Consider the following 54987-nt stretch of genomic DNA (forward strand, 5'->3'; position numbering starts at 1 on the left):
CCCCCCTGTCATTGCGAGGGAGCGTCAGCGACCGAGAAATCTTACCACAGGAGCGTAGACAAGGCAGATTTCTCGCTACGCTCGAAATGACAGTCATTTACTCGCAACAACGGTGCTCTCTCGCAAAGACAGCCCCCCCTGTCATTGCGAGGGAGCGTCAGCGACCGAGAAATCTTACCACAGGAGCGTAGAAAAGACAGCCCCCCCTGTCATTGCGAGGGAGCGTCAGCGACCGAGAAATCTTACCACAGGAGCGTAGACAAGGAAGATTTCTCGCTGCGCTTCGTGGAGCCACGCCGGTGACCGATCAAGGGCTAACCGGTACCAGCCGATCGGAGTTCCCGCACGCGCAGCAAGGCATACTCGATCACGTTCCAGCGCTTCCGGGGTGATGATGGGGGTCGTTGCCCATTGGACAATGAGCGAAGCAGGGTACCCCCAATAGCTTTTCGCCGCGATTGCAATCTGTCGTAACAATGGCGTATCACCGGGTTGTGCCAATCGGAGTTCAATAGGTTGCATTGGATGTTCTCAACTCGTAGCGTATGTGTAGCGAACCTGATGCATGATAAAGGCGTTCGACCATCTGCACAATAGCAACCGCTGTTGGATACAGACCGTCAGTGGCGCCGACGATTGGTCAGTGCGATTGCGCCGGCGTCTTCACCAAACCATTGCGTAAACGATGATTGACTTGTCAAAAACCACGAAAACCGTGATAATGGAGCGTAATGCAATGTCTCATCGATCAGGTCATGCCGAATATGTCAACGTTACCATCTCAATCTAGCCCACGGATGGGGGAATTCATCGCGATGATGGCACTGATGACTTCGCTGGTGGCGATGTCGATTGATCTGATGTTACCGGCACTGAGTAGTATCGGGCACGAACTCGGTGCACCTCACGCCAATGCCAATCAGTTGGTGGTAACGATGGTGTTTGTCGGCTTAGCGATCGGCCAACTGCTCTACGGTCCACTCTCTGACAGCATTGGCCGCAAAGCCGCCATCTATCTCGGCTTTACCGTCTTCATTATCGGCTCTGCGCTCACCATAATCGCTATCAACTTTCCGATGATGCTGGCCGGTCGCCTGTTACAAGGTCTAGGCGTGGCCGGGCCACGAGTCGTCTCAATGGCCCTGATCCGGGACTGTTTCAGCGGGCGCGCAATGGCGCGGGTAATGTCGTTCATTATGGTCGTGTTCATCATTGTACCGATCGTCGCGCCGGCAGTAGGTCAGGCTATCCTGCTTGTAGCGGCTTGGCGGATGCTCTTCGTCACGCTTCTCGTGTTAGGTATTGTTTCGTTGCTCTGGTTTGGTCTACGCCAACCGGAAACACTACCGGCAGCCCAACGGACACCGCTATCGCCGCAGCGAATTGGCCGAGCATTTCGCGCAGTGGTGAGTCACCCAATAGCGCTTGGGTATACGTTAATGGCCGGAGTTATTTCGGCGATTCTCCAAAGTTATCTAAGCTCTGCCCAGCAGATTTTTCAAGAACAGTACGCTTTAGGGACCCTCTTCCCGTTGTTTTTTGCCGGGAACGCGCTGGCCATCGGTTTAGCGTCATTCGTCAACGGGCGATTAGTGATGCGTTACGGGATGCGTTCGCTCATCGGCAATGCCTTGCTCGTCTTGATCGGGCTGACGCTCACGCTGGCAGGCATTGCCGTGGTGACGCACGGTCAACCCTCGCTCTGGGTATTGATGGCAGCACTGATGCCGAGTTTCTTTTGCCTTGGGATTTTGTTTGGCAATATGAATGCGATGGCGATGGAACCACTCGGTCATGTTGCCGGTACTGGCGCTGCGGTGGTCGGCTCACTCTCGACGTTTGTGGCCATTCCGATTGCCACCATCATCGGTCAGGCCTATAACGGTACGATTATCCCGCTGGCACTAGGTTTTGCGGTACTGGCGTTGAGCGCATTTGGTCTGATGCGGTGGGCTGATGGTCGGCAACATCGGGTGGTCGATCCCGAATCGGTGGCGTGATCGGACGACATTTCTAGGTGACACCTGACGTTACACCACTATTCGCTATTTCGTAGCGCATTCCTCCAGTGTCCCCAAAGATCCAATAACACCGCCATTGTTGACCATTTGCCGCGATTGTTCGATTTCCCAACAAATTTCGCTCTACAACTATTGACATTCCTGTACATAGATGCTATGATTAGTTGTGCAAAGTATTGACAAAACAGAGACAGGAGTTTTCCATGATTAAAGTAGGTCGCCGCTGTCACATAGAGGGTGTTACCCCAGAGCAAGTATTTACCACCTTAGCCAACCCCGAACTCATCAGCAAGATTTTGCCGCGCGTGCAAAAGACTGAGCTGCTTAATCGCGATGACATTGCCCGTCATGCTCGCCTTGTCACCTACATGTCGATGGGTGGTTTATTCGGTACCATTCGCTGCGAAGGTGACCTGACATGGCAAGACAACCGGGAAATTGTTTTTACCGTGCGCACACCATTGCCGGTTGAAACGCGCTGGGTTCTCAGCCAAGCGGTCAACGGCACCGACTTACAAGTGGTCATGGGTATTGATCTTACGCCGATGCTGGGCATGATGGCATCGTTTGTACCCGAGAAGACGGTCGCCGACATGCTGGGCGCCGATCTCGAGACTGCCCTCCGCGGTGTTGCTCGTCACACTCGGCAATCCATGTCGGCCCGAGCCGCTGCCTAACTCATCATCGCTCCTGTCTCTGGTATAATCGCAGAGCATCCCAGTGGGTGCTCTGCGATCTTTTTGCCGTCTAGGCGCTGAGGCGGGGAAGAGTATGATCGACCTTGTACAGATCGGCCTCGGGTTCGTGCTCAGTATCGTTATCGGTGGTGTGGCATTTGCCCGTCGTTCCCTGAGCGAAAGTGGTTGGGTAGGGGCTGTGTTAGTGGGTACGCTAACATTTGGTTTTGGGGGCTGGCCGTGGGGATTGACATTAATCGTGTTTTTTGTGACGAGTAGTGTCCTATCGCATTACAAAGAATCGATTAAAGAGCAGCGGGCTGCCGAGAAGTTTTCCAAAGGAGGCCGACGTGATTTCTTCCAGACCATCGCTAACGGTGGGTTGGGTGCAATCTGCGCTGTAGCATTTGCACTGAGCGGTCAGCCGTGGTGGTTATTGGCCGCTTTTGTTGGGTTGATGGCTACCGTTACTGCCGATACTTGGGCTACCGAGTTAGGTGTGCTGAGTCCTCATCAGCCACGTTTGATTACCACCGGCCAACCGGTGCCACCGGGCACATCGGGTGGCGTGACGCTCATGGGTACCTCAGCCGCAGCAGCCGGCGGGTTGTTGATCGGGACAACGATGTTTCTGTTCAATCTTCTGGCCACGCCGGATAGCGCTCCGCCATGGTGGATGATCATCGCCGGAGTCATCGGTGGTTTGGGCGGCGCCTTGTTCGATAGTCTGCTCGGTGCAACGGTACAGGCGATTTACATGTATCCTGACGGGCGTGAAACCGAGCGCCGCATTGCCCGTGATGGCACACCCAATCGCTTTTTGCGCGGCTGGCGCTGGATGGATAATGACCTGGTGAACTTGATCAGCTCGGTAGGGGGAGCGATCATCGCGATCACAATCGCGATGATCGCCGGGGGCGCGCAGTAGGGGCATTGCGGCGCAATGCCCCTACCGTGCCCGCCACAAAAGTACTAAACCCGCAATAACCATCAACATCGGGAAGAGTAACGAGAGATTGATCCCCATTTGCTCGAGCAGAATAATCCCTCCTACCCCCATCAGAATCATTCCTAACAAGCTCCAATTGCGCCGGCGCGGTGTCGGTGGTACTAATTGCACCGTTTCGCCAGTGGCCGGTCCTTCGATTGGTTTACCGGTGAGCGGATCGAACCGATAGCCAGGATCAGGCGCATAGCCTACCCGTGCTTGCCCACTCACTTGACCCTGACCGACAAACATCTCCTGCGGCTGCGGCGTTACCCCTGACGTGAAGGATGGATATTGTGGCGGGGTGTCTTTCGGCATAATGATCCATAACACCAGATAGACCGGCAAACTAATGCCGTTGATGAAAAAGACCAATACAAAGATGAGGCGAACGATAACCGGATCGACGCTAAAGTAGCGGGCTAATCCACCACACACGCCGCCGATCATTTTATCGGTGCTGCTGCGCGTTAGTCGAGTCTGCATAGAAAGCTCCTTCCGGCCGAGGTGTGGCCGATCCACCTACGCTTGCTCTGGTGTTTTGACGAAGGTTTTACCAAATTGTTGCAATTGGCTCCAGCGCCTAAACGGGTTTGCAGCAGACTGCTGCCGATCGGTGAACGTTACATCCCGGTGATGTGGTATGCTGACGAGTAACAGCTTAAGGCTTGCGTCAACACCGCCTAGACCCTCGCTAGCTTGTCGCCGCAAGCTGTGCCAATGCTGCGCGATACACCGGAAACGTATCGTGCCACAACACCATCCGCACTAATGCCGGTGACTGATGCACACGAAGTTCACCGACCAATGTACGTATCACTAATGGAGCCGCCCGTTCGACCGGAAAGCCATAAATACCGGTGGCGATGCTCGGAAAAGCGATGCTACGTACTCCATACTGACGAGCTAGCGCCAGACTCGCTCGATAAGCGCTGATCAACAACCGGTCGGCTTCAGTCGGCGAGTAACTATCAAAGATCGGGCCTACAGCGTGGATGACGTACCGAGCCGGCAAGGCAAAACCGGGCGTAATCCGTGCTTCGCCGGTTGGACAAGGGGCCACAGCGTCGCACGCCCGCTGCAACTCCGCAGCACCGGCGGCGCGAAAGATCGCTCCACATACACCACCACCCTGGCGCAATTGCTCATTGGCCGCATTGACAATCGCATCCACTGATTGGGTCACAATATCACCCTCGCAAAGCTCGATCCGAGCCTGACCAATCTGAAGTGCCGGAAGATCGGTCATACACTACCTCCTTGGGTTGAAATACCTAGATCGCGCAGATTTACCATAATATGTACCATCCGGTGCGGATTCTTGGGAAACCCTAGAACGACTGGTACTAAGGTAGTGCAGTATAGTGAATATGGTTCTCGTCTTATCAACGAAGACTCTTACGATTTTGCAACCTTTACCGGTTGGTTACGTAGATTCAGAGAGGCACGCCGATTTTGCACGCCTGGGGAATGATATGTCATCACTGCTATTATCATTCTTAACCCAACGATGCGTTCCACTGGTCAGAAACCTGCTGATGGCAATCTACGCACGTCGCCTTGCTGCCTACCGGAGCCACCGCATGCCGATCACCCACCGCACCTCGCCGCATTGCCCTCTTGGGTGAAAACTGTGCTGCCACCTATGCCGACCAAGTGATGGAATTAGCTCACAAGCAAGGCATGTTGGTCATACGCCGTGTCTATGCCAACTGGTCACTCTCTGCCCACCAAAAATGGATTGAAGCAGTCGCATGCTACGATTTGCGTCCGATCTACCATGCAGGGATAGCTCCGGGTAAAAGTACCATCGATATGGTACTGACTATTGATGCAATGGATCTGCATTACCGGCAAGTGTGCGATGATTTTTGTTTAGTAACCGGTGACGGTGATTATGCACCGCTGGTCAAACGACTCCGCGCCGGCGGCGCTAACGTGATTGTGATCGGGATGGAGCAGACGGCAATAGTCTTGAAAGAGGCATGCAGTACGTTCATCCCCTTGGCGAAACCCAACACCGGCACATCATCTGTTCCTCCAACCGTTGTCACGGAAAGAGAGCAAACCACCCAAAGTTCTAACACGCCTGCACCGACCCTCATCAGCACAACCGAAACAACTGCGGTGAGGAGCAGTTTACCACCAACAACCTCAGCAGGTGCCAACGGCGGTTCACCCATTCCCCAACCAACAGCCAAGCTTACCAACCGACCTCAACTCGATAGTCAAATAGTTATACCGCTGCGCGATGCCGTGAAACTCCTCAAAGACATACTGGCCGAGTCGGCGCAAGCTGATCCCGGTAAATGGGTTAGTGGGAGCGTCATCGGTTCACGCCTCCGTTCTATCGATCCTAGTTTTGACCATCGACGCTACGGGTATCAGACCCTATCGAAATTAATGGAAGCCTGTGTTACAGAAGCAAAAGGGATGTTTGAGATGTTCAGGCTCGACAACGGAGCTATCGCCATCCGCCTCAAACCGAGCACCCCCAAGCCGGCCAACGACGTATGATAAGCAACCGAATGAGTTGTTTGCACCGGTTTTGTGCCATGTACCGTTTTACAACATGCATCAAATATGATACGATCAGATTAACAGATAACGCACAGTGACAAAGGAGGATATGACTATCGAGACCGCAGTGATTGCCCGCCGTATTGTCGAGTTGGTCGAAGACAAGCAGGCTCATGACATCATCCTGCTCGACATTCGTCCGCAGACGACCATTGCCGACTATTTTATTATTTGCACCGCCGATAATGATCGACAAATGCGTGCGATTATCGACCATATCGACGAAAAGATTTCAACCGAGCATGGGTTAAACCCACGCATCGAAGGTAGCGCCGACACCGGCTGGATTGTACTCGACTATCGCGACATCGTGGTACACATCTTCAGTCAGAGCCAGCGTGAATACTATCGGCTTGAACGTCTTTGGAGTAAAGCAATGCCGGTAGTTGTCGTCCAGTGAGGAGTATTATGGGCAAGGAGACTACGCGGCGCAAAGCGGCGTCGCGACGCAAGCGGTTTGTATTGTTCGCCAGTGGAGCGGCTTTGGGTAGCGCACTTGGCTTCATCGTTGGCTCGGTACTGACGTTCTGGCTCGGTGAAGGTGCAGTGCGCGCAATTCAGCGTGGCCTCCGCCGACTCGGTGGCGACGATGGGCGACCGCACTTTGACCTGCTGATGCAGTAGGCCATACCGAATCGGGTGACGAGGGAGTTGCCTGCAACGAATGTTCTCCGTTTGTCTGAAGATATGGCGACTCTGGTGCTGTTGTGCGCCGGAGTCGCTTTCGTCACAAGGAGCCGAGTGTTATGGATCTCGTTAATAAGATTGCTATTGTTACCGGCGGCACCGGCGGATTAGGCGTAGCCGTTGTCGAACGTTTGCTTGCTGCCGGCGCTACTGTTGTAACGCCTTACGCTCAAGAAACCGCCTTTCACGCCTTACATGAACGCTTTCCCGCCGTGATCGGAATGCGGGTTGATCTGACCGACGAAGCGGCAACGAAAGCAGCCTACGATACCGTTGCCGCTATGCATGGCGGGATTGACATCGTGATCAACGCTGCCGGCGGCTTTGCTGGGGGGCAACCGGTTCATCAGACGCCATGGTCGCTCTGGCAAACGCAACTCGACATCAACCTCAAGACAGCAGTCATCTCATGCGCAGCGGCCATTCCCCACATGATCGAACGCAGTGGGGGCGCGATAGTCAACGTCAGCAGTCGTACCGCTACCCAAACCGGCGCCAACCTCGCCGCCTACGCCGCAGCCAAACGAGTCGTCTTGCAACTCACTGAAGCACTCGCCGCCGAGCTACTCCCGCACAACATCACTGTAAACGCCGTGCTCCCCAGTGTCATCGATACGCCGGCCAATCGTGCTGCCATGCCCAACGCCAACCACGAGCGCTGGGTCAAACCGGAAGAGATTGCGGCGGTGATACATTTTCTGGTCGGCCCCACCGCTCGTATCATTAGTGGCGCCGCGATTCCGGTGTATGGGAAGGCGTAGAAAGGAAGTGTTCGGCTCATCCCTACCTCAAACCCTAATCCAGATGATGTCTAGAATGCATGGCAGCGTTCATTCACCTTGACTACCCACCTCTTCCTACTTACAGTCGGATTAGCTATTTAAGACGTGTTTTCAGAGGAGCATGGTATGACTCCTGATCCCCAACAGATCCTCCGTGAACTCAACGATCTACGCCATCGTTACGCGATGCTGGTGCGTGCATTACGGCTCATGATCTATGACTACGATGTCGCAACCGGTGCAATTGTATGGAGCGGCGAAACCGTAGCGGTTTGCGGGCGAGAAGTGAATGAACTCGACGGTGGGATCGCGCAGTGGGAGGCTTTGATCCACCCCGATGACCGCGAACAGGCGTTAAAGCTACTCAACGAGGCAGAGGCCAATCTAAGCGAGTATGACGTTGAGTATCGCTTCCAACATAAAAACGGCTCGTATGTCTGGATCTTCGACCGTGGCTATTTCCTCGCCGGCCCCGATGGCAAAGCGGCACGGATGGTGGGGATGATGCAAAATATCAGCGAAATCAAGGCAATTGAATTTGAGCGCCTGCAAATGCAGGAAGAAATTATTGCTGCACAAGAGCGGGCCTTGCGCGAGCTGAGTACACCGTTGGTGCCGATCAGTGATCGGGCAGTTGCGTTACCACTCGTCGGGTCAATCGATCAGCGCCGGGCAAACTTGATTATCGAGACGTTGTTGGAAGGGGTAGCAAATCGCGGCGCCGAGATGGTGATTATCGATATTACCGGTGTGAATACGGTTGATACGTTTATCGCCGACGCCCTAATCCGGGCAGCGCGGGCGGTCCGGCTGCTCGGTGCGCATGTAATCTTGACCGGGATTAGTCCAGAAGTCGCGCAAACGTTGGTGAGTCTCGGCGCCGATCTGAGCGTATTTGAGACGAGAGCAACGCTGCAAGACGGGATCGCGCTGGTGATGAACAATCATCTCTCTCCCAGTGCTCGACGCAGCGATAATCCGATCAACCCGCTGATACGCAGACGCAAAGAGTGAGTGATAGGTGTCGTTTTACCTATCACTCTCTGCCTTCGCCCGGCAACCTGCGATTAGAAGAATAGCTTCGCCAGCCGCAAAATTCCTTGACTCCACGGCACCCGGTGCGAGACACCGGTCTGCTGACCGAATTTCTTGGCGTTTGCCACATACCACTGATAGTTGCGGACCAGCGCCTGTTTGTTGGAATACTTGGGCGTAAAGCCTAACACTCGCTCGGCCTTTTCCACCGACACAAACGAATCTTCGGTTACAGTACCATACGCCCACTTGTAGACCGGCGACAACTTCAGCTTTTCGAGGATCGCCAGTGCCCACACCATGGGCTTGGCCGGGAAGGTGATAATGCGCTTGCCATAGCCGGCTGCATCGAGCACCGCCTGAAAATCCTCTTTGATCGTGGTAAACTCTTTCGCGCCGATGTTGAAGGTATCATTGACCCGATCCCGATCCAACGTCAGACAAAGTACAATTGCCTCACAGAGGTCTTCGACATCGAGCAACTGGTAGCGATTCTTGCCGTTTCCGGGCAACGGGAAGTTGTGCCCTTCCATTGCCCAATCGTACAGCATCGCAAAGATACCGAGTCGCTCAGGGCCGACAAACGACTTTGGTCGCAAGATCGGTACGCACATCCCGGCCTTGCGGAATTCGAGACATAGCTCCTCAGCTCTGACTTTAGCCTCGCCATACGGACCCACACCACTAAGCGGGTCGGTTTCTACCAGTGGGTGATGGTCGGGAATACCGTACACTGCCGTTGACGAAATATGGACTACCCGCTCGACCCCGTGATCACGAGCCGATTCGAGGACGTTGCGCGTCCCGTCAATATCGGTTGAGAAGATGTCGGCCGGTGAATAGAGCGGAAGTGCCGCCGCTGTATGGACAACAAACTTCACCCCTTGCATTGCCCGGTCAACGGCAGCTCGATCACGAATATCGCCGGTATGCTCTTCAATTTGATTCCGCTCGGGATAGTCAAAAGGGGCAATATCAAGTGAACGCACGATATAGCCGCGCGCCAACAAATAACGCGCTAAATTAATGCCGAGAAATCCGGCACCACCGGTAATTAACACACGGTCAGCCATAGTCTTTTCCTCTATTCGTGTTGTAATAATGCGCGCACGAGGGCGCCACGTGCGATTATACCCGACAGTCGCCCTTCTGAGTCTACCACCGGCAACCGTTCGGTGTTTATCATGAGTAACTGACGAGCAGCAACTCCTAGCGAGGCATTGATCGCCAAGACCGGTGGTGGTGGTTCAAGAAAGGCGTCGATGGTGCGACGTGCCCCGGGCAACGCCGTCGGCTGTACTCGTTGAGTGCTTTGCAATGCAGTCAGTACGCTTGTTCGCTCGTCGTCTTGCAAGTTGGATAGCACCTTACTTAACCGCAAGATACCCACAACATGCCCATCGCCATCAACGACAAATAAACTTTGACCCGGTGTGGTGATCAGCAAGGCGAGTGCGGTTGCCAATGATTGGCCAAGCGTAGCTCGTGCTGTTGCCGCTTGCATCACCATCCCTACCTGCACCCCCAAACCGGCAGCATCCCCCGATTCGGATTGGTGTGCCACTGCCTGCAACACCTCGTGTTGCCCAAACATCCCGGCCAACCGCCCGAGTGGATCGAGCACCGGTAGTTGATTGTAGCCCCACTCGATCATTCGAGTCAGGGCTTGCGTAATCGGCATCGTCGCATGCACACCACGTATCTCACGATTAGCAATTGCACCGGCAGTTACTGCTTGGAGCGGTGTCAGAATTGCCGCTCGTTCTGCCGGCTCAAGCATGCTCAGCAGGTACGGTGGTACCCGTAAACCGGCACGCCACACTAATTCATGCAGCGAGATGGTTCCGATAACAGTATCATGCTCAACGACTGCCAATACTTCCACCCGACCGGTGACAAACGGTTCGAGGACATCGAGCAGTGGCGCAGCGGCATCAATCACCGGTGAGTCCGCTTGCATCAGATCGGCGACTAATTGGGTGGTACGGAACGGCCCCGTCGGACGCAGTACACCCTGCACGATGGTCACCGGCTCTAGCGTTACTAGCGCATCACCGATCAGGCGACTCAGCAACGGCAGTAATCGTTGGATACGCGTTGCATTGTCAACCCACTCAATCACAACCGGCTGCCGCATAGCGTCTGCTAACATCTGCCGACGTGGTCCGAAGCCGGTTAGAGCCAACAGAACTGTCGTACCAGTTGCACCACTCTGGCGTAATTCGTCTATTACCGCTTTATAGAGCGGTTGACCGTTTACGCTATCTTCGCCGTTCAAATAGATGCGTACCCGTTGCACCGTTGGTTCGGCCATACCATCACTCCCCGTCATTTCCGACAATGACACACGCACGAGGTAGATCACTTATGGATAGCGACCCCAACGTACTGCGCTATCGTATGCCGGTTATCGCTAGATAGTCCCAAGGTAAGGCTTGACAAAATGAGATGGTGATGAGAATCATATGTCTATATAGTTGTATCGCAATAGTTGTTTTCGCTGGAGGTTGTATGGGACGCGCATTGACCCTCGTCGGAGTGTCCGGTTCGTGTACCGGACAACAGATCGTCGTCAATCGGCGCAGTATGGTGATCGGAAGTACTCGTCAGTGTGATATTGTGATCTATGACCGGCAGGTACTTGATCGTCACGCCGAGATTGCCCAAACGCTTGATCGCTGGTTCATCACGCCGCTTGACGCGAGTGCGCTGGTCGCCCTCAATGGCCAAAGGATTAACAGCCGTCAACGTTTACAGCACGGTGATCTGCTCTCAATCGGTAGTGTCGCATTTAAGGTAGCCGATTATTAATCGATCCCCACCGTTACATCGCCTGCTACCGTCGCCACCAACTATTGGTGGCGACGGTATTTTGTTGTCTAAAATCCGACATCGATAATCGTGCGCCCGGTGCGATCTTGAAAAAAACCTACCCCATCTTGGATAAGACCAACATAGAAACCCATCCGTGTTTCCCGCTGCAAAATCCGCACGCGCCCAATAATTTCTGCTTCTTCACCGGGGTAAAGAAAATCTTCAACGAACGGTTGAGCCCACTCTTCAGGCGGGCGCGGCGAAATTGACCAGCGGTACGGGTAGCGCTTTGGCCCGCCACCACTGTTGGCATCCCAATCCATCCCAACGCGCCAAAAGCCACCGGCTTGCGCAGCGTAAGCACCATTTTCCACCGAAGAAAAGACCTCATCAGTGGTGTATTCATACCCGCTCGGTGGGCCATACGTGCGAATCGGCACGGTGCCGGTGTTACGCACCCGGATCGTAACCGTAATCACCTCGCCCAACATCACCCGCTGCGGGGCAATCATCGAATAGACAATCCGCGCTTCAGGTTGACCGACGTCGGCGAGGGTAATCTGGCCCTGCCGCTGCACCACATTCCCAAACGCATCTTCAGCCTGCACGGTATACGTATAGACGCCGGCCTCAAGGAGCGACCCATTCGGACGCTTACCGTTCCAAACGTGGCGCTGCTCGTAAGGCCCCTCTTCCTCACGGGTCACCACCGGAATCACTTCGCCGTTGGGCGCAGTCACATCGATATTCACCGTTGCGCTGACCGGCAGACGGTAGGTAAATTCAGCTACATCGTTAATAGCATCGGCATTCGGCGAGATGACCGGCGGCCAGACCATCAGGTTCTCGATCACCGGCGGTTCGATGGCGGTCCCCACAATTGTCAACGGTAAGCGGCGTTCAGCACTCGCATTAGCATCGATAGCCTGCACTGCGACAACAAGCGTGTACTGGCCAGGTGGGAGTAAACGCCGCAATACTTGCGGATCATCGGTTGGTACGCTCCCATCGAAACGCAACACATACGGATCACCGGACGCCGCCCGCGGCTGTGCTCGCCGGAGATGATAACGCCGGCCGGCAGCATCAAGGAGATAGATATCAACCAACGCTGGCCGACCAACCTCATATCTAATGGAAAGCGGCGGGCCAACTCCTAGCTCATACTGCTCGGCGCTCACCGACACCTCACCGAGCAACGGTGCAGTCGTGCAACCACTCAGGCTAAGCAACACTAGCCAGAGTATCCCTGTTCCAATCAGCACGACCGGCAGGCGGATAATACGCCATGCACTACGACTCATCGTACCTCCTCCACCCAGGTATCGTGTATCGTCCCCGTGATATCCAAGAGCAGCACCCACGGCTAAGTTCACCCTGCAACCGCACAACAACCCTTGGCACCGTTGCGGTATCCTCCCGAGGGCACCCTGCCGTATGCCCCTCTTCCATAGCGGTCTTTGCGTCTTTGCGTTGAAACCACTGCATCGCCACCACTAGCATTCTACCGCACTCTGACTTATGCGAAAGCGTTAGAGGCACAAAAATACTCCACCCAGCCGTTGCGACTGGGTGAAGTATTCAAACACTGGGTTTTGATGATTGTTCGGGGAACCGGGGTTGGAAGAATTAGTTACTTAATAGTATTGGACAGCTTATTAAACAGATTGGAAATGTTATTACCGAGCAGGGTCAACGCACCGATAACAACGACGGCGATCAGAACGAGGATGAGCGCGTACTCGACCAGACCCTGACCCTCTTCCTTGGCGAAAAAGCTGCGAAGCATTGTGTTCCTCCTAAAGACTAGTGCGGTTGAACTATATCGTGGAGTAACTCTCCACGGTTCTTAGTATAACCGTTAGGGGATGAAAAACCAATAGCCAGAGAGTACTATTATCTACCGGTACCTCTTTAGTCAAAAAATGCCTCTTAGCGAGACCTTTATCCTATGGAGAGATGATAATTTTGTCAAACTTTACCTCACAAAAAGTTTATCATTCAGAAATCTAACTGACTGACAACGATAATCCATGGCTAAGGACAACATTTCTACGATAGATTGTAGTTTGTTATCTCCATATCCTCGCACGTTATGCTTACGCTACCGGCTTTGTCCAGTACTGCGCAAGCCACACGGCAGCTCCGCTCTGCACGCATTGTGTCTATTGCGGTGAGACCGGTCTGGTAGGTAGGTCTTAACCGTTCAGAGAGAGCGCAAAGTTTTCGCTAATCAGTAAACACAGGCATTTAGTTTATTTTTCGGTCTTCAAAAAATTATTCACCAATTAGAAGATTGCTGAACAATGCTTAGTAGGGGGGTTGATCGGATTTTGGCAAAAAGATATGAGATATTTGATATTTATCCATTATCCTTTCCCATTCCCTACTGGCAATTGCATTCAAATAGTCATGCACCACATCGAGTGAGAACAAGTGAACTCTACCATCAATAAATGTATACTGTTGTGGCCACAACCGCCAAATAATATAGTCACCAAAATCTTGATGATGAAACATACATCCACTAATCCCGTGCTGTTCAAGATAGGCAAATGCTTTAAGTGGAATCTGATTATCGATAAGCGATGGACGCAGAACTGCGACGCCGAGATGAGGACGCACCCAAGGGCTGAACAGCACAGTTATAGCAACAAGTACGAAGAGCACACCGGCAGTAAAAGATGCCTCTACAGGCCGTAGGGAATTGGTCGCATGGCGTCGATAATCTATCAGCGGTACAGGGACGTGGGCAAGATGCCGCGCGGCAATCGGGGTCATGATAATGGTGAACCAGATCCCATTACGCACCGCAGTGAAGCCAAGAAGTATGAATACTCCGAAGAAAACGATCTCAGTCCAAGCCGGTTTGGAGTGGCTGTAGATAAAAATCAGAGTTGTAACCAAGAAAGGGGAGAAAAAAGACAAAACGTGTTGAATGTTAGTAATTTTTGGCGACTGCCATTCAGTAACAAACACTTGTGATGATGGATCAGAGCCTACTTGCTGTACATATCGGTATATGTCACCATCATACGGATTGATAAGCGTAGCAACAACAACGAGAAATAAAACTATAACTAGACGAGATATTGCTGATCGATCAAGCACATCGTGATCGTTCGTCCATCTGCGCACCACATAACGAAAACTTTCCCCAACCAAGAAGACGGCAACAACTCCCAGACCGATAATGTACGATCCATAGAATATTCACCCAAATGATCATAAGGATTGGCAGAACCCAGATATATTTTCTACCTTTTTGGAATCGATAATTCCATAAAACCAACATAAAAATGGCTAAAAACAAAAAAGCAAGTGTTTGAGTCCGAAGATTAGAATACATTATAAATAACATTGCAGAGATTAGCACAAACACAGCGAACAACCAAGGAGTCACCTTATCAACAAAGGCAGTTTTCAGAACTACGATAAACGTTAGGATAATAATAAGTGTGTTAAGTACAATCAACAATCCTAACCCACCAATGTTTAAAACAACAAAAAAGACAACTTCTGCCAACCAATTAGGATAAGTAAACTCCTTACTATATTCAGTAAACGAAAAACAGATCGGTTGTCAGTATTTGACCACTGTTAAAAATAATTTCGCCGACTTTGATATACCACCAAAGATCAAGTCGGCGTAGTGGATCGAGGAGTGTATTTCATAGTACCAAAAATATCGGTAATAAGATGTATATATTTGCCACCTTTAATCGTTCTTTAAGGACATTTTTTATTTTCATTTCACATCAACCCACCACGAATCCTCACTCCTCATGGCAACGGAATCGTCGCTGCGACCCGCGTTCCCCGACCGATCGTACTCTCAATACCAAATTCACCTTGCAGCAAGACTTCGATTTGCTGGCGCATATTGGCCAGACCCATATTCTTGCGTGTACCGGAGCTAGCAATTACGTCTTGCACAGCAAAGCCACTGCCGTTATCCTCGATCAGAATGTGCAAGATATTATCGCTGTTATCGAGCATGATCCGGGCTTGGGTCGCCCCAGAATGGCGCACTACGTTATTAATCGCTTCTTGAATGAAGCGGAAGATGGTTACTTCATAGTGGCCGGGCAGGCGTTGATCCAGATTTTGTGCCAACAAGTGCAGATCGATCTTGTGTTTCTCGGAGACTTGCGCAACGTAGCGACGCAACGTCGGCACCAGTCCAAGATCGTCGAGGGTCATTGGCCGCAGATCGAAGATAAATTTGCGCGTCTCTTGCAATGTGTTATTGACTGCATTTTTCAGCGCCACTAATTCAGCGCGCGCCTGATCGAGATCGCGGTCGAGTAGACGTTGGCAAATTTCGGCCCGCAACACAAGGTTACTCATTGCCTGGGCCGGGCCATCGTGCATTTGCAGGGAAATCCGGAGCCGTTCACTCTCTTGGGATTGGATGATGTTGGCGATCATCGTCTGTGGATCAAACGGTAGATCGGCGATTTTGGCGCTACGCTCTAACTGTGCCGCCGCTGCTTCGAGCAATTCAACAAATTCGCCGATCAAGCTTTGGCGTTCACGTAACGTCTCGCGTCGCGTTTGTAGTTGCTCGACCTGGGCCCGCATGGTTTGTAAGCGCATTTGTACTTCGATCAATGTAGTATAAAACGTCTTGATATCGGTCTTCTCATACCGTTCTAGATTGACATCGAGATCGCGCACGCGATTGGCAATCGACGTTTCGCGCATCGAGAGTTTGTCAACTTCAGCCATGCCTTGTCGCAGCAACGATTCAACCTCGTTAAGCTCACGGCGAATACGATCGATCTCTTCCCGGTACGTTTGGATTGCTGTAGTTATCTGCTGTTGAACTTCTTCGCCTGCCACGACTGAACTCTCCTGCGCTGCTGACGCTTCCGCTGCGAATCTGCTCTTCCGATTATAGTCGTTCGTGGATAATGCTGCAATGCATATCTTTGATACTCGTATCTGGTATGATACCATACAGGATGACGCGCCAAACAAGAGGGTTTTGCGATGGAACTTCGTCATTTACGTTATTTTGAGGCTGTGGCTCGCCATTCACACGTGACGCGCGCAGCGGCCGAACTACACATCGCCCAGCCGGCGTTGAGCAAGCAGATTAGCCAACTTGAACAGGAGTTAGGTATTACCCTGTTCGACCGAGTGGGGCGCAGCCTTCGTTTGACCGAAGCCGGTGAGGCATTGTTGCCGTATGCACGAGCGGTGTTGGCTCAGGTCGAAGAGGCACGCGCCGCGATGGCCGAACGAGTTGGCTTAAAGGCCGGACGAGTCGCGATTGGCGCACCGCCCACCGTCGGTGCGCATTTGTTACCACCGCTGTTGACTGCGTTCCATCAGCGGTATCCGGGAATTACCCTGCGCTTGCATGAGGCTGGGATTCAGTCGTTGCTCGATCTGCTTGAGTCGGGTTTGACCGATCTGGCAGTCGTGGCGTTACCGGTGAGCGATGAAGCGTTGACGGTGACACCGTTGCTCAATGAACCGCTGGTGTTGATTGTTAGCCCGCATCACCCGCTGGCCGGGCGCAACGAGGTGGCGATGACCGAGTTACGTAACGAGCGTTGGATTCTCTCGCCGGCAAGCTATGAGTTGCGCGAAGCGACGCTGAAGGCATGCCATGCGGCCGGTTTTACCCCGCATACAGTGATGGAGGGTGGTGAGACGGAAACACTGGTACGATTTGTTGCCGCCGGGTTGGGGATTGCTCTTGTGCCGGCGCTGGCAGTGGCCGGTTTTCACGGCGTGGTCAGTTTGCCTATCCGCGATCAGACCCTGACTCGCTCGTTGGGTCTGGTCTGGCGGAGCGATCGCACCGCTTCACCTGCTGCGCGCGCACTCCGTGAGTTTCTGGTGAGCGAACTACAGCAACGTCCGCTAGGAACGCTTATCCGTCCGTGAGCGGTTCGAGACGGGCAAAGCTGACCAGTAACCGCCGCTCACGATCGGCAAAGCGAACGGTCACTTCTTCATCACCTTCGATCAGGCGACTACTGACGACAATACCTTCACCAAAGGTTGCGTGATATACACGCTGACCGGGAACGAAGGCAGCTTGACGCGGTAGCAGCGGTGCCATGCGCTGATCCTGCTGATGAGGAGCCACCATGCGTTGGGTGAACATCGTAGTCTGGGGGACGGTCACAGCACGATAGCCACGGCGGCGCAACAGTTTGAGTGACGTTGAGGGAATATCGGCCAAAAAGCGGGAGCGGGTACAAACCGTTACACGGCCAAACATCGCACGTTGAGCCGCATAGCAGAGATACAACCGGCGTTGCGCCCGCGTCATTCCCACGTAGAGCAAGCGCCGTTCTTCTTCCAATTGGTTGCGATCATTGGTAGACCGACTGTGCGGAAGTAAGCCCTCTTCTACCCCAAGCACAAAGACATACGGAAACTCAAGACCCTTGGCCTGATGGAGGGTGATGCACGTCACCACATCATTGTTGCGGTCGAGCGTGTCGGTATCGGCGACCAACGCAATATCTTCGAGAAATGCTGCTAATTGATGTTCAATCGGTAGATTGGCGTAATTGATTGCTGCGTTGCGCAACTCTTGCACGTTGCGCCAGCGATCTTCGGCTTCCTCTGCTTCGTACTCTTGATACAATGTCGCTTGAGCTTCGATGCGCATCAATAGGTAATCGATCAGTTCGCCAAGCGGCATACTTTGGCGAAGGCTATGAAACTCGCCGATCAGTCGGTAAAAGTCAAGCAGTGCATTTCGTGCACGTGCAGCAAACGGGTGTTCGGTTGTCTCATCAACCAGCTCAGCGAGCGCCTGATACAGTGGGACACCAAGCCGGGTTGCCCACACGATTAATTCGTTGACCGTGCGTTCGCCAATCCCGCGTCCCGGCCAATTGATCACTCGTTGCAGACTCACACTATCGTAGGGATTCGCGACTAGGCGTAAGTAGGCGAGCACATCTTTCACCTCTTTACGCTCGTAGAAGCGCACCCCACCGATGACTTGATAAGGGAGGTGTGACTGGATTAACGCCTCTTCGACTTCGACCAGGCGCGATTGTGCGTTCATTCGGTACATAATTGCACAATCACCGGGCCGCGCTGTTCCTTCAGCAATGAGGCGCATTATTTCACCGACGGCGAACGCGGCTTCGTCTTCATCATTCGCTGCTTCATACAGCACGACCTGATCACCCGTTCCGTTTGTCGTCCAGAGCCGTTTCGCATACTTACGTTGTGGACTAGCGTTGATCAGCGCTTGGGCAGCGTCGAGGATTGCCTGCGTACTGCGATAATTTTGTTCGAGCATGATCACCGTTGCATCAGGGTAATCGTGCTCGAATTGCAAAATGTTGCGAATATCGGCCCCGCGCCACGCATAGATGCTCTGCGCCTCATCACCAACCACGAACAGATTACGGTCGCGTTCGGCCAATGCGCGTACCAGCAAATACTGGGCACGGTTGGTATCTTGATATTCATCAACCAGCAAAAAGCGGTAGCGTTTGTGATATTCGGCCAATACCGCCGGATAGTTGCTAAACAAACGCACCGTCTCGCCAAGGAGATCGTCAAAGTCGAGTGCGTTACTTTCGGAGAGGAGAGCTTGATAACGGGCGTAGCAACGTGCTACTATCTCGTCGAAATAGGTACGTGCGTGGCGGGCAAACTCCTCTGGATCAACTAGCTCGTTCTTGGCATGTGAAATAGCACTAAGAATGGCACGGGGTGGATGTTGTTTCTCACTGAGGTTTAGCTCTCGTAATACCCGTTTTAGCAGGCGTTCTTGATCATCGGTGTCATAGATGACAAAATCGCGTTCACGACCCAGATGAACAATATCACGGCGTAACCAGCGAGCGCAGATGGAATGGAAGGTCCCAACGGTCAGGTCGTGGGCGACGGCTTCGCCGAGCAGCGCTATCAGGCGCTCGCGCATTTCGCGGGCCGCTTTGTTGGTGAAGGTGACGGCCAAAATCTGGAGCGGATCAACGCCAACTTCGTCAATCAGGTAGGCGATGCGGTGGGTGAGCACGCGCGTTTTGCCACTACCTGGCCCGGCCAACACCAATACCGGCCCCGTAACAGTAGTTACGGCGCGTTGTTGTTGTGGGTTCAGGTTGGCCAGCAGGTCGGTGGTCGCCATACGTCGGTACAGTATACCATACCAGGGATTGGGATGACGCGCCGCCGTGCGGCGTAGCGGGGGCCGTACGGGTGATGGCGCGTCGCACGGCAGTGAGGCGTTACCGTTATGACGGGGATGATTGGCGGCGTTTCAATTCGTAACGGATTATGCCGGCTACGCTCATCCGTGACCAGCTCCGGGCGACGACGCCGGCGGGGCCGTTATCGGGGTAGGGTAACCAACGTGCCGCTAATGCCTCGACATCGGGATCGCCATCGGTAAGAGCGCGCTGGACGAGGTCGGCCAATTCTGCTATTCGTTCCGCCGCATAGCTTAATTGATGATCAACATCATCGTGGGGACCGTAGTGGGTGAGGTAGATGCGCGGCAGGTTGAGGGTCCGCAGCATCGTGATGGTCTGTAAGTGCGCTTCGAGGTTGTAGGTCGGTACCGGTGTGACCGGAAAGACAAGCCCCCAGCGTTCCATGATCAAACCTGCTGCGTCGCCGATGAAGAGGCCTCCGCTTTTGCGATCGCGATATGAGAGGTGATCGGGTGAATGGCCCGGTGTAGCGATAGCTTCCAACACAACATCCCGACCGAGATCGAGATGGAGGTGCTCAGCCGGACGGATCCGCTCGGCGGGAATGGGGAGCAATTCACCGTGTAATGGCCATGCCTCTTCACCCACGGCCCGGCGTACACTGGCCATCAGTTTAGTTGGATTGACCAAATGCTCGGCTACGCTGCTGTGAATGTACACAGTAGCATTCGGTAGCGCTGCAGCGAGATGCCCGGAACCACCACAGTGATCCATGTGGATGTGGGTGCAGAGAATATGGCGCACCGCTTCGCGGGGAATGTCCAAGGCGTCAAGTCCGGCCAGCGTCTGAGGTACGGTTAGTGCCGTGCCCGTTTCGACCAGCGCAATTTCTTCACCGCGCACAACATATGTCACGCCGACACCGGGAATGCCCAACAACTCGTGATCAATCGCCCAAATGTGATTGTCAACTGTGAAGACTTCCATTCTGCCCCCGTTGTTTAAACCGAATCAACCAATGACCATCAGCTCAGCGAGCGGCAGTTATCGCACATGTGCGACCCTGAGTGCACAGCCGGTAGTAGTCCTATTTACCGGTATTACGGCGACGACGGCGGCGTTTGGCATCGGTAGGAGCTGAAGGCGATTCTGAGGCTGGTTGTTTGGCTGGCGATGGTGCCGTTGGTGACTTCGCCTTCGCTGCGGGTGGCTGCTTCTGCTTCGCCGGTACCTGCTTTGCCGATGCCTCTTTCCTGTCGTTCCGATTCCGTTGACGTACACGTGGCTGTGCTGCCGGTTTCTGCTCTGGGTCACGGTTTGATTCTAGCGGCGGCGGTAACACCGGTATCATCAACCCTACCGAAGGTTCTTCATCTTCTAGCAGACTAAGATCATCGTTCCAGGCAAAAGCATCGATCTCATCACGCAGCATACGGCGTTCGCCACGTTCGGTTTTCTCCGAACGCGCCGGGGTAATCCCTTCTGCCGCCCGTTCCCTAGCCAACGCAATCACCTGTTCAGTCGCGAGGGTGATCTGCGGTAGATCGTAGGTTTCGATCATCCCGCTACTAGCCAACTGCACCAGTATTTGCTGTTTCAGCACGTTCTGCCCAACTACTTCGCCCGGCCCGTCCGGCGTTACCACCCACGTCCCACGTTTGGGCAACTGGCTGCGCATCTCGAGGTACTGTTCGTGTTCATACGCAAGACAGCAGAGCAAGCGACCACAGACCCCACTAATTTTGCTCGGATTGAGCGGCAGGTCTTGGTCTTTTGCCATCTTGATCGAGACGCGGGCATAATCGGGCAAGAATGAGGTACAACAGAGAATCCGGCCACAGGGACCGATGCCGCCGAGCATCTTTGCCTCATCACGCGGCCCAATCTGGCGTAGCTCGATCCGTGTTTTAAACGTGCGGGCTAAGTCACGCACTAACTGGCGAAAATCGACTCGCTGATCGGCGGTAAAGTAAAACGTTAGCCGCGAGCCATCGAATGAATACTCGGCCTTGACCAACTTCATCGGCAGCCCGTGCTCTTTCACCTTCTCGGCGCAACGAGCGAGCGCCTCATCGTGGTACTGCTGCAACTCAGCCATCCGCGCCAAATCGGCATCTTCAGCACGTCGTACCACCGGCTTCAACTCACCGACGATCGCATCCTCACTCACGTCACGTCGTTCGAGGGCTACTTTCGCCAGTTCTAGCCCGCGAACTGTCTCGACAATAACCGGCTCACCTATCTTCAGGTCAAGATCACCAGGATCAAAGTAGTAGATTTTCCCACTATCTTTAAAGCGAATGCCAACAACTGTAGGCATAACGTCTCTTTCTGGAATACAGCGCGAAGGAAGGGCAGATGATTACGGTCCGGTGTACACAATCGTTGCTGCCCCATTAGATTTAGTACGTGGGCCAAGCACCTTATATGCGCGCACTCGCTGTTGCTTGCCCTTCAACTGGAGCTCCCCCATCTCTTGCAATTCAAACTGATCACCGACCAGTCGGGCCGTATCTTCACCGATAAACACCGTCCCCGGTTCGGCAGCCGTCTCCAGCCGTGACGCAGTATTGACGGTATCGCCGATAGCCGTGTATTCCAACCGGTGACGTGTGCCGAAAAAGCCGGTATACGCCGGTCCGGTATTGACGCCTATCCGAATGGTGAACGCCTTATCAGGTTCGAGGCGACTGACCAATCGCTGTTGGGCTTGCAACATCTCCACAGCCGCAGCCACAGCACGTAAGGCATGTTGCTCATCAAGTGGGTCATCGGGCAAGCGCGGTGCACCAAAGATAGCCATAATCCCATCGCCGATATACTTATCGACGGTGCCATTGTAACGGAAAATCACCTCGGTCATTTCGTGCAAATACTCATTGAGCAAATCTTGCACCTCGCGCGGCGACAACAGTTCGGAGAGGGAGGTGAAGCCTTTCACATCGGCAAAAAGAACGGTAACGATCTGCTCTTGTGCTTCCCATAGCTTTCCGTGTTGGGCGACGTAGCGTGCCAGAGCATGGGCTACGTTCGGCGAAAGGAAGCGTTCGAGGTTTTGTCGTACCTGGCCCTGCACGCGCAACTCCTCGGTAAGGCGTGCCCGCTCGATTGCGACTGCTGCGAGATTGGCGATTGCCACCACGAGATCGCGGTCGCGCGCCGTAAACTGCTCACGACCGGGCGAATCGAGCAAGATCACACCAATCGCACCGACTTGGGTCAATAAAGGCGCACAGAGTGCCGAACGGATGTTAGCGGCGATAATACTCTTAGAACCGGCAAATTCGAGGCGCGCATCGTGGGTCAGAACGGCTTCACCACGCTCGATGGCTTTGCGCACAATACTGCCGGCAATCACTACATCACCGGTACTCGGCGGAAAAATCACGCGCGGTACTAACTCATCACCTTTACGCAGCAGCAAAAACCCACGTTGTGCCGGCACCAATCGGATAATCTCCTCCATCACCACATCGAGCAGCTCGCGGTAATCGAGTGCTTGATTGATCCGCATGCTGATCTGATAAAACGCTTGCAGATCAGATGGCTGTAATTGGAGGGCGTGGGCTGCAACTGACTGCGACTCCGAGGTAACAGGGAAGTAGCGATTATCGTCGAGTACGACACTCTGGGCGGCACGGTCTTCAAAGATCAGCTCAAAAGGGCCGATCCCGATGACATCACCATCGTTGAGCAGCTCTTCTTTCACCCGCAAGCGATTGACCGTCACACCATTGCGACTGTTCAAGTCGATGACCCACGCCCGCCGACCACGCAGTTCGATACGGGCATGCTTCCGCGAAACAATCGCATGGTTCAGCACTATTTCATTATCGAGTTGACGGCCAATGGTGATACCCTGCTCAGTAACTGGGAACGAGCGTTGCTCGCCGTGAATAGTGACCGTGATCCGTGCCATACATGTTCTCCCGACCTACCGGCTAACCGGCGATGTCTCCCCAAATCAGTTCGGCGATATGAGCCGGTACGGTGATCGACAAACCCGGTCGTTGCAACGTCACACCAATAGAGGGGATATTATCGACAATGACGAATTCGGCCCCCGGTACCAACCCATTCGCTTCGAGAAAGGCGACAATCGGTGTCTCTTCCTCAGCCTCTTCAGCAATGCGCCGAATCACAAATGACTGCCCGGCTTGGGTCGTGTCGAGCCGAGCTGCGCCGGTGTAGACATCACACTGGCCAGGAATCGGATTACCGTGCGGACACGTCGTGGCATGCCCAACCAGTGCCATAATGCGTTCTTCCATCACCGGCGAAAGAGCGTGCTCGAGTCGCACTGCTTCCTCGTGAATCAGGTGCCACGGTAATCCCATAACATCAACGAGGAATCGTTCGAGGATTCGATGCCGACGGACCATCTCTTCGGCTAGTTTGAGACCGGTAGGGGTCAGGGTAATCTCGCCATGGGCATTGCGTTCAATGAATCCTTTTTCAAGCAGGCGGGCAACAATATGAGTAACTGTTGGCGGCTGCACCTTCATCCAGCGCGCCAAACGGGCCGCAATGACCGGTTCGTTACGCGCAGCGAGATAGTAAATAACCTCAAGGTATTCGCGTTCTTTCGCGGTTGGTTCGCCGGCAGTGCTCGTCTGCCGACGACGTAATGATGCAACGGAGTGGGAATTATTCATAGCAGCTCCCTTTGCGCCCGCAGGCAGACTGACCGATAGCATGGACGCGCGGGCATTGCTTCGTATGACCGGCAATCACGTCGCGTGAGCAGTAGGCATATCATCTTTACATTATAGCAGACGGGCTTGCGATAAGACTACCGGTTCGTTTCGGTTAGTCCACAATACCACGTAGGATAAAGCAAAATCCCCGCCGTTACGGCGGGGATTCTGGTTTGGAGAAGGGGTCACCGGTTCGGTAAGACCTAGCGGGCCTCACCAGCGGTGACACCCATACGCTTACTACTCATGGGCATCACCTCCTTCGTGCCTGACCGGCAATTATGCTGTTTGAGTGCCGACATTGGTACTATACCGAAGTTTGATAGCAAAGTCAAGGGTCGTTGGCAAGATCTTTAGATGTCGTTTAATGCTAACGCGATCCAGAAGTGGTACAATACTCTCCACTTTGATCGTATTGGTAAGTACAATGGCATGAGTAATCACAAACAATACTATCTCGTGATACGCGGACGCCGGCCAGGCGTATATCGCCAATGGCATGGCGAGGAAGGTGCGGCGAAACAAGTACAAGGTTTTTCCAACGCGCTCTATAAAGGGTTTGCTACCCTTGCTGACGCGAAAGCGTGGGTTGCCACGTTGCCGGAATCAGAGCGATTGTCGGCGGAGGCGTGGTTAGCCGCACAGCTTGATCACGAACCGGAAGCGGCGGTATCGCCTGATACTGTGGTCATGTATACTGACGGGAGTGCGCTCGGCAATCCGGGTCCGGGTGGATATGGCGTGGTATTACGCTACAATCAGCATTACAAAGAGCTGTCCGGCGGATTTCGGCGTACCACCAACAATCGGATGGAACTGATGGCGTGTGTTGCCGGGCTACGCGCACTCAAACGACCGATGCGGGTTATCATCTACAGTGACTCGAAGTATGTGGTGGACGCGGTACAAGAAGGGTGGGTGCAGCGTTGGCAAGCCAAGCATTGGATGCGTACTGCCACCGAACCGGCAAAGAATGCCGATCTGTGGGCTGAACTATTGCAGCTATGTACGATCCATCAGGTACAATTCGTGTGGGTACCGGGCCACAGCGGCGTGCCCGATAACGAGCGGTGCCATCAGTTAGCTACTGCCGCAGCCCAACAACCCAATCTGCCACCCGACATCGGCTTTGAGCAAGCCGACGACCAGAAACTATAACCGGCGCCGAGCCGTCGATAATGCGGCTCGGCCCAACACCTACTTGGTCGGATCGGTCACGGCAAAGAGCAATTCCGCCTCACACGCCAATTGATCGGCAACTGTCGCCCGTGCCTGACCCTTCCCAATCCCACGTCGCATACGCTCGAGTTGTACTTCAAGCCGTAAGGGATCACCGGGACGCACCACCCGCTTGAACCGTGCGCCGTCAATTCCGGCGAAGAGCACCAGCTTGCCGGCATGTTCGGGGAGACTGAGCGCTGCAACTGCACCGGTCTGCGCAAGTGCTTCGAGTATCAACACGCCGGGCATGATCGGGTTGCCGGGAAAATGACCTTGAAAATAGGGTTCGTTGGCCGATACCAACTTCTCGCCGACTGCGCGCACCCCCGGTTCGAGTTCGACAATCCGGTCCACTAGCAAGAACGGATAGCGATGTGGGATCAGCGCCATAATCTCTTGGATCGACAGCATGGATATTGCTCCTGTCACAACAATGGCACTCAGCGACGCGGCGCAGCGACCGCGATCAAGCGCGGGCTTGCCGTCGTATACGGCTCTAAATCGTAACTACCGTAGACTGCACGCAGCGTAAACCCCGCTCGTGCTAGTAAATGCTCTAGCTCGAAGCGGTACAGCCAACGCATTGTAAATTGCATTGTGCGTCGGGTGACCACCCCATCGCCGGCAGTCTCGTCGTAGATAAAGGTCACGTGGCTCATCTGTTCGGCGGGATCACTCTCGATCACGACAAACTTCTGGACACGGCAACCATCGAGTTCATAGCTCCGTTCCAGTTGCAGGCGACCATCTTCACGAGTTATCGTTAACGGATCGGGATTGAAGAGGTCGATAATCAAGATCCCTTTACGGATCAGTGTTCGACGTACCGCTGCCAAGGTAGCAAGTTGATCTTCAATTGTTGTTAAATGCATAAATGAATTGACTGCTACAAAGGCGAGCGTAAAATGGTTTTCAGGTAACACCACCTCGCGTACATCAGCTTCGATGAGTGTCACCTGATCGGTCAAGCCCTCGGCAGCCAGCCGTTCGCGTGCAATCGCCAACATCGCCGGCGAAAGATCAACACCGGTGAGACGATAACCGGCTGCGGCCAACGGCAGTAACACCCGTCCGGTGCCACACATCAGCTCGAGAATCGGATCACCGGTACGGCGCGCCCACTCACGATAAAAGGGGATGTCGTCGTGAAAATGACGAAAGTCAGCATCGTAATAACGGGCAAATGGGTCGTATAAATTCATGGATTTAAAAGTAAAAATAACACTCCAAAGACAAACAAAATCACAATAGCCCCGATCATCCCGATAGTCAAAATACGGGGATCGATAATCGGCTCAAAACGCGGTGCACCGGGCAGATTTGCCGATGAAGCCGGCATTCGGGGTGGTTCTGGCGGTAGTGGTGGGGTACGAAACACGTCTTCGAGCTTTGTTGTTGGTTGACGGACGACTTCACCCTGCGCGGACGGTGTATCGAATGGTTGATTCTCCGGCAAGCGTGTGGTGTTGGTGTCTTCACTCGAACGACGCAACGCGCCAAAAATACTACTCCCAATAGAAATGACCACCATCAGGACAATCAACGCAATAAACAGGTCAGTCGTCCCGATCACCAAACCTGTCTGCTGGCTCAGCCAGCGGGCCAGTGGTGGCAAGATTGAGGGCCCTAGAATGAAGAGCAAGAAGACCAACCAGCCGATCCAGCCCGATCTACTACGGCGTCCTTCCATTGCATTCCCTCTCTTACGAATCGGTCACCGGTGCGGCACGCACAATGAGCCGATGGGAATAGACTCCAATCGGGACACAGGTAATCAGCGTGAGCGTTTCACTGCTTGTCGGTGCGAGCACCCACGTCGCATCGGGGAGCACTGTCAAAACCTCACGCACCACATAGCGACGATCGTTACCGTTCGCCGTGACCAATACTTCATCGCCGACTGTAATTGCCGGTAGCTGATTAAAAATAATTCCACGATACCCAACATGGCCGGCAATCACGATATTGCCGGTTGTGCCGGGATAGCCACTGATCGGCCAGTAATGGACGGCCGTATAGCGTGGAACGTCCCACACCCCAAACGAAAATCCCGCACTGACAACCTCGGTATCGACACCGATGCGCGGTACCCGCACGCGCGTCGGACGAACCGCAGCCCACGCAGCATCGCCACTTGTCACCGGTTGTAGTGACCATTCCGGCGCCGGATGTGCAGCCAACCATGCCCGTCCCAAATGTCCGAGCAACACCTGGTAGCGGGGTTGGTTCTGCGGATGCCACTCAAAGCGTGCCCGCTCAAAGAACTGGACCACACGCGGCTGACTATTCTCATCGATGGTCTCAAACGGTTCTGATAGCGGGAAACCGAACGTCGGCAACCCACCGTTTTGCCACCAGAAAGTACGAAAAGCCCCGCTCAGACTATGACCGGTTTCGGGAAAGAAATCGGCATGTGCCGGAGCTGTCGGCAATGGTACAAACGCCGGATGATCGGCATACATCGTTGCCGCCCATCGCCCAAGATGCCCGACCTGCACCAACGCCAAATCGGCGTGCCACTCGAAGCGGGCACGCTCGAAATACTGCACCGGACGGCCATCTTCAATAAACACCTCGGTGAGTGGATAGCCAAAAATCGGTAGACCACCTTGCCGGTCGTAGAATTCACGAAAGGCATACGCCAACGTATGACTGGTCTCACGGAAGATGGTCGGTTGACCGGCAGCCGTATTGGCAGCGACCGGTAACGGGCTAAGAAGCAATATTATCAGACAAAGGATAAGTAATCGCCGCATACGTGTATTGTAGCGTATTTACCTTAATCAGAACGACCACGTGTCACGGAATAGACGGAACCCTAGCAGTGTACGAAAGCAATCACCTATCTTCAATGGCTTCAGCCGCCAGCAGTAACAACAACAATGCCTGTAACCCGCGACTCAGATTCACCGGTATGATATATTCATCGGTGCGATGCGCATTACCGCCATCGGTTAAGCCAACACACACCGCCGGAATACCCATGCTGAGCGGAATATTCGCATCGGTACTACTCTGCTGGAACGAAACCTGCGCACCAACCATCTGGTAAGCCGCAACAGCAGCTTGTACCAAAGGATGTTCACGCGGAATAGCACCGGAAGGTCGGTCACCAACTTTCACCAATTGCACGTGGATGTCGGGATATTCGAGCGCAGCCTCCTCGACCAACCGATAAACCTCGTCCACCAGCTCGGTCAGCGCCGCCGACGATACCGAACGCAGATCGAGCAACATACTGGCATGTTGGGCAATCGTATTAACCGACGTACCGCCGCTGATAGTCCCGATATTAAACGTTGTGCGCGGTGACAACGGTACATGCAATTCCGTCAAACGTGCCGCCAACCGGACTAACACGTGGATCGCACTTGGGGTGCCGAAATTACCCCATGAATGGCCACCGGGACCGGTGACGTCGATCCGAAAGCGACGCACTCCAATCGCTTGATGGTGGAGTGAGCCGAAATCACAGCCCTCGATCACGACGACCGCACCGAGCTGCGAGCGCAGCCGTTCGACCACGGCGCGCATCCCGCGCAGATCACCCAACCCTTCTTCACCAACATTTGCCACAAACCAAATATCACCGGCAGTTGGGAGATTGAAGCGCTGGTACACCTCGGCTACCCGCAGCAAGCCGGCTACCCCGGCGCTATTGTCGCCAATACCGGGGCCGTAGACGCGCTCACCCTCGTAGCGGATGGAAAGGTCGGTATCAGCAGGAAAGACCGTATCGAGGTGTGCCGATACCAACAAAGCGGGTCGATCGGCCTGACCGGGCCGACGAGCGTACACATTCCCCAACTCATCTATCGTCACATCGTGCAAACCGAGTGCCTGCATCCGCTGGGCAACGAGCAATGATCGCGGTCGTTCAGCAAACGTGGGTGCCGGTACCTGTTGAATCTCAATCGCCATCGCCAGCGTCGGACGATAATCGGCCAAATCGGTCAGGGCATCCCGCACTACCGGATGGTTATACCAATGCTGAACGACCGCTTTCATCATCGCTCCTTTCCGTCCCTCGCTATGCGGCATCAACAACATTGCCCACATTCTGCCGTCGCCCTCGCAAGCATTATCAGTGAACGAGCGTCTACTGTCAATTTGCCAGCAGTATCGAATCGTGGCATACTGAAGCCCCAGAAAGATACAAGGATTGGTCTGAACAGACTACAACACAAACGGTAAGGAGCACGTATGTCGCTGTTGCCAACTGCAACTGTCGCGACCATTGCCCGCCACGTTGGTCGGCGAGTAACACTCGCCGGATGGGTCTACCATAAGACGGAAAAAGGCAAACTCATCTTTATTCTCTTGCGTGATGGCAGTGGCACGATCCAATGTGTAACGTTCAAAAAGAATGTCAGTGAAACTACCTTTGCCACAGCTCAAGCCTTAACCCAAGAGAGTTCGTGTCGTATTACCGGTAGTGTACGCGCCGATGAACGTGCCCCGGGCGGATACGAGCTTGATGTTGAAGAGATCGAGCTGGTCGGACCGAGCCACGAATACCCGATTACCCCCAAGGAGCATGGGGTTGAGTTTTTAATGGAGCACCGTCACCTGTGGGTACGATCGGCAAAACAACACGCCATCTTACGGATTCGGGCCGAAGTGATTGCTGCAGCTCAGGAGTGGTTGAACGATCAGGGATTCGTTCGCTTTGACACTCCGATCTTGACGGCAACGGCCGCCGAAGGTACAACCAACTTGTTCGCAACCGATTACTTCGATCTCGGCAAAGCCTATCTTGCTCAAACCGGCCAGCTCTACGTTGAAGCCGGGATGATGTCGTTCGGGAAAGTCTACTGTTTCGGCCCTACCTTCCGCGCCGAGAAGAGCAAAACCCGCCGTCACCTCACCGAGTTCTGGATGATCGAGCCAGAAGTGGCGTTCGCCGACCATGAAGATAACATGCGGTTGCAAGAACAGTTCGTCAGCGCCATTATTGCCCGTGTGCTCGACCGGCGTCGTGAAGACCTCAAGGTTCTCGAACGCGATACCAGCTTGCTCGAACAGGTCGTTCCACCGTTTCCGCGCATTACCTACGATCAAGCTATCGAGCTGATCGCTGCACATCAAGGGGAAGTTGAAGGAGCCTACCCGTTGCCATGGGGAGAAGATTTTGGCGCACCTCACGAGACGTTGATCGCGTCGAAGTTTGACCGACCGGTCTTCGTCGAACGATTCCCATCGGCGGTCAAAGCATTTTATATGCAGCCCGATCCGAATCGGCCGGAAGTAGCCCTCTGTGCCGATCTGCTGGCACCGGAAGGGTATGGCGAGATTATCGGCGGCTCGCAGCGTATCCACGACCCAGACCTGCTCGAACAACGCATTCACGAGCACGGCTTGCGCCTCGAAGATTACCGATGGTACCTTGACTTGCGTCGCTACGGGACTGTTCCGCACAGTGGGTTTGGGATGGGCATCGAGCGCGTCGTCGCGTGGATCACCGGTACTCGTCACATCCGCGAAACGATCCCGTTCCCGCGCCAGTTGTACCGGATCTATCCATAACAACGAAAGGAAGGGTGTGTGGTTTGGCGTACCCTTTCCTCATACTCCCCTCAGATTCGGATATGAGTTGGGACAGAGGGAGGCACCAGCGCCGTGCAGGCCACCAACGCCGATCCGGTGGTCTGCCGCCATACGTGAGATGAACGAGACCATGGTTGCTTTCACAACACAACCACATCGTGAAAGGATTGCTCGATCTACAGCACGGACAACCGAGCAACCCCCTTGTCATTTCGCAGGCGCCTTAGCGCCCGCGCACTCTTGAAGATGGCTCGCTCTGCTCGACATGACAGGGGTGTGTTTGCGCAGACCACCGCGCACTCTTGCCATTTCGCAGGCACGACAGCGCTCGAGCAATCTTAGCATAGCGAAGCTTTCTCAGCGCAGCCCCCACCAACCACGAATAACCGGCCTGCATCCCGACCAGCCCGGCTAGCAATGGGCCGAAACAAACTGCTCATTCCCGATCATTCTGCTGACGCCAGTTCCAGAGAATAACCGAAAGATAGCCGGCTGCCCCAATCGCAGCCCCCACCGACCACGAGTTACTGGCCTGCATCCCGACCAGTCCGGCCAGCAATGGGCCGACGGCAGCGATCAGGGGACGGAGATCGTCGCCGGGCGGGAGCGGCGCGCGCCGACGGCGGACACGAGGCTGACGTTCGTTCGGTAGCAGTTCGGACGGTTCAGTGTCATCATTCTCTTCGTCGTCTTCGGCCTCGAAAATAGCCGGGGGGAGCGGATTATCAACCGGTGGGTCGGCGCGCAATTCGGCTCGGTAGGCTTTCCGCCAGCGGTATGTGGGGCGACGGCGAGTTTCGTAGAGATGATACGCTGCTCGCTGTAAGAAGGCTGGTTGGCCGGCACTAAGCGCCATCAGTTCGCGCACCTCATCGACGCTAAACCGAGTTTCACCCTCGTCAAGGTAGCTGTCGAGCAGCATGCGCGCTTCGGCAAAGCTGAGTGGCCCGAGGCGGACGGTGGCAAACGGTTCGCTCAGCAGCGGCGGCGTACCACGTATTGCTCCGACGACCATCAAGTCGTAGGTCATCCGCTGACCATTCGGGCCGGCGACGCCGTGGTAGCCAGGCGCACTGCGTCGGGCTAGCCGCCCAAGGTGTTCGAGCAACTCCTCGCCCCAGCCGGCAGCAATCGCCGTTTCGACCCCATCGAGGCAGATAAGCACCGGTCGACCATTGGCGGCCAACCGACGCTCAAGCGCGGTGATAGTTGGTTCACTTCCACCGAGCGCACGCACAATGAGACTGTAGGTGGTTGTGGCATCAGGCAGTAACGCCAGATCGAGGTAAAAGGCATTGAGATCAGGTATTTCGAGCACTGCGCCGGCTGCTTGGGCCAAATGGGTCAATAACGACGAACGGCCACTACCACTCGGCCCATAGAGCAAGAGCGGTCGCCGGCGTTCGAGCTGCTCGCACGCTGCGCCCAACTCACGCCAACGCCCAACAAACTTCCCCGGATCGGTAATGCGACCACGTTCACCGAACGGATTGGTCATCGATATACCTCTCAGTGATACGGATGTTCAGCGATACTATGCCGTGCCGAACATCACTCCATTGCCGCACCTACGGCTGAAGATACCAGCGCTCGATATTCCACAAAAAGCGCGGCGTACTCAGATCAATTGGCCCATCGAGTGTGTACAGGCGTGTAGCGAGCACTACGGCGGTTCGGTCGACCCACAGGTAGAGATAGGGCAATTCGGTGGCGATCCGGCTCTGCACCTGAGCGATGGCGCTGCGCCGCTCTTCCCGGCCGTAGAGTTGGCGTGCAATCAACGCTTGTTCATCGTAGATCGGATCGTTAAATCCGACGAAATTGCGTGTCACCCGTGTATCAGCCGGCCCCTGTTCGAGCTGGCTAGAATGAAAGAGGGCAAAATCGTCGGGATCGTAGAACATCGTATCGCCGAACGTCGGGTCACCGGCTCCGTTGAGCCAACTGCCTAACAAGAGATCGAAGTCGTAGGGGGCAACATAGCGTGCGAGTATGACGGTGGCGAAATCGACCGGCTCGACCTCAATCTGTATCCCAATACTGGCAGCGATCTCTGCAATCCGCCGGGCTGCCACTACCCGCCGTTCGTCGTCATTACGCACATAAAGGCGGGCAATCAGCGGTACGCCTTCGCGCTGACGGATCGTAGCTCCCGGCGGCAACGTCCAACCGGCGGCATCGAGCAGTGCGCGTGCCGCCGGCAAATCACCCGACGTTACCGGTGGCGTCATATCCGCCCAACTCCCTGGCAACGCGCCATTCCCTACCGGTATTCCGCCGCCTTTGGTCGCCGTCTCTACCAAACGCGGCAAATCGATAGCCGTAGCTAAAGCTTGCCGTAAGCGCACATCGGCAAATGGCCGACCAGGACGGAGATTGAACGCCAGAAAATAGACCCCGTTTTCGGGAATACTGCCGCTGCGCAAGGAAGCTACATCGGCGAGCGCCTCTTGCGCGCCCCACGGCAATTCGGCCACAAGCAATTGACCATCGCGCAACGCACGTTGGGCCAGCACCGTTTCTGGAATCACCGACAACACCACCCGATCTAACAACGGCGCCCCGTGGTGATACTGCTCAAAGCGTTCGAGGGTCAAACTCACACCTGCTTGCCGTTCGATCAAGCGAAACGGGCCACTTCCGATCGGCTGATCGAGAAAGTTGATCTTGCTCACATCACGATCGGCGAAGAGGTGGCGCGGCAAGATCGGCACAGCCAATAAGCTAAGCATCGGCGCATAACGACTCCGTAGTTCGATGACGACCGTGCGCTCATCAATGGCCGAAGCGGTGGCAATATAACGTAGATCGGCTAACAATGCGGTACTAGTTTCGGGTAGATTACGCAACGCTTCGAGGGTAAAGAGCACATCGGCGGCGGTCAGTGGTTGACCATCGTGCCAGCGTAAGTTGGGGCGCAAGGTGAAGGTCAAGACGCGACCGCTTGCATCAATATCAAGTCGTTCGGCCAGATCGGGAGTTGGCCAGAGATCGGCATCAAGCCGCATCAACCCACTGTATAGTAAACCGATCAGATATTCCTCACCCCGTGAACGAGGCTGCCACGGTCGTATATCGGTAATATCAGCGCCAATGCGCAGGTTGAGTACTCCACCTCGCGGTAACGGTGATGGTGTTGGCGGTAGGGTTGGTGTCGGTGGTTCCGGTACGACCGGCGTGGGAGGAACCGTCCAACCACAAGCTGCCAGCCACACACTCACCACAATCAACATCAAACATCGGCGACCACGCTGAGGGAGCAGAGATAATTTCATATGCTACACATTATACTAACACTCATCTTGCCGGAACGGTTATTGACTCAAGCTTATGGTACAATACTATAGCGATCAGATACCATACTGTCCGGTCGAGATGGCACGGAAAGGGAAAAGCATGACCTCACGGCTGCATGAAGCGGAATCGATAGTCTGGAGCCGGTTAGCTCCTATCGGGCGTGGGCAAATGTTTCGCCGGCACAGCACGATATACACGCCGGCACAGCCGGCACAAGCACTCTACCTCCTCGAGCAGGGACAGGTAGGGCTGCATCTTGCTTCGCATGAAGGCCGTCTGCTAACCGTGCGCGTCGTCGAAAGTGGGCAGATGTTCGGTTTGAGTGCGCTTGAACGCGATACGGGATATGACACATTCGCCGAAGCATTGACACCGGTGAGAACACTGGTTGTTCCGCGGCCAGAAGCGTTGCGGCTGGTTGCGGCTGACGGTGAATTGGCAGCCGCCATGCTCGAACTGCTCGGTCAGCAACGGCTCATTGTGAGTCGTCGGATTGAGGAGGTTGCCTTCAAGTCGGTGCCGGCACGGTTGGCTTCGGTTTTGCTCGAGATGTCGGAAACACAGCCGGCGGCAGCACCACAACCAACACGTGTACCACGACGTACCCATCAACAGCTTGCCGATATGATTAATGCGTACCGCGAGACGGTGACCAAAGTGATCAACCAGTTTCGCGACGCACGTCTGCTCGACATCGATAGCTCAGGTATTACGCTGCTCAACCCGTCGCGGCTGCGTGAACTCGCCCAGAGCTAGGGAGTTGACTGTTTGGCCGGTGCATGATTTTTGCGCTTACGCATATGCTCGCGCCGTACCACTAATTTCCACCACAACCCGATCAGTTGCACGAAGGTGCGCCATAGCCGAGGGAAGTTAAAAAACTGGCTCTTGCCGTAGGTGCGGTGATAGTGATGCACCGGTACCTCGGCAAAGCGGTAACCGGCGTCTTGCAACTTCTTCACAAGCTCCAGACAGATCGTACCACTGTCCGATTCTAATTCAATGTCATCGAATACGTGACGGCGGATTAAGCGAAAATCGCAGTCGACATCACGCAATTTAAAGCCAAACAGAAACTTGACGGTATGATGGTAGATTCGCCCGATAATGATACGATGCAGTGGATCGCCACGGTCGATTTTCCAACCGTTAACAACATCAATGTCATCACGCAAAGCCGGTAGCAGCAGTTTTAACTCGCGTGGATCGTACTGGGCATCACCATCGGTGTAAAAGATAAGGTCTTTCGTTGCTTTGGCGAAGCCAACCCGTAATGCTCCCCCGTAGCCGAGTGCTTGCCGATGGGTGTAGACCCGCAATTTATCGTACCGCTTCGCCAGCGACTCCAACACCTCGACCGTGTAATCGGTGCTACCATTTTCGACCACAATCACTTCGTAATCGTCGGTAATCTCTTCTAACGTCTCAATCACTGCAACAACCATACTACCGATCGTACCGGCATCGTTGCAGGCGGGGAAAAAGGCGCTGATACTCGGACGCTTGTCCATATCAAAACTCCTGTGCCGGCAAATGTCGTGCCGGCTGATTATACCATAGCGCACAAGCCCTATCGTTCTAACCATCATCACCGGCAATACAGTGTGTTATCATGCCACTAGCAGATAAGCAAAAGAGTGAGGAGTATGACAACCCTGGTTTGGTGGTTGCTAATCGCGATGGTCTTGCTATCAGGCTGGTACGTCGTAGCGTATCTGGTCGCGTTATACCATCTTCGTGAACGAATGCTGCTGGTTGCAGCCGCACAATGGCTGTTGGTGGGAATCGGTCTCGGTTCGATCATTCTCAACAACGGGACACCGGTCTTGGTATGGGTGATGACCCCTATGCTCATCGGCCTCGCCTTGGCCGGTATCTGGCGGCGACACCCGCGTGGCTTGGCGCTCGTGCTCCGTTCATACCCACGAGGAACGCTTGATATTCTGACATTTCGTCGACCGGTATTTGATTTGAAGCGCCGTGTGCGTACCAAGTAGCTATGCGTGACGAACTTATTGCCGCCCTGCTCGCTGTAGTTGATCCGACAATCGTGCTACGCCGTCCCGAAGAATTATTGCTCTACGAATATGACGGCTCAGCACTTGATCAGGGGACGCCGGAGGTCGTTGTTGTCCCTCGCACAACTGCTGAAGTGGCAGCTTGCGTTAGGGTGGCGGCACAGCTCGGCGTACCGATTGTTGCCCGCGGCGCCGGTACCGGTCTTGCCGGTGGTTCGGTGCCCGAACAGGGTGGTCTGGTCATTTCACTGGCCCGTCTCAATCGCATTCTTGCCATCGACCCAATATCCCGGACCGCACGTGTCCAATCCGGTGTGGTGAATAGTGATCTGAGCCTTGCCGCCAATGCGTATGGCCTCCATTTCGCCCCCGATCCGAGTAGCCAACGGGCGAGCACGATTGGTGGGAATATCGCGACCAATGCCGGTGGACCGCACTGTTTGAAATATGGGGTGACGACCAACCACGTCTTGGCAACCACGGTCGTGCTCGGCGATGGGCGTATTGTCGAGTTTGGTAGCGCTGCGCTCGATATGCCCGGCTACGATTTGCTTGGTGTGATTGTAGGTAGCGAAGGTACGCTCGGTATAGTCACCGAAGCGCTTGTCAAACTGACTCCTAACCCGGAAGCAGTGCAAACCTTCCTCGCTATTTACGATGATCTCGATGCGGCCAGCACAACGGTATCGGCCATTATTGCTCACGGCATTATCCCTGCGGCGCTGGAGATGTTAGTCGGGCAAGGTATTGCTGCGGTTGAAGCAGCGGTGCAGGCCGGCTATCCAGCTGATGCTCGGGCAGTCTTGTTAATCGAGATCGATGGTTTGAGTGAGGAGATAGCGGCGCAAGCTTACCAGATCGAGGCCCTCTGCCATCAACACGGTGTCCGCGAATTACGGGCGGCCCGTGATGAAGCCCAACGGGCTAAGTTGTGGGCCGGACGCAAAGGTGCATTGGCGGCGTGTGCCCGCATTGCCCCGCATTATCACATCCAAGACGGTGTAGTGCCACGTTCACGCTTACCCGAACTGCTCCGTCTTACCGAAGCAGTTGCTCAACGCCATCAGATCACGATTGTCAATATTTTTCACGCTGGAGATGGCAATCTTCATCCGCTGTTGCTCTTCGATGTACGCTATCCTGGTGCCTTAGAACGGGCGATTGCTGCAAGTGAAGAAATACTCCAGGCCTGTGTCGCTGCCGGCGGTACCATCAGCGGCGAACACGGGATCGGGATTGAAAAGCGCAATTATCTGGGGTGGATCTTCGGCCCTGCCGATCTATCCGCCTTTGCTGATGTGCGCGCCGTCTTTGATCCGAACGGGTTCATGAACCCCTGCAAGCTGTTACCCAGCGGTAGCAGTTGTGCCGATATTCGCTACGCGCGCGGTGCATTACGCGCTCTCGATCGGGGAGCATGGATTTAATACAGGCGCACCAATGCAAATCTCTGATACGCCTTCAATTGCGCTCCCGGCCGGCTACACGCTCGCCGGACAGCAACCACAGCGAGTCGTACAACCGACGACCATTGCCGAACTGGCAACAGTCGTTGGTGAAGCAGCCCGTACCCATACAGCGATAGTGCCATGGGGTGCTGGAAGCCGTCAGTGGCTGACCAATCCACCAACACGGTATGATGTCGCCCTCGATCTCCGTCGACTCGACCGGCTGATTGAGTACCACCCTGCCGATTTGGTAGTGATGGTCGAAGCCGGCGTCACGCTCGGTACAGTTCAATCGCACTTGGCTGCACAGGGCCAGTGGTTGCCGTGGGACCCCTTCGCACCACTCGATGCCACCATTGGCGGTTTGTTGGCGACGGCGGCATGGGGGCCATTGCGCTTAGGCTACGGTGGACCGCGTGAATGGTTGCTCGGGATGCAAGTTGTCCTCGGTGATGGCCGCCTCGTCCAGAGTGGTGGACGGGTGGTGAAAAACGTTGCCGGTTACGACACCCACAAACTGCACCTTGGCGCATTCGGCACGCTCGGCGTGATTGCGACGGCTACGTTCAAAGTCGCTCCCCTGCCAGAACAAATGTCGTCACTGCGGGTGACACTCCCAACCGTAACCGAAGCTCTGCACACCGCAACTGCGCTACGTCAACCACCGCTCCAACCGGTAGCTCTGATCATAACGGTTAACGAAACGGTAACGCTAACGGTGCGTTTTGCCGGCGTTGCTGCGGCAGTTGCGCGCCAACTTGCGCTAGCAGCGGATCGGTGTGGGCGTCATCGAGATGTGACCGTGCAACACGATGATCGCGTATGGTGGTCAACACCGGCTATGCCGCCACCGGATCAAACTCTCTGGCTGCGGATCGGCGTCCCTGATTATGGGTTGACGACAGCCGTAGACACAACGCTCCAGATTGCTCAACCCAACCTCACGATCTTTCCAGGTCTTGGCTTATGCTACGCACGGTGGCCGGTGGCGGCAGCTTCCCATCTCCCGGCATTACGGCAAACGTTAGGTGGGATCGGTGGCTATGTCGTCGTCGAATATGGCCCTCACGGGATCGATCGTTGGGGACCTCCACCGCCGAGTATCGATCTTATGCACACGCTCCGACAACGCTGGGACCCCGCAGGGATTCTTAATCCGGGCCGCTGGCTTATACCATAGGACAACAATTGCGCAGAACGTTGGATCGCAAAAGGAGAGCGTATGGCACTGATCGGTTCACTCATCGCATTAGGGGCAGCAATTGTCTTTGCAGGAGTAGCCATCGCTACCTTATGGGGCGGTTGGCAAGCGATACAACGTGAATTGCTGCGTGGATTTGTCACCACCAATCCCTCGATTGGTGAACGTATTTGGAGCATCCTCCTCACCGTACTACCCCTCGTTGGCGCCACACTGCTAGGCTTACTGGCAGCATGGCGCATTGCCCAAGTAGCATTTGGACTGGGATAAGGAGAAATATCTATGATCCGACCACGCCCGGTGGTATTAATCATTATGGACGGCTGGGGCGTTGCTCCACCCGGACCCGGCAACGCAGCCGATTTGGCCGATACACCACACGTAGACGAGTGGATGGCGACGTGTCCATTCACTACGCTGGGAGCATCAGGGTTGGATGTTGGGTTGCCTGAAGGACAAATCGGCAATTCTGAAGTTGGGCATCTCAATATCGGAGCCGGCTTTATCGTCTACCAAGAATTGACACGGATTAGTAAAGCGATTGCCGATGGTGATTTCTTCACTAATCCCGCTTTCTTACAAGCTATCGAACACGTCAAGCAGCACGATTCGGCGCTCCACTTGATGGGTTTGTTTGGTCCCGGTGGGGTGCATGCACACGAAGATCATCTGCATGCCCTCCTCGAATTAGCCCATCGCCAGCAGGTACGTCGCGTCTATTTGCACCTGTTCCTCGACGGACGTGATGTGCTACCACGCAGTGCGCTTGGCTTTCTCGACACGCTCGAAGGGGTTATCGCCCGTCTCGGCGTCGGTGTAATCGCCACCGTATCTGGTCGCTACTACGCGATGGATCGTGACAAGCGTTGGGAACGAACCGGACGCGCCTACGCAGCTTTAGTTGACGGGATCGGTGAGCGAGCAACGTCGGCGCGGGCTGCGATTGAAGCTGCTTACGCGAACGATATCAGTGACGAGTTTGTCTTACCAACGGTTATTGTCGATGCTCATGGTACACCGGTAGCAACGGTACGCGATGGTGACGCAGTCATTTTTACCAACTTCCGACCCGACCGCGGTCGCCAATTGACCCGTGCGTTCGTCGACCCTGACCTCAACGAACGGATTCGGCAACACTACAAACGGCAAAAGGCCGAAGGACAGCCGTTACCACCGCAGATTTGGCAGCGTGACCGCCAACTGCACGATCTGTGCTTTGTCACGATGACCCAGTATGAAGAGGGGTTGCCGGTCCTCGTCGCGTTTCCGCCACGGTATGTGACCACTCCGCTGGCTGCCGTCATCAGCCAGGCCGGGATGCGCCAATTCCACATTGCCGAAACCGAGAAGTATCCGCACGTTACCTTCTTTCTGAACGGGGGGCGCGAAGAGCCATTTCCTGGCGAAGATCGCCGACTCATTCCGTCGCCGAAAGTCGCTACTTACGACCTCAAGCCTGAAATGAGTGCTCCTGAAGTGACCGAAGCACTCTTACAAGCGATCATGAGCGATCAATATGACTTTATTGTCGTCAACTATGCCAACCCCGACATGGTTGGTCATACCGGCAGCATTCCGGCCGTTATCAAGGCGTGCGAGGCGGTTGACACTGGCTTGGCGCGGGTCGTACCGGCGATTCTCGAACGTGGTGGAGTTGCACTCGTGATCGCCGATCATGGTAATGCCGAGCAGATGATCGATCCGGAAACGGGGGGACCACATACCGCTCATACCACCAATCCAGCTCCGTGCTTTCTGGTCGGTGGCCCCGGCTACGGCAAAGATGCCATCCGTTTGCGCAACGGTGGGCGTTTGGCCGATGTTGCCCCCACGTTACTCGAACTGCTTAGATTGACACCACCGGCTGATATGACCGGACGGAGCTTGATTGTGCGCAACCAGCAGTAAACGGAGAGGGGCGGGTTATTCCCGCCCCTCCATCGCTCCGCGCAAGATGGCGTGAGTTGTTCATCCACCTTCACACCTGCCTTGGCAATCCTCGGTTCTGCTCGTCAGCTTGCGCGCGAGTGTAAGAAGGTCGCTCCGTCGGTAGCGACCTTTTTGCAATACAATAATGTGCAGCTTATCCAACATCTCCAATTCTTCGCGGCTGAGGATACGTGTCGTAATGACGATCACCGGCGTGCTCAACTCTTGACGGAGTTCCTGTAACATCGTCAGACCATCACAATCGGGTAACACCAGATCTAATATCACTAATCGCGGTCGTGCTGTATACCAAAGACGCCGACCCTCGGTACCACGAGCGGCTTCTAGCACAGACCAACCGTCGCTTTCCAACAAACGCCGAATCATCAATCGCGTCGACGCTTCATCCTCGATCACCAGTACCGTCAGATTGGTGGATTGCACACGAGGTACTATCGTCTGCAAAACTCGAACCACCTCATCTGGATCACCCGGCCATATCGCACGTAACACCCCAATATCACCGAGATCGACAGCACTCAGCCATACAATAGCAGTTTCCTCCCAACCGGCAGCACGTACCGTCACTTCCACTTCTGTTGGCGTCCGATCAACCGGCAGATCGATAAGGAGAGCCTTTGGTGGTTCAGCGCACTGACTTATCGCCTCGTCCAGTGAGGTGGCGCGCTGCACCCGCCAACCGACCCCTTCCAGCCTCGCCTGCAACAGACTTGCTTCATACACGGTAACTACCACAATATCGGTGGGAGACCGGTGATGGAGCAATACGATGTTCTCATCATCTGCATCCAAACGGGCAATCGGAATACGGATCGTAATAATTGTACCGCCCGGCACCAACGGTTGGATCACTAACGTTCCACCCATTAATTCACACAACTGACGACTTAACGCTAGTCCGTGACATGCATCACCATGACACAGGTCGGTCGGTGGAATAACAAATGGCGTTAAGAGGATCTGTACCTGCTCAGGAGACAACATTAACGAGTTATCACGGAGTATCACTTCAAACCACTCACGCTGTTCAGATCCATACCTACGAGCGTGCAGATGGATCACGCTACGCTGCGTCATCGTCGCAATAAAGCGGAAGGGGTGAATCAAGATCTGCCGCAAACGGTTCAGATCGGCAACCATCAGACCTAGATGATCAGGGCGTTTCAGTTCAAGGCGATTCTGATTGTGTTGCGCTAAAGGCATCAGTTCATCAACCACATTATCGAGCAACGTATCGAGCGCAAACGGTTCTGGCTGTAACGTCAACATACCGGCTTCGATTTTGGCGCTGTCGAGTAAGACATTTAGTCGTGCTAATAATCGGCGACCGGCTTGGGCAATCTTCCCGACATCTTCGGCGACAGCCGGCTGATCGCGCAGCACATCGCGCAGCGTTTCGCTCACGATAATAATCGTATTGAGTGGGCTGCGTAGATCGTAATCAAACCGAGCGAGAAAGACGGTTCGCTCACGATTAACGGTTTCAGCAACCTCTTTTGCCTGCCGCAACGAGGTGACCAATCGTACCCGTGTGATTGCTTGACCGACAAAACGGGCCGCAATCCCAAAATATGCAATCTCATCATCACGAAAGGCGTTGGCGGTTGGACGGTAGATCACAAGGAGTGCATGGGGCTGATCGTCAACCTGAATCACCGCCACGACTGCCGAACCTTGGGCTTCCGGCAGTGTACTGATTACGTGCTGGCTCAGATCGGGAATGTAGAGCGGACTACTCTGTGCCTGAAAGAGCGTTGGCGGTGTAGTTAGTCGTAACCATGGGTAATGCTGGTAGTTGTTCGTCACCTGTGGTATCCATAAACCGCTAGTTGGATCGTGCGTATAGACACCGATCCGGTCGTCAATATCTTGGTTAGTTGCCAGCGTATCAACTAAACAGCGATAGATGGCTGTTTCGGTAGACTGACTATTCAGAGCCAGACTAAGGTCGACTAAGGTTTGGTCACGGCGATTACGCTGAAGTTCACGGGTAAGCAACGCCTCTTTTTCAGCCAGTGTAGCCTGGAGTTGAGCTGTTCGCTGCGCAACGCGCTCCTCTAGACCGACAATCGTCTGATTGAGGGTTGTCGTCAATTGATACACGGCTCGCGCCTGTGTACCAATCTCGTCGGTACCAACTAAAGGGATCGTCGTATCACGCCAACCACTTGCGACGCGCTGTGCCGCCTGAGTTAATGTCACCAACGGTTGCGTGAAATAGCGATCAATAAACCAACCCGCGACGATAAAGATGGCAACGCTACCGATTATCAGCAAAGCACTCAATCCGTAGCCGATCTGCAAAGCAACGTTTAACTGTTCGTTGACCCGTTGTTGAGCAACCGCAATCGCTTGCGTTAGTCCCTGGATCGACGCACGTATATCGGTGGTGCAATAGTGCAGCACAAGGTCGCTACGATCTAATTCACGGTTCAGCTCGACGAGACGCAAAAATGTCTGTTCATACGCCGCAATTCCTCGCTGAACCGCCTCACGATTGTTTGCCGATAGTTGGGAAGATTGCATGCGCAGTCGACGCAGCCGTAACCGGACATTATCCACATATTCTTGTCGTAATGTCGCAAAGTACGCTTGTTCATCCAGGGCGAGCCGCAAATTCAACTCGTGCAGTTCATTACCATTCTGGGCAAGCAACAACCAAAGGGCACGACGATGATGTAACAATACCGACTCGATCCCGTCAGCATGCTGGCGTTGCTCTATTTGTGCAATCACCTGACCGACCGCTGTTTGATATTGAATAAGCAGACGCTCAATCTGGCCGATCCATGGCTCAACCTCGGCTATAGCCGTTCGCAACGATTTCAAGGTTGCCTGTGCTTGAAGTACCACCTGCATTGCCTCGGTGTACTCGACAATGAGCGCTGGGTCTACGCTGCGGTTATGAACAGCAATGTCAATGAGTTTCTGATCCAATTGACGGGCGTTCAAGAAGGTCGTTTCCAATCGAAACACCGCCTCACGCGCCTGAGCAATCTGTTGGCGATATTCACTAGCTTGTTGGTAGCAGAAGGCTTGCCACCATACCCCAACTACTGATACGATCAACAGTCCTGCCACTGCGCTTATAACACCGACGAACAACCGGCGATGTAAGCGTGGCACCGATCCGGTCATTGTTGTACCTCACGCCAGGCTCCTCGGTAGAGTTCACGCACCGATGGTAGCACATCAACCAGGCGAAACAGGCGACCCTCGTTTTCGAGCGATTGATACTCCTGCATAAGGGTTCGCAGCTCAGGATCGAGCCATGACCACGCAGTCCGATTAGGCGTGCTACTATAGGTGGTTTTCGCCAACATTGCACTGTTTTCAGGCTTTAAGATAAAGTTCATGAACTGCTCGGCAGCCGGCCGGTGACGCGCATCGATCGGGATACACATACTATCGGTCGCGAGGAGTGAACCTTCAGCAGGGATTTCAAACTGAATATCCGGATCGGTGGCGGCTCGTTGTAAGATGTCACCACTCCATTCCACGACAATGTCGGTACTCGCATTAGCGAGTAAATCTTGACCGTTATCAGCCGCAAAACCGGTAATCCGTTCAGCACGTTCACGCAACCAATCACGGGCAGCCCCAATTGCCGTCGGATCGCTGGTATTAGGACTGTAGCCGAGCTTAATCAAGACCATACCAAGCGTAGAGCGAGCATCATCGAGCAGAGTCAATCTCTCATTGTAATGAGGGTCAAAAACATCATCCCAACTTGTAATCGGGCGACCGGTTTTCGTGAGTTTATAGCCGAACCCGGCAACCCGCCATAGATAGGGAACACAAAAGCGATACTCTGGATCGAGATAGGTTCGACGATACACCGGATCAAGATGAGTTACATAAGAGAGTTGTTGTTGATCGAGAACGGCCAACTGCCCCTCATGGCGCAACTGTTCGACTAAGACATCGCTGACCACGATCAGATCGAAAGGTTGGGACGAGTTTGTGAGCAATCTGTACGCCTCTTCACTACTATTATACGTATGATAATCAATCGTAATATTTGTTTCGGCTGTAAACTGTTCAAGCAATTGTTGATCAATATACGTCACTCGATTGAGAACCCGTAAAATGATCGATGGTGGGATTGGTGTCGGTGGGAGTGGCGAGGCAGTACATCCGACCAACAGCCATATTAACAAACAGGTGGTACTACAAAGTAACCGCATTGATAAAATATTGTGCGTAACATTTTGGCCTTCTCCACGGTTTTCATGATAGCACGGCATTATTACCGGCCATGGAATCATGCCGAGCAACAGCCGTTACCATATGCGGCAGGATGAAAGCGGAGTATAATAAACGCCGCCTGCTCAACCCTGCCCCTATCACAGGAGTGATGTGTATGTCAGCTCGCCGTCAGCGCTGGGAGGTACGTCCACCGGCTCCCGCCACGTTCATCGCCCAACTAAACCTTCATCCCGTACTCGCGACCCTGCTATACCAGCGCGGGCTTCACGAACCGGAAGCAGCGCATGCGTTTCTGGCCGCCGATTACACCTCCGGATTGCACGATCCACTGCGCATGCGTGGTATGGCAGAAGCAGCAGCTCGGATCGCCACCGCCATCGATCGCGGTGAACGCATGGCCGTCTACGGCGACTTTGATGTTGATGGAGTCACGGCGGTTGCGCTGCTCATCCAGGCTATCCGAGCGATGGGAGGGAAGATCCGACCATACATTCCTCACCGGGCCCGCGAAGGTTATGGTCTCAACAATGTAGCAATCGGTCAGTTGGCTGCCGACGGTGTTCACCTGCTCATTACCGTCGATTGTGGTATCTCGAATGTGGCTGAAGTCGTTGAGGCCAACCGACTGGGGATGGATGTGATCGTAACCGACCATCACCACCCCCCAGATGAGTTACCATCGGCTTATGCCGTCATCAATCCCAAACAACCTGATTGCGCGTATCCCTTCAAAGGGCTGGTAGGTGTCGGCATTGCGTTCAAATTGGTGCAGGCACTGGCTCGTTACGGAAAACGTCCGGCTCACTTGCGTGGGCGTGATTTGCTCGATTTGGTTGCATTGGGAACAATAGCCGACATGGGGCCGCTCGTTGACGAGAATCGGGTATTGGTACGGGCAGGCTTACTTGCGCTGAACGAGACGAACCGACCCGGCGTGCGCTCATTGATCACGGTCGCCGGTCTGACGCCGGGTGCCGTCGATAGCGGAGGTGTTACCTTTAGTCTGGCTCCTCGCCTCAATGCTGCCGGTCGGCTCGACGATGCCCGCCGCGCCTATGAATTGCTACTCGCCGACGATCAGGCCACCGCCGATGCGATTGCTGCCGACTTGCATGCTACCAACCGTGAGCGACAGAGCATCACCCGTCAGTTACAGACAATAGCCGAAGAATTAGTCAATACAAGTGGTCGGGCTGATCAGCCCTTGATCGTGCTGACCAACCCGAACTTCAACGCCGGTCTCCTTGGTTTGGTCGCTGCACGGTTAGTCGAACGTTACCATCGCCCGGTAGTTGTCATCGAACAAGGTAACGAAACGTCACGCGGATCGGCACGGTCGATCCCCGGTGTCAATATCATCGAGCTGCTCGATCAGTGTGCCGACCTCTTCGTTCGCTACGGGGGACATACAGCCGCAGCCGGCTTTACCATCCATACCGCCAACATTCCGGTGTTCGAACAACGCCTGTTGGCGCTAGGGAAACAGTATCTGAAAGAAGAACTTCTAACGCCAAGGTTACTGATCGACGCGAAATTACCCCTCGATGAGCTGTCGTGGGATGTCTACCACGCTATCCAACAACTCGAACCGTTCGGGCATTGCAATCCAACACCGATGTTTATGGCTCCTAACGTGACGGTGATCGATCCGCAGACAACCACTACCGGCGATCATCTGCGTATGCGAGTACGCGCCGGTACTAACGTCTATGAAGCGATTGGGTTTAACTTCGGTCACTTCGCTGCTGCCCTCCAGCGTCATCCCATCGTCGACCTTGCCTACCAACTCGCGGTCGATGAATGGAACGGTCAGCGCCGGATGCGTCTGTTAGTACGTGATTTTCGGCGGGCAGGGCAAGGAGGGTAAGCGTTTTCCCTCACCGGTACGGCTCCAGGGCTTGTACTGCTCGTCGTTATGGTGCATACATCTGACGAAGCGTTATGTCTGTGCTGCCGCCCTGAGTGGCTCGGTACCAACCATGCGGCATTGGGAGTAAGCAGCGGTTCATGCCTGATGAACGTACCGCAGGAGGTCAGCGTATGTTCGAGCAGATTCGCACGCAAACCGATGCAGCGTGTAGAACCGTCGTCTATGCCTGTATCTCCGGTCACGAGCAACCGGATAAGTAACATCGACGGTAAGGTCGAGTGGATGGTCGGCACCCACCCGAATTGGCTCCTGCACTTTGATGAGAATGGCCATTTACGAAGCGCAGATGGCGATCATCTGGCATAGCGCAGCGTTCAAGCACTGCTTTTAGAAGTGTCCACTTCAGATCCGAACGTCTGCCGTACCGGTACACCGCGTTCAGCCAGATAACGTTTGACATCGGCGATGGAATAGTCACCAAAGTGAAAGATCGATGCCGCCAGCACTGCATCGGCGCCACCTTCAACGATGCCACGGTACATATCAGCGGGCGAACCCGCACCACCCGATGCGATCACCGGCACAGGCGAAATAGCAGTAATCGCTTGCAGTAGCTCAAGATCGTAACCGGTCCGCGCACCATCGGCATCCATGCTGTTGATGCAGATTTCGCCCGCACCGAGATCGATCCCACGCTTGATCCACGCAATAGCATCAAGTCCCGTCGGTCGTGGGTTAGCACCGGTATGGGTAAACACCTCCCAGCGCGGTGGTTCACCTGGTGCGTTAACCCGTTTGGCATCCACCGATAGCACGATACACTGACTACCAAACCGCCGGGCGCCTTCCGCAATCAGGTGCGGGTTGTAGACTGCCGCCGTATTGAGGCTGACTTTATCGGCGCCGGCCCGAAGCATGCGGTACATATCCTCAACACTACGCAACCCACCACCCACGGTCAGAGGGATAAATACCTCGGCGGCGGTTCGTTCTACGACCTCGACCATGATTGCTCGCTCATCGCTTGAGGCCGTAATGTCATAAAACACTAATTCATCGGCACCGGCGGCATTGTATGCAGCAGCCAATGCAACGGGATCGCCGGCGTCACGATGGTTGAGGAATTTCACCCCTTTCACCACCCGTCCGGCCTTCACATCAAGACATGGAATTATTCGTCGTGTTAACATAGCTCAGCTTTCGTATTTCACATGCTCAAACAGCAATTTCACCACGCTGCATCACCGACACGCCTATTTTGGGCGTACCTGCCCACGTCGGCCCCGCTCTTCAACGGGTGGCGCCGACTCAGATGTGGCGGCCTGTTGTTCTTGCGCTTCGTCGAGCAAGTATTGAGTAGCACGAACACCCCACAATGCCAGTAAAGCGACGGCAAACAACAAGAAGGGAACAACCAACACCACACTGCTCACCATCAAAACAAATCCCATCAGTAGCATTGTGATGAGGGTATAGACAGGCCGACTCATAACGAGAATCAGCGCATTACGCCCAATCTGACGGAGGGAAGGCCGCTCTTGAAGCACCATCAGCGGAAAAGCGTAGATAATCAGCGCCGACCAGAGCATAAGCAGATACAGAAAAAAGCCGATCAGCACTCCACCCAAGAGACCGGGCACCCCGGCGTAGAAGGCGAGATTCCAGAGAATCAACACAAAACCGGCCATCCAGATTCCATACAAGCGCCACGCCATCCCGGCGTAAGCCCACATCCCGGCAAAAAAGTCGCTCAGTTTACTGGCACGTCCTTCACTAATTCGCTTACTCAGTACATACAAGCCGGCAAACGCCGGCGCCGCCGGGATCACGCCGGCCAATGCCGCTGCCGCCGCCGGCACGGCGGCATTGCTCACCATAGCCACGTAAGCAATGCTGAAGAGGGGAATGCTCAGGGCAGCCCAAATGATATTGGCAAATGTCAGCAACAAAAACTCATCAAACAAATCGCGCACTGCGGCCCAGAATACACGAAACGGTGCGGTAATACTCGCCAAAGATAAAAACGATTCGCGTTGCATCATCGTAACTCAATAAAAAATGGAATCTATTACGCTCAGATACGCATCGGATGGATTGTCAAACCATGCCGCTATAACTGACCTCTCAGCGATCTACTGCCATGCAAGCGAGACTAATTATGAAGTATTGTACTGCTATTTCGCGGAAAAGGCGAGCTGGCTACTCCTGAAAAAACATGCGCATCCGAATCAACGTAGTCACGAAAAACCGATGAGCCGGTATGGATCAATACAAATGTCGGGTTTTACAAATAATGCTGCATGTATTGCCGAGCACATGGTCCCGACCAAAAGGATGGTTTCCGTGCGAACGTTACTGCTCCTTACGGTGCATCTTCAGCCCACAAAACGACCACCCGCCGCTCGTTGAGCGCAAATAGACCGTGATCGAACGGTGCGTCGCTAAGTGAACGCCAACCGACAACTTCTTGGCCTCGCACATCGTAAATGGCAAAATCACCGCTAATTGCACCGTTGGTAAAATAGCGCGCTTGTGGCCCAACGAGCGCCAATACCCGTTCGGCCAACTCCTTCGCTTGGGCGACCGGAACGATCTCATCAGGATAGGCGAGATCGTGAGCAATGATGTGTGTCAAAATCTTGGACGCAATCCGCCGCGGCACTTCGATCCAGTGCGGCCCAAGTGGTTGAAAGTCTAGCGCGCGCGCAGCAGCATCGAGCGCTTCGTTCGTATCACGCGGTGGCCGGAGCATACGGAAAGCTGCGCCGGTGAGAGGGTAACTCTGGGCACGCGCTGTCTCTATTGCTATCCATAAGCCCTCAATCGCCGGATCGGTCTCGAGTTCTAATAGATCAGACATAACGCCTCTCTTCATAACGGTTCCGATCACATCATAACAAATCTTGATCGGTTTGTAGGGAGTAAGCTCAGGTGGGATGCCGGCAATCACATTCGCAGTTGTCGGTTGATCTCACGGCATACTCGTTGGTCGCCGCACTCGATTCAAAGCGACGTAACCGATACGCGGCGCGAGGTGGTATGATGAGAAGAGCATCTTGCCGCGTGTACCGTCCTTGTCGCCGGTACTCAGAGAGGAGACATTGCCACATGGATGCACCTGCAACTTCTACAATCGACCAGTTGTGTGCCAACGCCATCCGCGCCTTGGCAATTGATGCCGTTCAGCAAGCCAATAGTGGTCATCCCGGTCTACCGCTCGGTATGGCCGATGCGGCTTACGTGCTCTGGACGCGCTTTCTCAAGCACAACCCTTCCGACCCTCACTGGCCCAACCGTGACCGCTTCGTGCTCTCCGCCGGTCATGGCTCGATGTTACTCTATGCTCTCTTACACCTCACCGGCTACGATCTGCCGCTTGATGAATTGAAACGGTTTCGGCAATGGGGAAGCCGTACTCCCGGTCATCCCGAATATCACGAAACACCGGGTGTTGAGATGACGACCGGCCCATTGGGACAAGGCATCGCCACTGCTGTTGGGATGGCGATTGCCGAGCGCTGGCTGGCAACGAAATTTAACCGCGTCGGCTTTCCCATCGTCGATCACTATACCTACGTTATTGCCAGCGATGGTGATTTGATGGAAGGGATTTCTCACGAGGCAGCTAGCTTGGCCGGTCACCTTCGCTTGGGTAAGTTGATCGTGCTTTACGATAGCAACGGTATTTCGCTCGTCGGACCGACCAACTTAGCGTGGAGTGAAAACGTGGCCGAACGCTTTGCCGCTTATGGCTGGCAAGTCCTCTACGCCGATGGCCACAATATGGCCGCCGTTGCCCTAGCACTTGCCGAAGCCATTGCCGATAGCGAACGTCCATCGCTGATCATCACCCGCACCGTGATCGGTTACGGTAGTCCGCGTGCCGGTAGCCATAAGGCCCATGGTGAGCCACTCGGTGCAGAGGGGGTGCGCTTGACCAAAGAGGCATTAGGGTGGCCGACCGAACCACCGTTCTACGTGCCTGATGAAGTCTATGACCACATGCAATTGGCCGTTGAGATTGGCGAGGTGCGCCAACGCGAATGGGAGGCGATGCTGAAACGGTACCGAGCCGCCTATCCCGATCTGGCCCTCGAATGGGATTTGTTGCAATCGGGTGGGTTGCCAACCGGTTGGGAAACAGCCTTGCCGATCTTTCCGCCCGACCCGAAGGCGAAGGGGACGCGCGTAGCGTCGGGTGCTGTTCTGCAAGCTCTTGTGCCGGTTATACCCGGTTTGCTCGGCGGCTCAGCCGATCTACACACCTCGGATTTTACCTATCTGGAAGGGCTAGGCTCGATCAGCGGTGATAATTTCAATGCGCGCAACCTTCATTTCGGTGTGCGTGAGCATGCAATGGGCGCGATCCTCAACGGTATGGCGTTGCACGGTGGCATTATTCCCTACGGTGGTACCTTCCTCGTTTTCAGCGATTATATGCGACCCGCCATCCGGCTCGCAGCCCTGATGAAGCTGCGCGTCATCTACGTCCTCACCCACGATAGCATCGGTGTTGGTGAAGATGGTCCCACCCATCAGCCGATTGAACATCTGGTAGCGTTGCGAGCTATTCCCAACCTACTTGTGGTGCGACCGGGTGATGCCAACGAAGTAGCGATGGCATGGCGCTTGGCGCTGACCCGCACTGATGGTCCAACGGCAATTATTCTGTCACGCCAGAATGTACCAACGCTTGACCGCAGCCAGTTAGGGGCAGCCGATGGTGTGTTGTATGGCGGCTATGTCTTACGCGCTGCCGATCCGGTGCAAGCGATCATCATTGCTACCGGTTCGGAAGTGGCGCTGGCGTTGGCAGCGGCCGATCAATTGGCGACCGAGGGTATCGCCGTACAGGTGGTCAGTATGCCATGCCGTGAGTTGTTCGATCGGCAAGACCACGCCTATCGCGATCGCGTACTGCCACCTTCCGTCAAGGCCCGTGTTGCGGTTGAAGCGGGACGGTCGCTGGGTTGGGAGCGCTACGTTGGTTGTGAGGGTGCGATTATTGGAGTTGATCGCTTCGGCGCCTCTGCACCATTCCAGCGTATCTACACTGAGTTTGGCTTTACCGTCGAGCAGATTGTGGCAACGGTAAAATCACAGTTATCACGCCATCACCAATCCTGAAACTTCCGCTTGATCTGTGATGTGATGAGCTTGGGCAGCCCTTCGTGGCTGCCCGTTTCTGTTGATAACGGTTTTGTCATTACTCTTTGTTGCTTCTATTCACCAGCACTACATACTCGCTTGTTACCTTAGAGTGTAAGCACTTCCCCATCCCACAATCATTCTCTGCGTTTGTCTTGCTCAGTTGCATCATGAGGAGAAAGTATGCGTTGGTGGCAGCCACTTGTAGTCATGCTGGTTATTACTTGGATTATTGGAGATCATCCGCTGACGGTACATGCGCGCTCAATCGTTTCGCCGGATACCGCGGTGAAGATTACGCTCAACAGTGTGATCGGCGATAGCGATGAACGTATCAGCTTCGCTGCACCGACCTTAGATGCATTTGAGCCGGATGTAGCCTACAATCCGATTACCAACCAGTATCTGGTTGTATTCGTCCGTCCACGGGCCGGTGGTGGGACAAACGAATTCGAGATTTATGGTCAGTTTGTTGATGCTGTGACCGGCGTTTTGCTTCCACCATCAGCTCCTGGCGCCGAAGTGAGTGGAACGGCATTTCGGATTAGCCGCAACGGGAACGATCTTGCGAACGATCCGTTTGATGCTTACAGCCCGGTGGTGAGCTACAGTGCGCGTGATAATGTCTTTCTCGTTGCATGGACTGCCGATAATACGAATCCGCTGATCGACTGTGCTAATCCTAGCGCCGGTCGTGCTGGCTATCGTGCTGCCGGTGCTTTCGAGATATATGTGCAGGTGGTAGCGGCTGACGGCGATCTGCTGATTCGCGATACGTGTGGTAATCCCCAGGATGACCGCATCTCTGAGATTAATGTTCTGTTCTACCGCACCAATTTCGCGGGGCGAACACCAGATTGGGATGCTTTCTCGCCGTCAGTGGCTTACAATTCGCAGAACGGTGAGTTTCTGATTTGTTGGTCTGATGATCGGGCGAATGGTTTTCTGAGCCAGAGTTTTGCCGAACAGGGTGGCGAGTTTGAGATCCGTTGTCAGCGCTTTTCACTCGATCCGCATCCTACCCGTCGCTTCATTGGGCAGATCGGACCTAATGATTTTCTCGTCAGCCGTGCCGGTTTCGATGTGAGCAATCCCGCTACGCGGCCCGACTACGATGCAGTTACACCGGCGATTGCTTACAACAGCGTCGATAACCAATGGTTCGTGGTCTGGTCGGCAGATAATAACGCGATCGGGGTGGAAGACGGTGAGTTTGAAATTTATGGGCAGATATTGGCCGCTGATGGCACACAAGCCCATCTTTTACCAGGTATTGGATCGAATTATCGCGACGATCACCGTATCAGCTTCGTTGGTGAAAACAACGGTTGTGCGGATGCAAGCTGCGATGCCTACCGCCCGGCGGTTGCCCACAATCCCGACCGTAATCAGTATCTAGTTGCTTGGTTTGGTGATAATACGAACGGGTTTGAAGAGGTATATGTCAGTTTACGGCAACCGACCGGTTTCGGTACAAGCGTGAGTAACCAGCGGGTCAGTTTTAGTTCCAACGGTACTGATAACCGTTTCAAGGGTCTCGATGTCGATCTCGCCTACGACCCGTATCAGCGAGAGTGGCTCGTCGTGTGGCGCAGCGATCCTACCGTTAATGATCGATTCGAGATTTACGGTCAACGCTTCAACGCCGATACCGATGGTAGTACGCCGCTCACACCGGTTGGCGGTGGTAATTTCTTGATTGGTAGCACACCAGTGCTTGCACCATCTGCGTTTCAAGCTAGTTCAAGCGGATTAGCTCGCCCGCTACCGAACGGTGAGGCCGAAACCCCTCCTTCAACGTTGTATAACCCGGTGAATTGGCATCGTGTCGCGCCACGCCTTGTAGCCACCGGTACCGGTCGTTTTATGACGGTGTGGAGCAGTTATCTCAACGGTGTACCCGCTAACCGTCAATTCGAGATTTTTGGACGACGGCTTAGTTTCGTTCCTCCAACGGTGCAGAGTGCAGCATGGAGTGATGGTTCGGCTGCAAGCGTTCTCAACGATGGTGACCTGATCAGCGGTACAGTCAACGAGTTACGTCTCACGTTTGCCGAGCTGTTGCGTAACGGCAACGATTCGGCCAATTATCGCCTTTTCAGTGGTGCTGCTACCACATGCGATGCCGCTAATCCTAATTTGCTGGCCGGTGTTCGTGTTGATGGTGCGACGACTATTGTTACCACGACCGCTCAACCGTTACCCGATGGCCAATATAGCTTGTTGGCCTGTGCTACCTTGACGAGCGTGGGCGGTATTCCCCTAGGTAGTGACGTGTCGCTCTTTTTCACTATTGATACAACTGCACCCGTTCTGAATCTTCCTGATGCTACTACCATCGAAGCCACCGGCCCGGCCGGAGTGCCGGTCACCTTCACCGCCACCGCCGTTGATGCAGTCAGCGGGGCGGTCGCTGTCACCTGCACGCCGGCCAGCGGCAGCACCTTCCCCCTCGGCACCACCACCGTCACCTGTACGGCTACCGATGCCGCCGGCAACACCGCTTCCGGTAGCTTTCCGGTCACCGTCGGCGACACGACCGCGCCCACTCTGACGCTGCCGCCAAACCTGACGCGCGAAGCCACCGGCCCGGCCGGAGTGCCGGTCACCTTCACCGCCACCGCCGTTGATGCAGTCAGCGGGGCGGTCGCTG

Annotated in this window: 49 protein-coding genes; 22 read left to right on the forward strand and 27 right to left on the reverse strand. The window is 54.5% G+C overall.

The features are described 5' to 3' along the window. Positions 1 to 225 precede the first annotated feature (225 nt). The gene (locus tag ACP5OT_RS15155) at positions 226 to 522 is read right to left on the reverse strand and encodes a hypothetical protein (protein ID WP_424677567.1); all 297 of its coding nucleotides are present in this window, start codon (positions 520 to 522) and stop codon (positions 226 to 228) included. Positions 523 to 731: 209 nt separating this feature from the next. Here ACP5OT_RS15155 and ACP5OT_RS15160 point away from each other — a divergent pair, with 209 nt between their 5' ends. The 3 genes from ACP5OT_RS15160 to ACP5OT_RS15170 all read left to right on the forward strand — a co-directional run bounded on the left by ACP5OT_RS15160 (position 732) and on the right by ACP5OT_RS15170 (position 3626). After that, entirely contained in the window at positions 732 to 2000 is a 1269-nt protein-coding gene (locus ACP5OT_RS15160; RefSeq protein ID WP_428132600.1) for a multidrug effflux MFS transporter, read from the forward strand. Between the two features lie 224 nt (positions 2001 to 2224). After that, a complete protein-coding gene (locus ACP5OT_RS15165) occupies positions 2225 to 2698 on the forward strand; it encodes an SRPBCC family protein (RefSeq protein ID WP_424677569.1) in 474 nt (157 codons plus the stop codon). Positions 2699 to 2792: 94 nt separating this feature from the next. Continuing rightward, positions 2793 to 3626: a DUF92 domain-containing protein gene (locus tag ACP5OT_RS15170; RefSeq protein ID WP_428111683.1), complete on the forward strand. Its 834-nt coding sequence runs from the start codon at positions 2793 to 2795 to the stop codon at positions 3624 to 3626. A 21-nt stretch (positions 3627 to 3647) separates the two neighbouring features. Here ACP5OT_RS15170 and ACP5OT_RS15175 read toward each other — a convergent pair whose 3' ends face one another. Further along, positions 3648 to 4172, reverse strand: coding sequence for a PspC domain-containing protein (locus tag ACP5OT_RS15175; protein WP_424676912.1), 525 nt, complete (start codon positions 4170 to 4172; stop codon positions 3648 to 3650). Positions 4173 to 4380: 208 nt separating this feature from the next. Next, positions 4381 to 4935, reverse strand: a complete 555-nt coding sequence (locus ACP5OT_RS15180) for a macro domain-containing protein (RefSeq protein WP_424676911.1) — start codon at positions 4933 to 4935, stop codon at positions 4381 to 4383. Positions 4936 to 5246: 311 nt separating this feature from the next. On the opposite strand from ACP5OT_RS15180, the gene ACP5OT_RS15185 reads away from it, so the two are divergent. From ACP5OT_RS15185 to ACP5OT_RS15205, 5 genes are all read left to right on the forward strand, one after another. Further along, positions 5247 to 6203: an NYN domain-containing protein gene (locus ACP5OT_RS15185; RefSeq protein ID WP_424676910.1), complete on the forward strand. Its 957-nt coding sequence runs from the start codon at positions 5247 to 5249 to the stop codon at positions 6201 to 6203. 112 nt (positions 6204 to 6315) lie between these two features. Then, the gene (gene rsfS / locus ACP5OT_RS15190; protein WP_424676909.1) at positions 6316 to 6666 is read left to right on the forward strand and encodes a ribosome silencing factor; all 351 of its coding nucleotides are present in this window, start codon (positions 6316 to 6318) and stop codon (positions 6664 to 6666) included. An 8-nt stretch (positions 6667 to 6674) separates the two neighbouring features. Continuing rightward, entirely contained in the window at positions 6675 to 6890 is a 216-nt protein-coding gene (locus tag ACP5OT_RS15195) for a hypothetical protein (RefSeq protein WP_287911348.1), read from the forward strand. A 122-nt stretch (positions 6891 to 7012) separates the two neighbouring features. Further along, positions 7013 to 7714: an SDR family NAD(P)-dependent oxidoreductase gene (locus tag ACP5OT_RS15200; RefSeq protein WP_428132602.1), complete on the forward strand. Its 702-nt coding sequence runs from the start codon at positions 7013 to 7015 to the stop codon at positions 7712 to 7714. Positions 7715 to 7861: 147 nt separating this feature from the next. After that, entirely contained in the window at positions 7862 to 8749 is an 888-nt protein-coding gene (locus tag ACP5OT_RS15205; protein WP_428132604.1) for a PAS domain-containing protein, read from the forward strand. Between the two features lie 53 nt (positions 8750 to 8802). Here the strand turns inward: ACP5OT_RS15205 and ACP5OT_RS15210 are convergent, their stop codons facing one another. Both ACP5OT_RS15210 and ACP5OT_RS15215 read right to left on the reverse strand, forming a co-directional pair. Next, complete coding sequence (locus ACP5OT_RS15210; protein ID WP_424676906.1) at positions 8803 to 9843, reverse strand: NAD-dependent epimerase/dehydratase family protein; 1041 nt, start codon at positions 9841 to 9843, stop codon at positions 8803 to 8805. Positions 9844 to 9854: 11 nt separating this feature from the next. After that, on the reverse strand, positions 9855 to 11084 hold the full coding sequence (locus ACP5OT_RS15215) for a DUF190 domain-containing protein (protein ID WP_428111679.1): 1230 nt from the start codon (positions 11082 to 11084) through the stop codon (positions 9855 to 9857). Positions 11085 to 11281: 197 nt separating this feature from the next. On the opposite strand from ACP5OT_RS15215, the gene ACP5OT_RS15220 reads away from it, so the two are divergent. Further along, positions 11282 to 11581, forward strand: coding sequence for an FHA domain-containing protein (locus ACP5OT_RS15220; protein ID WP_424676904.1), 300 nt, complete (start codon positions 11282 to 11284; stop codon positions 11579 to 11581). A gap of 68 nt (positions 11582 to 11649) precedes the next feature. On the opposite strand, the gene ACP5OT_RS15225 is transcribed toward ACP5OT_RS15220, so the two are convergent. The 4 genes from ACP5OT_RS15225 to ACP5OT_RS15240 form a co-directional block, all read right to left on the reverse strand. Next, complete coding sequence (locus ACP5OT_RS15225; RefSeq protein WP_424676903.1) at positions 11650 to 12888, reverse strand: hypothetical protein; 1239 nt, start codon at positions 12886 to 12888, stop codon at positions 11650 to 11652. A gap of 329 nt (positions 12889 to 13217) precedes the next feature. Beyond that, a complete protein-coding gene (locus tag ACP5OT_RS15230) occupies positions 13218 to 13373 on the reverse strand; it encodes a Flp family type IVb pilin (protein ID WP_428132608.1) in 156 nt (51 codons plus the stop codon). Between the two features lie 521 nt (positions 13374 to 13894). Next, positions 13895 to 14695, reverse strand: coding sequence for a hypothetical protein (locus tag ACP5OT_RS15235; RefSeq protein WP_428132610.1), 801 nt, complete (start codon positions 14693 to 14695; stop codon positions 13895 to 13897). Positions 14696 to 15367: 672 nt separating this feature from the next. After that, complete coding sequence (locus ACP5OT_RS15240) at positions 15368 to 16429, reverse strand: sensor histidine kinase (protein WP_424676900.1); 1062 nt, start codon at positions 16427 to 16429, stop codon at positions 15368 to 15370. Positions 16430 to 16579: 150 nt separating this feature from the next. Here ACP5OT_RS15240 and ACP5OT_RS15245 point away from each other — a divergent pair, with 150 nt between their 5' ends. Then, entirely contained in the window at positions 16580 to 17485 is a 906-nt protein-coding gene (locus ACP5OT_RS15245) for a LysR family transcriptional regulator (protein ID WP_424676899.1), read from the forward strand. Here ACP5OT_RS15245 and ACP5OT_RS15250 read toward each other — a convergent pair. From ACP5OT_RS15250 to ACP5OT_RS15270, 5 genes are all read right to left on the reverse strand, one after another. Next, a complete protein-coding gene (locus tag ACP5OT_RS15250; protein ID WP_428132612.1) occupies positions 17472 to 19703 on the reverse strand; it encodes an ATP-dependent helicase in 2232 nt (743 codons plus the stop codon). The two genes, ACP5OT_RS15245 and ACP5OT_RS15250, sit on opposite strands and share 14 nt — an antisense overlap. A gap of 106 nt (positions 19704 to 19809) precedes the next feature. Continuing rightward, on the reverse strand, positions 19810 to 20715 hold the full coding sequence (locus tag ACP5OT_RS15255; protein ID WP_428132614.1) for an MBL fold metallo-hydrolase: 906 nt from the start codon (positions 20713 to 20715) through the stop codon (positions 19810 to 19812). A gap of 100 nt (positions 20716 to 20815) precedes the next feature. Continuing rightward, positions 20816 to 22048 carry a regulatory iron-sulfur-containing complex subunit RicT gene (gene ricT / locus ACP5OT_RS15260; protein WP_424676896.1) on the reverse strand — a complete coding sequence of 411 codons (1233 nt, stop codon included), beginning with the start codon at positions 22046 to 22048 and terminating at the stop codon, positions 20816 to 20818. A gap of 42 nt (positions 22049 to 22090) precedes the next feature. Then, positions 22091 to 23647 (reverse strand): adenylate/guanylate cyclase domain-containing protein, encoded by a 1557-nt coding sequence (locus tag ACP5OT_RS15265; protein ID WP_424676895.1) that lies wholly within the window; start codon positions 23645 to 23647, stop codon positions 22091 to 22093. Between the two features lie 22 nt (positions 23648 to 23669). Further along, on the reverse strand, positions 23670 to 24383 hold the full coding sequence (locus ACP5OT_RS15270; protein WP_424676894.1) for a metal-dependent transcriptional regulator: 714 nt from the start codon (positions 24381 to 24383) through the stop codon (positions 23670 to 23672). Positions 24384 to 24857: 474 nt separating this feature from the next. On the opposite strand from ACP5OT_RS15270, the gene rnhA reads away from it, so the two are divergent. Further along, on the forward strand, positions 24858 to 25583 hold the full coding sequence (gene rnhA / locus ACP5OT_RS15275; protein ID WP_424676893.1) for a ribonuclease HI: 726 nt from the start codon (positions 24858 to 24860) through the stop codon (positions 25581 to 25583). Between the two features lie 39 nt (positions 25584 to 25622). Here rnhA and fabZ read toward each other — a convergent pair whose 3' ends face one another. From fabZ to ACP5OT_RS15300, 5 genes are all read right to left on the reverse strand, one after another. Then, on the reverse strand, positions 25623 to 26057 hold the full coding sequence (gene fabZ / locus ACP5OT_RS15280; RefSeq protein ID WP_424676892.1) for a 3-hydroxyacyl-ACP dehydratase FabZ: 435 nt from the start codon (positions 26055 to 26057) through the stop codon (positions 25623 to 25625). Between the two features lie 29 nt (positions 26058 to 26086). Then, complete coding sequence (locus ACP5OT_RS15285; RefSeq protein ID WP_424676891.1) at positions 26087 to 26848, reverse strand: class I SAM-dependent methyltransferase; 762 nt, start codon at positions 26846 to 26848, stop codon at positions 26087 to 26089. Beyond that, positions 26845 to 27336 carry a hypothetical protein gene (locus tag ACP5OT_RS15290; RefSeq protein ID WP_424676890.1) on the reverse strand — a complete coding sequence of 164 codons (492 nt, stop codon included), beginning with the start codon at positions 27334 to 27336 and terminating at the stop codon, positions 26845 to 26847. Before ACP5OT_RS15290 ends, ACP5OT_RS15285 begins: the two co-directional genes overlap by 4 nt. Positions 27337 to 27349: 13 nt before the next feature. Next, the gene (locus ACP5OT_RS15295; RefSeq protein WP_424676889.1) at positions 27350 to 28402 is read right to left on the reverse strand and encodes a sortase; all 1053 of its coding nucleotides are present in this window, start codon (positions 28400 to 28402) and stop codon (positions 27350 to 27352) included. Between the two features lie 82 nt (positions 28403 to 28484). Continuing rightward, positions 28485 to 29654, reverse strand: coding sequence for a M20/M25/M40 family metallo-hydrolase (locus tag ACP5OT_RS15300; RefSeq protein WP_428111664.1), 1170 nt, complete (start codon positions 29652 to 29654; stop codon positions 28485 to 28487). A 195-nt stretch (positions 29655 to 29849) separates the two neighbouring features. On the opposite strand from ACP5OT_RS15300, the gene asnS reads away from it, so the two are divergent. Then, positions 29850 to 31172, forward strand: coding sequence for an asparagine--tRNA ligase (gene asnS, locus ACP5OT_RS15305; protein ID WP_424675183.1), 1323 nt, complete (start codon positions 29850 to 29852; stop codon positions 31170 to 31172). A 457-nt stretch (positions 31173 to 31629) separates the two neighbouring features. On the opposite strand, the gene ACP5OT_RS15310 is transcribed toward asnS, so the two are convergent. After that, the gene (locus ACP5OT_RS15310) at positions 31630 to 32691 is read right to left on the reverse strand and encodes an ATP-binding protein (RefSeq protein ID WP_424675182.1); all 1062 of its coding nucleotides are present in this window, start codon (positions 32689 to 32691) and stop codon (positions 31630 to 31632) included. Positions 32692 to 32761: 70 nt separating this feature from the next. Then, on the reverse strand, positions 32762 to 34468 hold the full coding sequence (locus ACP5OT_RS15315) for a peptide ABC transporter substrate-binding protein (RefSeq protein ID WP_424675181.1): 1707 nt from the start codon (positions 34466 to 34468) through the stop codon (positions 32762 to 32764). Between the two features lie 121 nt (positions 34469 to 34589). Between ACP5OT_RS15315 and ACP5OT_RS15320 the strand changes: the two genes are divergently transcribed. Then, the gene (locus ACP5OT_RS15320; protein ID WP_428132617.1) at positions 34590 to 35246 is read left to right on the forward strand and encodes a Crp/Fnr family transcriptional regulator; all 657 of its coding nucleotides are present in this window, start codon (positions 34590 to 34592) and stop codon (positions 35244 to 35246) included. Here the strand turns inward: ACP5OT_RS15320 and ACP5OT_RS15325 are convergent. Further along, positions 35243 to 36001 carry a glycosyltransferase family 2 protein gene (locus tag ACP5OT_RS15325; protein ID WP_287911258.1) on the reverse strand — a complete coding sequence of 253 codons (759 nt, stop codon included), beginning with the start codon at positions 35999 to 36001 and terminating at the stop codon, positions 35243 to 35245. The two genes, ACP5OT_RS15320 and ACP5OT_RS15325, sit on opposite strands and share 4 nt — an antisense overlap. Positions 36002 to 36136: 135 nt before the next feature. Here ACP5OT_RS15325 and ACP5OT_RS15330 point away from each other — a divergent pair, with 135 nt between their 5' ends. Genes ACP5OT_RS15330 through gpmI form a run of 5 tightly spaced genes read left to right on the forward strand, consistent with a single transcriptional unit; the run spans position 36137 to position 41065 of the window. Further along, positions 36137 to 36487 (forward strand): hypothetical protein, encoded by a 351-nt coding sequence (locus ACP5OT_RS15330; RefSeq protein WP_424675179.1) that lies wholly within the window; start codon positions 36137 to 36139, stop codon positions 36485 to 36487. Between the two features lie 2 nt (positions 36488 to 36489). Then, positions 36490 to 37935 carry an FAD-binding oxidoreductase gene (locus ACP5OT_RS15335; RefSeq protein WP_424675178.1) on the forward strand — a complete coding sequence of 482 codons (1446 nt, stop codon included), beginning with the start codon at positions 36490 to 36492 and terminating at the stop codon, positions 37933 to 37935. A gap of 13 nt (positions 37936 to 37948) precedes the next feature. Beyond that, on the forward strand, positions 37949 to 39136 hold the full coding sequence (locus ACP5OT_RS15340) for an FAD-binding oxidoreductase (protein WP_424675177.1): 1188 nt from the start codon (positions 37949 to 37951) through the stop codon (positions 39134 to 39136). A 42-nt stretch (positions 39137 to 39178) separates the two neighbouring features. Continuing rightward, a complete protein-coding gene (locus ACP5OT_RS15345; protein ID WP_424675176.1) occupies positions 39179 to 39427 on the forward strand; it encodes a hypothetical protein in 249 nt (82 codons plus the stop codon). Between the two features lie 12 nt (positions 39428 to 39439). Continuing rightward, entirely contained in the window at positions 39440 to 41065 is a 1626-nt protein-coding gene (gene gpmI, locus ACP5OT_RS15350; RefSeq protein ID WP_424675175.1) for a 2,3-bisphosphoglycerate-independent phosphoglycerate mutase, read from the forward strand. Between the two features lie 60 nt (positions 41066 to 41125). On the opposite strand, the gene ACP5OT_RS15355 is transcribed toward gpmI, so the two are convergent. Then, positions 41126 to 44245 (reverse strand): response regulator, encoded by a 3120-nt coding sequence (locus ACP5OT_RS15355; protein WP_428132618.1) that lies wholly within the window; start codon positions 44243 to 44245, stop codon positions 41126 to 41128. Next, a complete protein-coding gene (locus ACP5OT_RS15360; protein ID WP_428132620.1) occupies positions 44242 to 45294 on the reverse strand; it encodes a polyamine ABC transporter substrate-binding protein in 1053 nt (350 codons plus the stop codon). The genes ACP5OT_RS15355 and ACP5OT_RS15360 overlap by 4 nt, the downstream gene beginning before the upstream one ends. 176 nt (positions 45295 to 45470) lie before the next feature. Between ACP5OT_RS15360 and recJ the strand changes: the two genes are divergently transcribed. Together recJ and ACP5OT_RS15370 are read left to right on the forward strand one after the other, a co-directional pair. After that, a complete protein-coding gene (gene recJ, locus ACP5OT_RS15365; protein WP_424675172.1) occupies positions 45471 to 47183 on the forward strand; it encodes a single-stranded-DNA-specific exonuclease RecJ in 1713 nt (570 codons plus the stop codon). Positions 47184 to 47323: 140 nt separating this feature from the next. Beyond that, a complete protein-coding gene (locus tag ACP5OT_RS15370; RefSeq protein WP_424675171.1) occupies positions 47324 to 47446 on the forward strand; it encodes a hypothetical protein in 123 nt (40 codons plus the stop codon). A gap of 114 nt (positions 47447 to 47560) precedes the next feature. On the opposite strand, the gene hisF is transcribed toward ACP5OT_RS15370, so the two are convergent. The 3 genes from hisF to ACP5OT_RS15385 all read right to left on the reverse strand — a co-directional run bounded on the left by hisF (position 47561) and on the right by ACP5OT_RS15385 (position 50046). Continuing rightward, entirely contained in the window at positions 47561 to 48376 is an 816-nt protein-coding gene (gene hisF, locus ACP5OT_RS15375) for an imidazole glycerol phosphate synthase subunit HisF (RefSeq protein WP_424675170.1), read from the reverse strand. Positions 48377 to 48439: 63 nt separating this feature from the next. Next, positions 48440 to 49225, reverse strand: coding sequence for a hypothetical protein (locus ACP5OT_RS15380; RefSeq protein ID WP_428132622.1), 786 nt, complete (start codon positions 49223 to 49225; stop codon positions 48440 to 48442). Positions 49226 to 49548: 323 nt separating this feature from the next. Then, positions 49549 to 50046 (reverse strand): hypothetical protein, encoded by a 498-nt coding sequence (locus tag ACP5OT_RS15385; protein ID WP_424675168.1) that lies wholly within the window; start codon positions 50044 to 50046, stop codon positions 49549 to 49551. A gap of 248 nt (positions 50047 to 50294) precedes the next feature. On the opposite strand from ACP5OT_RS15385, the gene tkt reads away from it, so the two are divergent. Both tkt and ACP5OT_RS15395 read left to right on the forward strand, forming a co-directional pair. Beyond that, on the forward strand, positions 50295 to 52313 hold the full coding sequence (gene tkt, locus ACP5OT_RS15390) for a transketolase (RefSeq protein ID WP_424675167.1): 2019 nt from the start codon (positions 50295 to 50297) through the stop codon (positions 52311 to 52313). Positions 52314 to 52517: 204 nt separating this feature from the next. Beyond that, the coding region (locus ACP5OT_RS15395) for an HYR domain-containing protein (protein WP_428132625.1) at positions 52518 to 54987 on the forward strand (2470 nt) is incomplete at its 3' end.

Origin of the sequence: Chloroflexus sp. (genome assembly GCF_049970315.1) — a bacterium.
Classification (GTDB): domain Bacteria; phylum Chloroflexota; class Chloroflexia; order Chloroflexales; family Chloroflexaceae; genus Chloroflexus.

Excerpts from the sequence above, each read along its gene's own strand:
- ACP5OT_RS15315 (WP_424675181.1), bottom strand. The coding sequence starts at position 34,468 with ATGAAATTATCTCTGCTCCCTCAGCGTGGTCGCCGATGTTTGATGTTG.
- ACP5OT_RS15195 (WP_287911348.1), top strand. The coding sequence starts at position 6,675 with ATGGGCAAGGAGACTACGCGGCGCAAAGCGGCGTCGCGACGCAAGCGG.
- ACP5OT_RS15180 (WP_424676911.1), bottom strand. The coding sequence starts at position 4,935 with ATGACCGATCTTCCGGCACTTCAGATTGGTCAGGCTCGGATCGAGCTT.
- ACP5OT_RS15245 (WP_424676899.1), top strand. The coding sequence starts at position 16,580 with ATGGAACTTCGTCATTTACGTTATTTTGAGGCTGTGGCTCGCCATTCA.
- ACP5OT_RS15295 (WP_424676889.1), bottom strand. The coding sequence starts at position 28,402 with ATGCGGCGATTACTTATCCTTTGTCTGATAATATTGCTTCTTAGCCCG.
- ACP5OT_RS15220 (WP_424676904.1), top strand. The coding sequence starts at position 11,282 with ATGGGACGCGCATTGACCCTCGTCGGAGTGTCCGGTTCGTGTACCGGA.
- ACP5OT_RS15230 (WP_428132608.1), bottom strand. The coding sequence starts at position 13,373 with ATGCTTCGCAGCTTTTTCGCCAAGGAAGAGGGTCAGGGTCTGGTCGAG.
- ACP5OT_RS15160 (WP_428132600.1), top strand. The coding sequence starts at position 732 with ATGCAATGTCTCATCGATCAGGTCATGCCGAATATGTCAACGTTACCA.
- ACP5OT_RS15215 (WP_428111679.1), bottom strand. The coding sequence starts at position 11,084 with ATGGCCGAACCAACGGTGCAACGGGTACGCATCTATTTGAACGGCGAA.
- ACP5OT_RS15300 (WP_428111664.1), bottom strand. The coding sequence starts at position 29,654 with ATGAAAGCGGTCGTTCAGCATTGGTATAACCATCCGGTAGTGCGGGAT.
- ACP5OT_RS15210 (WP_424676906.1), bottom strand. The coding sequence starts at position 9,843 with ATGGCTGACCGTGTGTTAATTACCGGTGGTGCCGGATTTCTCGGCATT.
- ACP5OT_RS15335 (WP_424675178.1), top strand. The coding sequence starts at position 36,490 with ATGCGTGACGAACTTATTGCCGCCCTGCTCGCTGTAGTTGATCCGACA.
- tkt (WP_424675167.1), top strand. The coding sequence starts at position 50,295 with ATGGATGCACCTGCAACTTCTACAATCGACCAGTTGTGTGCCAACGCC.
- ACP5OT_RS15270 (WP_424676894.1), bottom strand. The coding sequence starts at position 24,383 with ATGAATAATTCCCACTCCGTTGCATCATTACGTCGTCGGCAGACGAGC.
- ACP5OT_RS15370 (WP_424675171.1), top strand. The coding sequence starts at position 47,324 with ATGCCTGATGAACGTACCGCAGGAGGTCAGCGTATGTTCGAGCAGATT.
- ACP5OT_RS15170 (WP_428111683.1), top strand. The coding sequence starts at position 2,793 with ATGATCGACCTTGTACAGATCGGCCTCGGGTTCGTGCTCAGTATCGTT.
- gpmI (WP_424675175.1), top strand. The coding sequence starts at position 39,440 with ATGATCCGACCACGCCCGGTGGTATTAATCATTATGGACGGCTGGGGC.
- hisF (WP_424675170.1), bottom strand. The coding sequence starts at position 48,376 with ATGTTAACACGACGAATAATTCCATGTCTTGATGTGAAGGCCGGACGG.
- ACP5OT_RS15325 (WP_287911258.1), bottom strand. The coding sequence starts at position 36,001 with ATGGACAAGCGTCCGAGTATCAGCGCCTTTTTCCCCGCCTGCAACGAT.
- ACP5OT_RS15205 (WP_428132604.1), top strand. The coding sequence starts at position 7,862 with ATGACTCCTGATCCCCAACAGATCCTCCGTGAACTCAACGATCTACGC.
- ricT (WP_424676896.1), bottom strand. The coding sequence starts at position 22,048 with ATGCCTACAGTTGTTGGCATTCGCTTTAAAGATAGTGGGAAAATCTAC.
- asnS (WP_424675183.1), top strand. The coding sequence starts at position 29,850 with ATGTCGCTGTTGCCAACTGCAACTGTCGCGACCATTGCCCGCCACGTT.
- ACP5OT_RS15255 (WP_428132614.1), bottom strand. The coding sequence starts at position 20,715 with ATGGAAGTCTTCACAGTTGACAATCACATTTGGGCGATTGATCACGAG.
- ACP5OT_RS15175 (WP_424676912.1), bottom strand. The coding sequence starts at position 4,172 with ATGCAGACTCGACTAACGCGCAGCAGCACCGATAAAATGATCGGCGGC.
- ACP5OT_RS15200 (WP_428132602.1), top strand. The coding sequence starts at position 7,013 with ATGGATCTCGTTAATAAGATTGCTATTGTTACCGGCGGCACCGGCGGA.
- recJ (WP_424675172.1), top strand. The coding sequence starts at position 45,471 with ATGTCAGCTCGCCGTCAGCGCTGGGAGGTACGTCCACCGGCTCCCGCC.
- ACP5OT_RS15310 (WP_424675182.1), bottom strand. The coding sequence starts at position 32,691 with ATGACCAATCCGTTCGGTGAACGTGGTCGCATTACCGATCCGGGGAAG.
- ACP5OT_RS15360 (WP_428132620.1), bottom strand. The coding sequence starts at position 45,294 with ATGCGGTTACTTTGTAGTACCACCTGTTTGTTAATATGGCTGTTGGTC.
- ACP5OT_RS15380 (WP_428132622.1), bottom strand. The coding sequence starts at position 49,225 with ATGCAACGCGAATCGTTTTTATCTTTGGCGAGTATTACCGCACCGTTT.
- rnhA (WP_424676893.1), top strand. The coding sequence starts at position 24,858 with ATGAGTAATCACAAACAATACTATCTCGTGATACGCGGACGCCGGCCA.
- ACP5OT_RS15225 (WP_424676903.1), bottom strand. The coding sequence starts at position 12,888 with ATGAGTCGTAGTGCATGGCGTATTATCCGCCTGCCGGTCGTGCTGATT.
- ACP5OT_RS15340 (WP_424675177.1), top strand. The coding sequence starts at position 37,949 with ATGCAAATCTCTGATACGCCTTCAATTGCGCTCCCGGCCGGCTACACG.
- ACP5OT_RS15285 (WP_424676891.1), bottom strand. The coding sequence starts at position 26,848 with ATGAATTTATACGACCCATTTGCCCGTTATTACGATGCTGACTTTCGT.
- ACP5OT_RS15250 (WP_428132612.1), bottom strand. The coding sequence starts at position 19,703 with ATGGCGACCACCGACCTGCTGGCCAACCTGAACCCACAACAACAACGC.
- ACP5OT_RS15165 (WP_424677569.1), top strand. The coding sequence starts at position 2,225 with ATGATTAAAGTAGGTCGCCGCTGTCACATAGAGGGTGTTACCCCAGAG.
- ACP5OT_RS15155 (WP_424677567.1), bottom strand. The coding sequence starts at position 522 with ATGCAACCTATTGAACTCCGATTGGCACAACCCGGTGATACGCCATTG.
- rsfS (WP_424676909.1), top strand. The coding sequence starts at position 6,316 with ATGACTATCGAGACCGCAGTGATTGCCCGCCGTATTGTCGAGTTGGTC.
- ACP5OT_RS15330 (WP_424675179.1), top strand. The coding sequence starts at position 36,137 with ATGACAACCCTGGTTTGGTGGTTGCTAATCGCGATGGTCTTGCTATCA.
- ACP5OT_RS15385 (WP_424675168.1), bottom strand. The coding sequence starts at position 50,046 with ATGTCTGATCTATTAGAACTCGAGACCGATCCGGCGATTGAGGGCTTA.
- ACP5OT_RS15345 (WP_424675176.1), top strand. The coding sequence starts at position 39,179 with ATGGCACTGATCGGTTCACTCATCGCATTAGGGGCAGCAATTGTCTTT.
- ACP5OT_RS15265 (WP_424676895.1), bottom strand. The coding sequence starts at position 23,647 with ATGGCACGGATCACGGTCACTATTCACGGCGAGCAACGCTCGTTCCCA.
- fabZ (WP_424676892.1), bottom strand. The coding sequence starts at position 26,057 with ATGCTGTCGATCCAAGAGATTATGGCGCTGATCCCACATCGCTATCCG.
- ACP5OT_RS15290 (WP_424676890.1), bottom strand. The coding sequence starts at position 27,336 with ATGGAAGGACGCCGTAGTAGATCGGGCTGGATCGGCTGGTTGGTCTTC.
- ACP5OT_RS15355 (WP_428132618.1), bottom strand. The coding sequence starts at position 44,245 with ATGACCGGATCGGTGCCACGCTTACATCGCCGGTTGTTCGTCGGTGTT.
- ACP5OT_RS15320 (WP_428132617.1), top strand. The coding sequence starts at position 34,590 with ATGACCTCACGGCTGCATGAAGCGGAATCGATAGTCTGGAGCCGGTTA.